Annotated in this window: 38 protein-coding genes and 1 pseudogene; 29 read left to right on the forward strand and 10 right to left on the reverse strand. The window is 35.1% G+C overall.

Translation table 11 applies throughout. The features are described from left to right. Together IJQ68_RS00500 and IJQ68_RS00505 are read left to right on the forward strand one after the other, a co-directional pair. Window positions 1–489 (forward strand): hydrogenase iron-sulfur subunit (locus IJQ68_RS00500; RefSeq protein ID WP_292795543.1); only part of this gene is annotated, 489 nt, incomplete at its 5' end. A 167-nt stretch (window positions 490–656) separates the two neighbouring features. Then, the gene (locus IJQ68_RS00505; RefSeq protein WP_292795545.1) at window positions 657–13,220 is read left to right on the forward strand and encodes an Ig-like domain repeat protein; all 12,564 of its coding nucleotides are present in this window, start codon (window positions 657–659) and stop codon (window positions 13,218–13,220) included. A 226-nt stretch (window positions 13,221–13,446) separates the two neighbouring features. Here the strand turns inward: IJQ68_RS00505 and IJQ68_RS00510 are convergent, their stop codons facing one another. The 4 genes from IJQ68_RS00510 to comD all read right to left on the reverse strand — a co-directional run bounded on the left by IJQ68_RS00510 (window position 13,447) and on the right by comD (window position 17,110). Further along, on the reverse strand, window positions 13,447–15,111 hold the full coding sequence (locus IJQ68_RS00510) for an AMP-binding protein (RefSeq protein ID WP_292795547.1): 1,665 nt from the start codon (window positions 15,109–15,111) through the stop codon (window positions 13,447–13,449). 191 nt (window positions 15,112–15,302) lie between these two features. Then, window positions 15,303–15,878 carry an XRE family transcriptional regulator gene (locus tag IJQ68_RS00515; RefSeq protein ID WP_292795550.1) on the reverse strand — a complete coding sequence of 192 codons (576 nt, stop codon included), beginning with the start codon at window positions 15,876–15,878 and terminating at the stop codon, window positions 15,303–15,305. Between the two features lie 196 nt (window positions 15,879–16,074). Beyond that, entirely contained in the window at window positions 16,075–16,614 is a 540-nt protein-coding gene (gene comE / locus IJQ68_RS00520; RefSeq protein WP_292795552.1) for a sulfopyruvate decarboxylase subunit beta, read from the reverse strand. Window positions 16,615–16,618: 4 nt separating this feature from the next. Continuing rightward, a complete protein-coding gene (comD, locus tag IJQ68_RS00525; protein ID WP_292795554.1) occupies window positions 16,619–17,110 on the reverse strand; it encodes a sulfopyruvate decarboxylase subunit alpha in 492 nt (163 codons plus the stop codon). Between the two features lie 113 nt (window positions 17,111–17,223). Here comD and cofH point away from each other — a divergent pair, with 113 nt between their 5' ends. The 4 genes from cofH to IJQ68_RS00545 all read left to right on the forward strand — a co-directional run bounded on the left by cofH (window position 17,224) and on the right by IJQ68_RS00545 (window position 20,422). Continuing rightward, window positions 17,224–18,342, forward strand: coding sequence for a 5-amino-6-(D-ribitylamino)uracil--L-tyrosine 4-hydroxyphenyl transferase CofH (gene cofH, locus IJQ68_RS00530; protein ID WP_292795556.1), 1,119 nt, complete (start codon window positions 17,224–17,226; stop codon window positions 18,340–18,342). Window positions 18,343–18,393: 51 nt separating this feature from the next. After that, window positions 18,394–18,963 carry a thymidylate kinase gene (locus tag IJQ68_RS00535; protein WP_292795558.1) on the forward strand — a complete coding sequence of 190 codons (570 nt, stop codon included), beginning with the start codon at window positions 18,394–18,396 and terminating at the stop codon, window positions 18,961–18,963. A gap of 65 nt (window positions 18,964–19,028) precedes the next feature. Next, window positions 19,029–19,880 carry a lipopolysaccharide assembly protein LapB gene (locus tag IJQ68_RS00540; protein ID WP_292795560.1) on the forward strand — a complete coding sequence of 284 codons (852 nt, stop codon included), beginning with the start codon at window positions 19,029–19,031 and terminating at the stop codon, window positions 19,878–19,880. 5 nt (window positions 19,881–19,885) lie between these two features. Then, window positions 19,886–20,422 (forward strand): hypothetical protein, encoded by a 537-nt coding sequence (locus IJQ68_RS00545; RefSeq protein WP_292795563.1) that lies wholly within the window; start codon window positions 19,886–19,888, stop codon window positions 20,420–20,422. A gap of 206 nt (window positions 20,423–20,628) precedes the next feature. Here the strand turns inward: IJQ68_RS00545 and IJQ68_RS00550 are convergent, their stop codons facing one another. Next, complete coding sequence (locus tag IJQ68_RS00550; protein ID WP_292795565.1) at window positions 20,629–20,886, reverse strand: hypothetical protein; 258 nt, start codon at window positions 20,884–20,886, stop codon at window positions 20,629–20,631. 2 nt (window positions 20,887–20,888) lie between these two features. Then, window positions 20,889–21,863: a DNA primase catalytic subunit PriS gene (priS, locus tag IJQ68_RS00555; RefSeq protein WP_292795567.1), complete on the reverse strand. Its 975-nt coding sequence runs from the start codon at window positions 21,861–21,863 to the stop codon at window positions 20,889–20,891. An 88-nt stretch (window positions 21,864–21,951) separates the two neighbouring features. Here priS and IJQ68_RS00560 point away from each other — a divergent pair, with 88 nt between their 5' ends. From IJQ68_RS00560 to IJQ68_RS00570, 3 genes are all read left to right on the forward strand, one after another. Next, window positions 21,952–22,467, forward strand: a complete 516-nt coding sequence (locus tag IJQ68_RS00560) for a hypothetical protein (protein ID WP_292795569.1) — start codon at window positions 21,952–21,954, stop codon at window positions 22,465–22,467. A gap of 137 nt (window positions 22,468–22,604) precedes the next feature. Then, window positions 22,605–23,711: an ABC transporter permease gene (locus IJQ68_RS00565; RefSeq protein WP_292795571.1), complete on the forward strand. Its 1,107-nt coding sequence runs from the start codon at window positions 22,605–22,607 to the stop codon at window positions 23,709–23,711. Window positions 23,712–23,719: 8 nt separating this feature from the next. Then, window positions 23,720–24,394 carry an ABC transporter ATP-binding protein gene (locus tag IJQ68_RS00570; protein ID WP_292795573.1) on the forward strand — a complete coding sequence of 225 codons (675 nt, stop codon included), beginning with the start codon at window positions 23,720–23,722 and terminating at the stop codon, window positions 24,392–24,394. Here the strand turns inward: IJQ68_RS00570 and priL are convergent, their stop codons facing one another. Beyond that, entirely contained in the window at window positions 24,395–25,723 is a 1,329-nt protein-coding gene (gene priL / locus IJQ68_RS00575; RefSeq protein ID WP_292795576.1) for a DNA primase large subunit PriL, read from the reverse strand. 201 nt (window positions 25,724–25,924) lie between these two features. Here priL and IJQ68_RS00580 point away from each other — a divergent pair, with 201 nt between their 5' ends. The 7 genes from IJQ68_RS00580 (at window position 25,925) to IJQ68_RS00610 (ending at window position 32,751) form a co-directional block, all read left to right on the forward strand. Continuing rightward, window positions 25,925–26,527 carry a hypothetical protein gene (locus tag IJQ68_RS00580; protein WP_292795578.1) on the forward strand — a complete coding sequence of 201 codons (603 nt, stop codon included), beginning with the start codon at window positions 25,925–25,927 and terminating at the stop codon, window positions 26,525–26,527. 44 nt (window positions 26,528–26,571) lie between these two features. Further along, window positions 26,572–26,784: a hypothetical protein gene (locus IJQ68_RS00585; RefSeq protein ID WP_292795581.1), complete on the forward strand. Its 213-nt coding sequence runs from the start codon at window positions 26,572–26,574 to the stop codon at window positions 26,782–26,784. Window positions 26,785–26,967: 183 nt separating this feature from the next. After that, window positions 26,968–28,950, forward strand: coding sequence for a methionine--tRNA ligase (gene metG, locus IJQ68_RS00590; protein WP_292795583.1), 1,983 nt, complete (start codon window positions 26,968–26,970; stop codon window positions 28,948–28,950). 12 nt (window positions 28,951–28,962) lie between these two features. After that, window positions 28,963–30,540, forward strand: coding sequence for a DUF530 domain-containing protein (locus tag IJQ68_RS00595; protein ID WP_292795586.1), 1,578 nt, complete (start codon window positions 28,963–28,965; stop codon window positions 30,538–30,540). Window positions 30,541–30,545: 5 nt separating this feature from the next. Continuing rightward, window positions 30,546–31,010, forward strand: a complete 465-nt coding sequence (locus tag IJQ68_RS00600) for a hypothetical protein (RefSeq protein ID WP_292795588.1) — start codon at window positions 30,546–30,548, stop codon at window positions 31,008–31,010. 49 nt (window positions 31,011–31,059) lie between these two features. Continuing rightward, window positions 31,060–32,073: a glycosyltransferase 4 family protein gene (locus IJQ68_RS00605; RefSeq protein ID WP_292795591.1), complete on the forward strand. Its 1,014-nt coding sequence runs from the start codon at window positions 31,060–31,062 to the stop codon at window positions 32,071–32,073. A gap of 9 nt (window positions 32,074–32,082) precedes the next feature. After that, complete coding sequence (locus IJQ68_RS00610) at window positions 32,083–32,751, forward strand: 2,5-diamino-6-(ribosylamino)-4(3H)-pyrimidinone 5'-phosphate reductase (protein WP_292795594.1); 669 nt, start codon at window positions 32,083–32,085, stop codon at window positions 32,749–32,751. Window positions 32,752–32,772: 21 nt separating this feature from the next. Here the strand turns inward: IJQ68_RS00610 and IJQ68_RS00615 are convergent, their stop codons facing one another. The 3 genes from IJQ68_RS00615 to IJQ68_RS00625 all read right to left on the reverse strand — a co-directional run bounded on the left by IJQ68_RS00615 (window position 32,773) and on the right by IJQ68_RS00625 (window position 35,415). Continuing rightward, window positions 32,773–34,197 (reverse strand): B12-binding domain-containing radical SAM protein, encoded by a 1,425-nt coding sequence (locus tag IJQ68_RS00615; protein ID WP_292795597.1) that lies wholly within the window; start codon window positions 34,195–34,197, stop codon window positions 32,773–32,775. A gap of 94 nt (window positions 34,198–34,291) precedes the next feature. After that, window positions 34,292–34,756: a DUF2115 family protein gene (locus tag IJQ68_RS00620; RefSeq protein ID WP_292795599.1), complete on the reverse strand. Its 465-nt coding sequence runs from the start codon at window positions 34,754–34,756 to the stop codon at window positions 34,292–34,294. Continuing rightward, complete coding sequence (locus IJQ68_RS00625; protein WP_292795602.1) at window positions 34,753–35,415, reverse strand: histidinol phosphate phosphatase domain-containing protein; 663 nt, start codon at window positions 35,413–35,415, stop codon at window positions 34,753–34,755. The genes IJQ68_RS00620 and IJQ68_RS00625 overlap by 4 nt, the downstream gene beginning before the upstream one ends. 63 nt (window positions 35,416–35,478) lie before the next feature. On the opposite strand from IJQ68_RS00625, the gene IJQ68_RS00630 reads away from it, so the two are divergent. The 13 genes and pseudogenes from IJQ68_RS00630 to IJQ68_RS00690 form a co-directional block, all read left to right on the forward strand. Then, entirely contained in the window at window positions 35,479–35,964 is a 486-nt protein-coding gene (locus IJQ68_RS00630) for a hypothetical protein (protein ID WP_292795604.1), read from the forward strand. 284 nt (window positions 35,965–36,248) lie between these two features. Then, the gene (locus IJQ68_RS00635) at window positions 36,249–37,472 is read left to right on the forward strand and encodes an FprA family A-type flavoprotein (RefSeq protein WP_292795606.1); all 1,224 of its coding nucleotides are present in this window, start codon (window positions 36,249–36,251) and stop codon (window positions 37,470–37,472) included. Window positions 37,473–37,575: 103 nt separating this feature from the next. Then, complete coding sequence (locus IJQ68_RS00640) at window positions 37,576–38,085, forward strand: flavodoxin (protein WP_292795609.1); 510 nt, start codon at window positions 37,576–37,578, stop codon at window positions 38,083–38,085. Further along, window positions 38,085–38,489, forward strand: coding sequence for a cupin domain-containing protein (locus tag IJQ68_RS00645; protein WP_292795612.1), 405 nt, complete (start codon window positions 38,085–38,087; stop codon window positions 38,487–38,489). Before IJQ68_RS00640 ends, IJQ68_RS00645 begins: the two co-directional genes overlap by 1 nt. A 36-nt stretch (window positions 38,490–38,525) precedes the next feature. Continuing rightward, entirely contained in the window at window positions 38,526–39,359 is an 834-nt protein-coding gene (locus tag IJQ68_RS00650; RefSeq protein ID WP_292795615.1) for a pantoate kinase, read from the forward strand. Between the two features lie 3 nt (window positions 39,360–39,362). Further along, window positions 39,363–39,878: a class I SAM-dependent methyltransferase gene (locus IJQ68_RS00655; protein WP_292795617.1), complete on the forward strand. Its 516-nt coding sequence runs from the start codon at window positions 39,363–39,365 to the stop codon at window positions 39,876–39,878. A gap of 159 nt (window positions 39,879–40,037) precedes the next feature. Then, window positions 40,038–40,829 carry a 2-amino-3,7-dideoxy-D-threo-hept-6-ulosonate synthase gene (locus IJQ68_RS00660; protein ID WP_292795619.1) on the forward strand — a complete coding sequence of 264 codons (792 nt, stop codon included), beginning with the start codon at window positions 40,038–40,040 and terminating at the stop codon, window positions 40,827–40,829. 9 nt (window positions 40,830–40,838) lie between these two features. Beyond that, complete coding sequence (locus tag IJQ68_RS00665; protein WP_292795621.1) at window positions 40,839–41,969, forward strand: 3-dehydroquinate synthase II; 1,131 nt, start codon at window positions 40,839–40,841, stop codon at window positions 41,967–41,969. Between the two features lie 9 nt (window positions 41,970–41,978). Further along, complete coding sequence (gene thpR, locus IJQ68_RS00670) at window positions 41,979–42,536, forward strand: RNA 2',3'-cyclic phosphodiesterase (RefSeq protein ID WP_292795624.1); 558 nt, start codon at window positions 41,979–41,981, stop codon at window positions 42,534–42,536. A 4-nt stretch (window positions 42,537–42,540) separates the two neighbouring features. Next, window positions 42,541–43,905, forward strand: coding sequence for a CCA tRNA nucleotidyltransferase (gene cca, locus IJQ68_RS00675; RefSeq protein WP_292795627.1), 1,365 nt, complete (start codon window positions 42,541–42,543; stop codon window positions 43,903–43,905). Between the two features lie 347 nt (window positions 43,906–44,252). After that, window positions 44,253–44,642: pseudogene (gene tnpA, locus IJQ68_RS00680) on the forward strand (IS200/IS605 family transposase). A 231-nt stretch (window positions 44,643–44,873) separates the two neighbouring features. Continuing rightward, complete coding sequence (locus tag IJQ68_RS00685; RefSeq protein ID WP_292795629.1) at window positions 44,874–46,109, forward strand: RNA-guided endonuclease TnpB family protein; 1,236 nt, start codon at window positions 44,874–44,876, stop codon at window positions 46,107–46,109. A 696-nt stretch (window positions 46,110–46,805) separates the two neighbouring features. Beyond that, window positions 46,806–46,993 (forward strand): reverse transcriptase N-terminal domain-containing protein (locus IJQ68_RS00690; protein ID WP_292795632.1); only part of this gene is annotated, 188 nt, incomplete at its 3' end.

Consider the following 46,993-nt stretch of genomic DNA (forward strand, 5'->3'; position numbering starts at 1 on the left):
GCATGTACCGGTTGCGGAAAATGTCTGGTAGGATGTCGTCAAAAGGCCATTCATGTTAACGGTAACATTGATGAAAAGATTATGGCAACCATTAAGGGAGTACTTTCCAAAAAACAGGAAGGTCAGCGTATGATTCTTGTATTCTTGGACAATATAGGCTATACTGCAGCGGACAACATCGGAGTCAACAGGCTATCCTACCCTGAATCCATTCATATTATAAAGGTCATTTCAGTCAATCGTGTAAGGCCAAACCATATCAAGTATGCTTTGGAAAATGGAGCTGATGGTGTCTTTATCGGAGAATTCCCTGGTGATTTGATGTATGATGAAGTTGAACGTAAAATTGTAAGGATAAAAGAAACTTTAGAAGAATTTAATGAAAACCCTGAAAGAATTATGTTTTCTAAAGTTTATATTCCGTATTTTACGGGTCTTGCACGCAAACTAACTGATTTTGACAAAAAAATTGAAGAATTAAATCTTTAATTTTTTTCTTATTTTTTTTTTAAAATCCTCTTTTTTTAGCCGTTTTTGGCATTTTTTAGAATACTATATATATTCTTAAAATCCATACTAAAAACATTAACTAATATAATAACAATCATTATATTGTGAAAAAACTTGGGGGTTTTTTTATTAAATACAAAACGATATTGTTTGTCTGTTTAATTGTATCTTTATTTGTAACTCTCTCTTGCGCTTCTGCAAGTGATGTTAACAATTTAGATGATAATTTAACAGCAGTAACAGATGGAAATGATATCATCTCTGTTGATGATATGCAAAATAATGAAATTATGATGATATCGGATGATGATGTTATGGAAGCATCAGATTCTGATGACTTACTAACTGGAACCTATACGGACTTAAATAGACGTATAAGTAATTCTCCGGACGGTTCCACTATTTATTTGAATGATGACTACAGCATTTATAGTGCAATCTATTTTAGTTATAGGCATGATTTGATTATAGATGGTCAGGGACATACCATTGATGCAAATGGCAATTCCAGAATATTCCATTTATATTCAACGTCATCAAATATCACATTTAAAAATATTAAATTTATAAACGGTTATGCAACTGAAGGTGGAGCAATTTATTCCACAATTCCTTTAAATGTTATTAACTGTACCTTTGAGGATAATGAAGCTACAGCATCAGGTAGGGGTGGTGGAGCGATTTATTTTGCTCAACAGGACAGTACAGTAATCAATATTACTGATTCCACTTTCAGAAGAAACACAGCTCTTCAGTATGGTGGTGCAATTGAATTCGACAATTCCAACCAGCCAGGATATATCGCTAACATTAAAAACTGTGTTTTTGAGGAAAACACTATAACAGGAATTAGTGCAATGGGTGGTGGAGCGATTTTGGTATATAGATATGTTACAGTTAACATTGATTCAACCAAATTCATAAATAACTCTGCAAAAGATTCTGAAGGTGGAGCTATAAGATATTCAGGAACAGTCACTGTCAATAATTCAGAATTTTATTCCAATAATGCTATACATGGTGGAGCGTTATGTTTCGGTCAGATTTATGCTTTAAATGTTTATAATTCCAAATTTGTTGATAATTATGCTAAATTTCAGGGTGGTGCTGTTAAAGCTCGTGATTTTGACATGAATAATGTGACTTTTATCAACAACACTGCTGATGAAGCTGGTGGAGCATTATTTTCAAGATCAGGTGTTGCTGTTTTAGCTGATTCACAATTTATTAACAACACAGCTCCAACTGGTGCAGGATTATTTATTCATGGTGATGTAAGCAGTATAAGTGTTGTAGATACCAATTTCACTCATAACATAGCTTCTGCCAATGGTGGGGGATTATATTCAAACACTCCAAACATGATAGCTATTGCAGGCGCAAATTTCATAAATAACCTCGCTAGCAATGGTGGTGGAGCATATATTGCTAAAGGAAGAACTTCCATTTCAGTTTCCAAATTTGAAGATAACACTGCTTCCGCTGAAGGTGGAGCAATATATATTGCAGCAGCCAATAATGAGGTTATCAACTCAAATTTCAAAAACAACACTGCTCAGATAGGTGGTGCTGTATATTGGAATGGGGACGCAGGTAAACTTCAAGGCTCAACATTCATTTCAAACAATGGTATAAACGGTTCTTCTGTTTACTGGAGATCCACAAACGGTAACTTAATCAATTCAAACTTTGATGACACTGATTCAACTGGAAAATCACTTCAATGGCATGGTACCAACGGTAGAATTTCCGAATCTCGATTCATCGGAAATGACACTATTTTCATTTGCCAGCATGCTTCAGTAAGTTTGGATTCAAACACACAGACCTCAACTTCCAGCGAAGGCTATTCAGTATTCAATGAGGGTATTGCAAGTTTCGCTTCAAACACATTCAACAATCTAATTTATAATAACGGAACCATTACTTCAGATACATATATAATTACATTAAATAATGACACTCTCATTTCAGATATAAATTCTGCAGTAATATATACATCAGTTGAAGACGATAACGGTAACTACATTAAACTGAACAAAGACTTGGTCAATGTTTTCGAATCTCAAAGGTTAAGCACATCTTTCAATAATACCCATTATGTTTCAACAGTTAACAATATTGCTATCGGTTATCATAATGTTTCAGCAGATGACTATGCTGGATTAGGTCTGTCCGATGTTAATGTGATGCCTGGTGGTATATTATATTTAATAATTAACCTTACTGTAAACCAGACTAATTATGGTGAGAAAGTAGTATTCACAACTACTGTAGTAAACACTACATATAACGGTACTGTTGATTTGGCAATTAATGACATTCATTATAATGTAACTCTTATAAACGGTACTGCTGTATTGACTTTGTATAATATGGCACCTAATACATATGATGTTATCGCATCATATATGGATTATAATCAGACTGTCACTGCAGAGGTGGAAATCAAGGTTGAACTTCGTAATTCCACTTTAAGCATTATTGCTAATAATGTATATTATGGCAATATCACAACTATTAATATAACTGTTACAAATGGTACTACTGGTACTGTATATGTATTCGTAAATAATAAGATGTATATCCTTACTTTAGCTAATAGTACTGCACAGCTTAATTTAACTGGTTTGTCAGGTAATAACTATACTGCTTATGCAATCTATAATGGTGATTCATACTTCTACAGCTCATACAATCAGACTAGTTTTACAGTATATAAACACACCCCACAAATAAATATTACAGTCAGTGATATCCATGTGGGTGAAATAGCTACAATTAAAGTTAACTTGCCTAGTGATATCACAGGAACAGTATTTATTGATGTAGATGATGATGAATATAGATATGTTAACAAATCATCAATTACATTATATGTTAATAACTTAACCGCAGGCAATATCAGTGTAAGAGTACATTACTTAGGTGACAATAAGTATTATGAAGCCAATAACAGCGCTTCATTCAATGTGACTAAAAAGAATATGACCATTATTGTACAAACTGCCCCTATCCCAGTTGGTGAAAATGAGACAATTTCTGTCATTTTACCTAGTGATGCAAAAGGCCTTGTACTTCTGGATGTAAATGGAACCAAGTATTATGCATATGCAAACAACACTGTAGCTAAGTTTATAATCAGCGGACTTTCCAGAGGAGTATATAATGTAACTGCAGAATATGCAGAAGGTCCAATTTACAATACAGCCACAAATACATCTTCATTCTTTGTATACTACATTTACGCATTTGACTTTAATGTGTCTGCAACAACAGACAGTGATTTGAATGTATATGTCAGCATTTCCCTTCCAAGTGATGTTGATGGGGATGTGGTCGTTGAAATCAACGGATCCAACTACACTGCCCACATAAGTAAAGGTAAGGCTACCGTAATGATTCCAAATCTTAACGGCGGTGCATATAACGGTACGGTCTATCTTGAAAACGACACTAAATACGGACCTTCCAACAGAACATTCATAGTTGATTTGGAAAGGGTTTCTCCAACAGTTAACGTTATTTATAACTCCACTATCTATGTTGATGATGATGCAATAATTAAAGTAACTGTTGACAGCGATGCAACAGGAAATATTACAATCACAATCAACAACACAGATTACACTGAAAAGATAAATAACGGTGAGGCATTATTCAATATCACCGGCCTGGTATGGCATGAATATGCATTCAATGTAACTTATACGGGCGACAGGAAATATCTGCCTGATGTAAAAGAGCATGTCCTGACTGTAAGCAGAATTCATAACTACTATTCAATGCTTGAAACCGAAAGCATTTATGTAGGTGAAAATGCAACAATTAAGGTTACATTTGAAGAGGATACAACCGGAAATGTCACACTGCTCATAAACGGATCAACTTACATAATTAATCTTAAAAATGGAACAGGTTCCATTAATATCTCAGGATTGCCTGTAGGAAAACACACTATTGACGCTACATACAGCGGAGACAGCAAATATGAACCATGTCACAGAGTATTTGAAGATTTCTATGTAAGAAAAATTGCAAATTATGATTTCACTCCTAACGGTCAGGCTAATGATACTCATGCAAATATTACAGTAGAACTGCCTGCTGATGCTGATGGTTATGTAAATATTACCATTAATGGGCAAACTTATCCTAATATTGAAGTGAAAGACTGTAAAGCTAATTTAACTGTCGGAGGATTGTCTGCAGGTGTACAATATCCTGTAAAAATCGATTACAGTGGTAATAATAATTATGAGCCTGCTTCTAAAAACATTACCTTAAGAAGTGATAAAACATTTGATTATGAATTCAATATCACTATTAATGATATACATGTTGGAGACATTGCTTATCTGGTAATTACCATACCTGAAGCAAATGACACTGATTTGGTTAGAATCACTGTCGAAAACAGAACTCCTGTAATCGCATCCATAGTAAACGGTACTATCAATCATCCAATAATCGGATTGGAAGAAGGAGATTATTCCATCATTGTCGAGTACTTAGGTAATAGCAAATTTGAAGCATCTACCAGATATGAGGATGTCCATGTATCCAAGATATCTTCCTATAAGTTTGATGTCGTTGCCAACGAACCTAAAGTAGGTGAAAACTTAACTGTAGATATACAATTGCCTACTGATTCATCAGGAAATGTAACTGTAACTGTAAGCATAAACAATACAAACTATACCGCAAATGTTACAAACGGTACGGCCCGTGTTGTCATTCCGAATCTGCCTGAAGGAATCTACAATACTACTGTATTCTTCTCAGGAGACAACAAATACCACAATGCAACCAAAGTAATTGAAGTGACTGTTGTCAAAATTGATTCTTATGCATTTGACGTAACTCCGGAAAATATCTATGTTGGAAGCGAAGAACACATTAAAATTACCTTACCTGAAGATATTACGGGAAATGTAACAATTACAATCGATAATACTGATTATATCAACAAATCTGTCACTGTAGTTAACGGTACCGGATGGTTTAATGTAACAGGTTTGGCTAAAGGACAATATGTTTTCTCAGTTGCCTTTGATAATGATTCCAAATACGAATCAGACATCAAATATGGAAACTTTGAAGTATTATCCATAAACGATTACTTATTCAATGTAACCGTCAGCGATCCGAATTACGTCAGGGACAACATTACATTTAAAGTGGAATTGCCAACCGATGCTACAGGTGAGGTTAATGTCCGTATTTTTGCGACAGACTTCAAAGGAGAAGTTAAAAACGGTGTTGCTGTTGTTAATATAACAGCTCCTTATTATGGAAGTTTCCCATATCTCGTTTCATTCGAAGAACCTGGAAAATATGTGTTAAAAACACAATCCGGAACACTTACTATTTCAAAATTGGACGTTGATGTAACTCCTGAATATAATAAAACCGTTCATGTTGGAGAAAAAGTCACATTTAAAGTGCAATTGCCTGAAGACGCTACCGGAACAATCACGATTGTCAGCCGTATTGTTTCATATACCGTACCTTTAGTAAACGGTTCTGCTAATGTTACCATTGACGGTTATCCTTTAGCACAATCATACTCACCTGCAATCTCATACAGTGGGGATGACAGATATAATCCGGCCAGCTTAACCTTAAACGTTACTGTAATTAAGGTAAGTGACTATGATTTCGACTTCAATGTATCCGATATCAATGTAGGACAGACTGAAATCGTAAATGTCACTCTTCCAAGCGATGCAACAGATGATGTTTTGATATATGGTAACTTCAGTTCAAACAGATACTCCCAAGCTATTATAAACGGAAATGTTACATTCAACATCAGGAATTTGGCCGCAGGAACATACAATATCACGGTTTTATATCAGGGATATAATAAATACGAAAGCAAAAACATAACTAAAACGTTCACTGTCAGCAAAGTCAATTCCACAATAGCTATTGACTTTATAGATAATAGTATAGTTGTTGTAAGTGTCCCTGGTGATGCTACCGGAAATGTGACCATAAGGGTAGGCAGTATCAATAGGAATGTAACTATTGCAAACGGCAAGGCCACATTGGATGTCACTGATCTTTATCCTGACACTTACACTGTTTATGCAAATTATGCCGGTGACGGAAAATACTTGGAAAACGCTACAGATAAACAGATTACCCTACCTCAAACGGGTAATTATTTGATAAATGCTACAGCTAATGATATTATTGTAGGTGAAAATGCAACAATTATTGTATATCTTCCAAGTGATGCAAAAGGATATGTGAATATTACTGTAAACAATAGTGAAATTAAAAGGGCGGAAATAACGAATGGTGTTGCAAGATTAACTGTTCCTGATTTGGCTGTCGGAAATTATAAAGTTGTAGTCAATTTCACTGATGACAAGTATCTGTTCAAAACAAATTCCACAACATTCAATGTTGCTCAAATCAGAACAGTATTATCCCCTTCAGTCATTGTTGAAAACAGAACACTCAATATAACTGTGGACATCACTGAAAATGCAACAGGAAACATTACAATTTATGTGGATAATGTTCCTTATAGTCGTGAAATCAAAGACAACAAAGCTAATTTGGTTATTGATGTAATTCCGGGTGATATTTTCGTAAGAGCATCCTATGCCGGTGATGACAATCATACAAGCGCTAACTCTAATCTGGTTCTTGTTGAAGTTGAAAAGATTGATGATTATGATATTTTAATCGATTTAAAAGATTTAATCACTGTAGTTGAAAATAACGTAATCACTTTCACATTGCCTGAAAATGTTACTTCAAATAATTTAATAGTATTTGTTGAAGATGATGATTATATTGTTGAAATCAATTCAACAACCCATAAGGCAACATTAACTCTTCCATTACTTCCTGAAGGAGATTATGACATTGTTGTTCCTTATGAGGATGACTTATACGATTACAAAGAATTCACAGCTTCTTTCATTGTGATAAAACTTAACACAACTGTTGATGTGGAAGTTAAAAACATTACTAAAGATATGTCTGAAGTCATTAACATTACATTAAATGACACTGCTTCAGGCGAAGTATTGATTGATTTGAATGGAACAGTTTACCATAAATATCTTGAAAATGGAAAAGCCAATTTAACTGTAAGTGATTTGACTGACGGAAACTACACAGTAATTGTAACCTATCTGGGTGATAATTACTTCAATGACAATTCCACAACAGTATATTTCACTGTTTCAAAATTATCAACAGATCTGATAATCAATGCTTCCGATATTATTGTAGGTCATGATTTGAAAATTGAATTCACATTATCATCAAATATCACTGATATAATAACCGTTAAAGTAGGAAATGAAAATTACACAACATTTGTATATAAAGGAAAAGGTAATCTCACTGTCCGTGATTTGCCTGTCGGTGAATATAACATCACTGCATCCTATGCCGGTGACAATAATTATTATGCAGTTACAAACACTACAAATATCACTGTAAACGGTAAAAAATCTTCCAAAATTAATGTAAGTGTTGCAGATATTACTGTTGGTGAGGATATTATGGTTTATGTGAATGCTACTGAAGGTATTTATGGTCCTGTTTATGTGACTATCGGTGGTTTGGCTTACACTCATGATCTTGTTGACGGTAAGGTTAATTTCACTGTTTCCAATTTAACTGCACGTAATTATCAAGTCTCAGCATTCTTCATGGGTAATGATGAGTTTGAATTGTGCAATACCACTTCAACCTTTGTTGTCCATAAAAAAGACACTCCAATCAGTTTAAATGTAACTAACATTAAAATCGGTGAAGATGAGATAATTAACGTAACTGTTGCCGGTGAAGCTACCGGTGATGTCTTAATTGATATTGATGACTTACATATTTATGCTGAAATTATCAATGGCAGTGCTGTTGCTGTTATCAGTGATTTTGCTGTTGGCAAATATAATGTAACTGTTAACTATCTAGGTGATGATAAGTATAATGCTAATTCAACCAGTTCATCATTCACAGTTTCTCAGCTTGAAACTACAATTTCCATTAGCGGTTCTGATATTATAGTCGGTCAGAGAGAAGTCTTTGACATTGTGATGTCTGCTAATATTACTGAGGTTGTTATTGTTGAGATTGGTGGTGTTAATTATACTACTTTTGTTGAGAAGGGTGTTGGTAAGTTCAGTATTTCTAATCTGACTGCTGATGTTTATGATGTTGTTGTTTACTTCCCTGGAAACACCAAATACGGTGCAGTAAACAACACTACTTCTATTAAAGTCAGTGATAAATTGCCTTCTGCAATCACGATTAATGTTTCAGATATATTTGTTGGTGATGAGTTAACTGTTTATGTTAATGTCACTCCTGGCGCTACTGGCCGTGTAACTGTCGTTGTTGCAGGTGACACTTTCACTAAGGAATTATCCGGTGATTCAGCTAATTTCACAATTTCCGGTTTAATTGCCCGTGATTATCATGTGACTGCATACTATCGCGGTGATGATGTCTACCTAATCAGCAATTCAACAGCTAACTTCACGGTTAACAAGAAAGATACTTTAATTAATGCGTCTGCTAAAGACATTATTGTAGGTGAGGCAACTGAAATCTCTGTAAACCTTACTGATGGTGCTACAGGCATTGTTCTTGTTGATATCAACGGAACCAAATATTATGCAAACATTACTGATTCAAAAGTCATATTGAATGTTCCTAACTTGGCTGTAGGATCTTATGATGTGGTTGTTTCATATCTTGGTGATGACCGCTTCCATTCAAATGAAACTGAGACAAGCTTCAAAGTCTCCAAAGTGACTTCTGAGATTAGCATTTCCCTGCCTGACGGAGAAATCTATGCTTACGGAGATAATGTCGTCATTCATGTAACAGGTCCGGAAGACGTAACAGGCGTTGCAACCTTAAATGTTGTAACTAAATACGGTCATGACGAATACACGGTTTATATCAATAATGGGGAAGCTAGTTTAACTATTATAAAACCTGATGTGGACGATTATAATGTTTCAGCAGTTTATCTGGAAAACTACAAATATTACTCTTCAAATTCATCCAAACTACCATTTGAAGTATATATGAACGGTTCTGAAATCAATGTAAATGGCCATGACATCAGTGTAGGCGAAACCGAAACAATCGTTGTCACTTTCCCTATAGGAGAATATTCAGGAAATGTAACTTTCTATGTCGATGAAAGAGAATTCACAAGAGAAATATCATATGACTCTGCAACAAACATCAGTACTGCTACTTTAACATTGGATGACCTTGTTTCAGGAACTTATACTGTCAGAGCAGTATTCGTAAATGTTGAAGATGGAAAAACTGTAGTTCATGAAGGAAGTGATGTATTCACAGTATCCAAAATCAAATCTGCAATTGTTATCGATTCAATTTCAGACATTAAAGTTGGTGAAAATGCTACAATCAGATTGCTCATAACTCCTTCAGATGTTACAGGAACAGTTGATGTCTATGTAAACAGCAAACATTATAGCGTAAACGTAACAAATCCTATATTAACAGTCTCAGACTTGAAAGAAGGTGAAGCTTCAGTTTATGCTGTATATCCTGGAGACAGCAAATACTTGTCATCAAATGACACAGCATCATTCAATGTTTACAAAAATGATGTGGTGCCGGAATTAAGCGTATCAGATATTGATATCAGTCAGATGATTAACATTACTGTTAAATTGCCTGGCGATGCAACCGGCTATGTATTACTTGACATTAACGGAACCCAGTTCTATGCTGATGTAGAAAACGGAACTGCAAAATATCTAATTGTTCCAGCAAATACTGGTGAATTTGTTGTAACCGCAACATATCTCGGTGACGACAAATATTATTCAAATTCAACTACATGTTCTTTTGTGTGCTCTAAAATTAAAACAGACATCATAATATCAGGTGAAAATATTGTCGTCGGCCATGATGAGGTACTGACAATTACCACCGCTAACTTTACAGAAGTAATCACTGTTGAAATTGAAGGCATCAATTACACAACATTTGTAGAAAATGGAATTGGTAATTTAACTATTTCAAACTTGCCTATCGGTAATTATAATGCTACAGTCTACTTCCCTGGAAACACTAAGTATAATGCAGTAAGCAACCGTACCTCATTTGAAGTCACTGACAAAAAATCTTCCGCACTTTCAATCGATGTCAAAGACATTATTGTCGGACAGGATGCAGTTATAACTGTTAATGTCACTGATGGGGCAACTGGTGAGGTAACAATCGTAATCAGAGGAAGAGAATACACAGAAAAATTAGAAAACGGATCCGCTACATTCACTATTTCCAACTTAACAGCTAGAGACTATGAAGTCACTGCAATCTACAGCGGCGATGAAAGTTACCTGCCAAGCAATAATACTGCAGGATTTGCTGTTGAAAAAATAGCTGTTGAAATTAAAGTGGATGCAAAAGACATACTGGTCAATGAAACAGAAACAATTGAAATCAGATTATCTGAAGATATTGACGGAATTGTTTTAGTAAATGTCAATTCAACAGGTTACTATGTAAATGTCACAGAAGGATATGGAGTATTGAAACTTGATAACTTAAAATCAGGCGATTATAATGTGACTGCAACATTCCTCGGTGATGATGTCTATAAATCAGCATCCAATGCAACTTCATTTGCAGTAAGCATCAAATCCGTTCCGGAAATAAATGTGGATGTAAATGATGATAATGTTACTGTAGTCCTGCCTGAGGATGCAACAGGCAATGTAACTGTATTGATTGATGGTAAAGAAGTTCCTGGAGAAGTTATCAACAATACTGTCGTTGTAGATACCAGTAATTTAGCTCCTGGAAACCATACTGTCGAAGTCATCTATCCTGGTGATGATAAATATGCTCCATATGACAATACAACAACCGTTGAAGTGCCTAAAGTTGATGATTACAAATTTGATGTTGATATTAAAGTTGATGGAAATGATGCAGTCGTTTCAGTTGAACTGCCTGAAGACGTTAACGGCGTAGTATTTGTTGATGTTGACGGTACCGGTTACTATGTAAACGTCACAAACGGTAAAGGATCAGCTGAACTGACCAATTTCGACATAGGCAAACACAACATTACAGTCAGATATGATGGTGATGACAAATATGGTGAAAGTGAGAAATCTTCCTCATTTGTTGTCGATGATAAGCATATCACTCCAATTGACATCATAACTCATGATATTCATGTTGGAGATAATTTAACTGTTTATGTAATAGTACCAAGTGATGCCACTGGAGAAATCACTATCCAAATTGATTCAGCAAATTACACTGCTCCAATTAACAGAGGCGTATCCAGATTCAATATTTCCGGATTGGCTGAAGGCAATTACACAGTAAATGCAATCTATAACGGCAGCGTAAAATATGACTCAAACACTACATCAGCTCCAGTAAAAGTTTCAAAAGTTGATGATTACCCAATTGACATTATTGAAAACGGTAAAAATATCACTATCAACCTTCCTAGTGATGCAACCGGTAATGTTACTGTGATTGTTGACGGAGAAAACTTTACCGGTAAGGTTGTAAACGGAACAGTTACTATTTATGACCCTAACTTGACTGCAGGCCCTCACAATATTACTGTAATCTACAGCGGTGATGATAAGTACTCACCAGAGAAGAATGATACTGAAGTTGACATTAAAAATAGGGTTTTAATCGATGCTCCTTATGTAATCAAGTATTATTCTGGTCCTGAAAGATTATATGTATATCTTGAGGATTTAAACGGAAATAAAATAGCTAACGCTTCTGTTTCAATCAAAATCAATGGTGTTACATATAATAGAACCACTGATGAGAACGGTACTGCGTCACTTGCCATTAACTTAGGCGGAGGAAACTATTCAGCAATCGTTACATTCAATGGAAATGAAGAGTTCAACAGTACTTCAATAACCTCATTCGTATCTGTTTTACCTACAATCTATGGAAACGATATTGTTAAAGTTTATAGAAACGGAACTCAATATTATGCATTATTCCTGGATAGTCAGGGTAATCCGTTAGTAAATGAAAATGTGTCCTTTAATATCAACGGCGTATTCTATACTAGAACAACTAACGAAAGCGGTTGGGCTAAATTGAATATCAACCTGCAAAAAGGCACATACATTTTAACTGCATTCAACCCTGTAACTGGCGAAAAACATTCCAATTTAATAACTGTGCTTACTCAGATTGTTGAGAATAATAACCTGATTAAGTATTATCACAATGACAGTCAGTTTGTAGCCAGAATCATTACTGAAGATGGATCTTATGCTAAAGCGGGTGAACAGGTAACATTCAACATTCATGGTATGATTTATAACCGTTATACTGACAATGATGGATATGTCAGATTAAATATTAATTTGGGTCCTGGCGATTACATCATAACCACATACTATAAAGAATGTGCCGAAGGTAATCACATCCATATCTTAGAGGATTTCATAACAAATGATTTGGTAATGAGTTATAAAGACGGTTCTCAATTCATTGCTCATGTGCTGGATGGAAAAGGTAATGCGTATGAAGGTCAGACTGTTACTTTCAATATTAATGGAATGTCTTATGATAGGACAACAGATATCAATGGTGATGCCAGACTGAATATCAATCTGCAATCAGGTCAATATCTGATTACATCAACATATCTGAACGAAGTTCATACAAACACAATTGTGATAAATTAGGAGCATATTTTTACTCCTATCTTTTTTTCTTTTTAATTAAAAATTTGATTTATAATTTAACTGTTTTTCTATAAAACTTATAATTTAATTAATCATACTTTTCAAATTATTACATCTTTCATAAAAATAGAATTATTGGATTATGCTTATCTACATTGGAAGGTTAATTTATTAAAATTTAATCAATTTTTTCAAAAATTGTAAAAATAAAAAAAGTTTGAGGAAGTTATAATTCCCCATTAGCTCTTCTTTCATCAAGAAGCTTTAATCCTAAGTCGCCTAATTTGTATTTTTGAATTTTACCACTTGTAGTTAATGGGAATTCATCAACGAAGAATACGTATTTAGGAACTTTGTATCTGGCTATGCTTCCAATACAGAAATCACGGATGTCTGCTTCAGTTACATCATCAAAGCCATTTTCCTTAATAATGAATGCTCCAACGATTTCTCCGTATTTTTCATCAGGAATACCTGCAACTTGGACGTCCTGAACGCATTCATGAGTAAAGAGATATTCTTCGATTTCCCTTGGGTAGATGTTTTCTCCTCCTCTGATAATCATATCCTTGATACGACCTACAATGGAGTAGTATCCGTCTTCATCTACAGTAGCTAAGTCTCCGGAGTGGAGCCATCCGTCAGGTTCAATGGTTTCAGCAGTCTTTTCTGGCATGTTATAGTATCCTTTCATTACATTGAAACCTCTGCACATGATTTCTCCGGTTTCGCCAGGACCTAACTCTTCGCCAGTTTCAGGATCAACGATTTTAACTTCAATGTTAGGGAATTTTCTGCCTACAGTATTGATTTTTTTCTCAAAGGAATCTGCAGCATTTGTCTGTGTAAAACCAGGAGCCGCTTCAGTTAATCCGTATACGCTTGTAATCTCTTTCATGTTCATTTTTTCAATAGCATCTTTCATGGTTTCAACAGGACAGGTTGATCCTGCCATGATACCTGTACGTAAGGAGCTCATATCGAACATGTCAAACATTGGGTGGTTCATCATACCGATGAACATGGTAGGCACCCCGTAAATGGAAGTACATTTCTCTTTCTGAATTGATGAGATTGCAAGTAACGGATCGTATTCTTCAAGCATAATCATGGTGGAACCATGGGTAATGACTGCCATAACACCTAAAACGGTTCCGAAACAGTGGAATAATGGCACTTGTAGGAGTAATCTGTCGGCAGGTGAATAGTTCATGTTTTCACCTATGTAGAATCCGTCATTAACGATGTTCCTGCTTGTAAGCATTACTCCTTTAGGGAATCCTTCCGTACCACTTGTGTATTGCATGTTGATGACGTCATTTTGGGTTACTGCATCCTTTACCTTTTGGTATTCGTCGTCATCGTAGTTCATACCGAGTAACAGCAATTCGTTAGTGTTATACATTCCGCGATGTTTTTCCTGTCCTACGTGGAAGACATATTTTAAGCATGGGAATTTTTCACTGTTGAGGCTGCCTCTGGCGCAGTTTTTTAATTCAGGAACGAGCTCATGAATAATGTCAAAATAGCTTGTGTCCCTGAAGCCGTCAGTCATAGCAATAGCTTTCATATCTGATTGCTTTAAAACATATTCCAGCTCATGTGACTGGTAAGCGGTATTGACTGTTACGATTGTTGCACCTATTTTGGCTGTTGCAAACATGTATGTTAACCATTCAGGTACATTTTTAGCCCAGATACCTACATGGTCTCCTTTTTCAATTCCTAAAGCTAATAATCCTTTTGCAAGATTATCAACACGTTCATCAAATTCTTTATATGTAAATCTTAAATTTCTATCTGGATATACGATAAATTCATGATCTGGTTGTTTTTCTACTTGTGTTTCGAAAAATTTTCCAAGAGAAAGCTCTGTAAATAATTCACTCATTTTCACACCTTTTAATTATTTTGTATTTCGTAAAAAAGTCTGGTTTCGAATTCTGCTTCTTGTTGCAATCGCAATCTTTTCAAGTCCAAGTCTGGTTTAAAACATCTAAAACTGTCATTTACTTCAAATTCTTTTTCATTATTTACTTTATTTAAGTTCATTTTAAACATTTTAACCAAAACTCCTTCAATTTAATATGGTGTGTATAGTACTGCTAATATTTTAGATTCTTTTTCACCGGTTGCATGTAAATGGTGAGGAACAACGGAATCATAAAATATGCTGTCTCCTTCGCCTATGGTGAATGTGTCTTTTCCATAGATTACTTCAATTTCTCCTTCTAATACATAAATGAATTCTTCTCCTTCGTGTGAGGATAATTCCTTTTCTCCAGGTTCATAAGCGATGTCGATTATGAACGGGTCAATATTCCTGTCGATTTTACCTGATCCTAAAGAATGGAACTCAAGGTTACTTGCGTTTGTAACATCTTCTCTTCCTGAGAAGTATAATGAGTTTGTCGGTTTTCCGGCTCTTGTGACTACAGGTCCAATCTGTGGGGTGTCATCCAGGAATGTTCCAAGTCTGACTCCTAAAGCTCTTGCCATTTTTGTTAATGGTGTTAATGACGGGATAACTTCTCCATCTTCCATAGCTTTTAGAACGTCTAATTTAACGCCACTGTTTTCGGCGAGCTCTTCTATAGTCATATTCTGTCTTTCTCTAATGCTTTTTATTTTAGAAGCAAATTCTTTATTTTTTTCCATAATATATCACTTTTTTACTTTATAACATACTAAAAATTTTAGTATAATATAATTTTGTACTTTCTATTTATATAATACTTTGTAAAATCAGTTATTTTTCAGTAGTTTTAGGGGTTTTTATAAAATTTTAATTGTACATTTATGGACATTGATTAAAAAATAATGTTTTTTGATGGTTAATGATTGGTGAAAGTTATCATCTGTCAATTACATTCATAAATCTGTCTTTTATCTCTTCCGGTGTTAAATCGATAATTGGTGCTTCAGAATTTCCAGGTTTGCAGTTAAACACTATAAAATTGCAGCTGTCATTTCTTATTTTTTTCTTTAATTCGATATCAAAGAAATTATGGCTTTTAATACCTACGCTTTTTGCAATGCTTACCAGGTCCAGACCTTTTGCATATGTTTCCTGATTTCCTGTTGAGCCGTATGCGCCGTTGTTGATTACAATCCATGTCAGATTTCTTGGACTGCATGCATTGACCGTAACGAGTGAACCCATATTCATAAGAAGTGCTCCGTCACCGTCAATTACAACAACGTCCTTTTCAGGCTGTGACAGTGCCAGACCCAGACCTATTGATGAGGCAAGTCCCATTGATCCGATCATATAGAAGTTTTCAGCCCTGTCCTGGATATCATAGAGTTCCCTTGAAGGAAATCCTATATTGCAGATTACCAGTTCGTCATCGATTGATTCCATTATTTTAAAAATAGCGTCTCTTCTCTGCATGTTATCACCAGTATTTAATTTCCAATAGTATTGATACAGGTTTTCCTTCCTGTTCGGACAGTTCCCAAGAGTTTCTTATGTCTTCATATGCCGCTTCAGGATTTCCCGGTTTGAAAAAATTAAAATTCATTGCTTCCAGTATCAAAGGCGTGGACTGTCCCATCGGGACCTGTCCGCAGATGTTTTCCCCTTCAGTTCCTCTGTGGCTCATTACCATCAGTAAAGGAAATCCGTACAGTTCAGTTAGAGATTTCAATGCATTGATTGAGTTTCCAAGCCCTGAGTTCTGCATCAGTATTGCAGTTTTCCTGCCGCCAAGATAAGCTCCGGCACATAATCCTATTCCTTCTTCCTCCCTTGTCACAGGAATATGGATTATATCTTTGTCTTCATCAATCATATTTAATAATTTAGATAAGTTGACGCATGGAACGCTTACGATAAAGTCAATTCCGGCATCTTTCAGACCATTGTAAATAGCTTCTGTACTATCCATATTATCATCTTTTTAATTTCTTTATTTTCATATTGTACAATGTTGTACACTTTATTTTATAAATTAATGTATAATAGTAACATATATATTAAATTATTTACTTATTTATATTTATGTTTGATAAACTACCAATTTCTTCTAAAACAGAAAAAATCTTAACCAAATCTCTGGATGAGGCAATTTCTGTTGAAGAAGCAAATTACTTGATGAATATTAAAGGTTCTGATTTTTATCCGTTGATTGCTACAGCGGATTATTTAAGGCATGAAATTGTTGGCGACAATGTTACATTCATTAACAACTGCAATATCAACTTCACGAATATCTGTACAGTTAAATGTGGCTTTTGCGCTTTCGGAAAGGATGAGGATGACCCTGATGCTTATATATTAAATGATGAGCAGATTCTTGCAAAGGCTGAGGGGGCTGTTGAAAGGGGTGCCCATGAATTCTGTCTGATGGGAGGAGTCCATCCTGAAGCGGACATTGAATACTATGAGCATTTGCTGCAGCTGCTTAAGGGGGAATATCCTAATGTTTTGATTCACGGTTTTTCACCTACCATGATCAGCGATGCGGCTTTAGCATCAGGAATTGATATTGCCGAAGCCTGCGAAAGACTAAAATCCGCAGGTTTGGATACTTTACCCGGAACTGCTGCTGAAATACTGACTGACCGTTCAAGGGAACTGATCTGTCCTGAAAAGGTCAGCGTTGACGAATGGATTGATATAGTGAGGACTGCACACGAAGTCGGAATTCCGGGTTCAGCCACAATCATGTACGGTCATGTCGAGACATTGGAGGAACGTGTTGAACACATTGATGTTATTCGCCGCCTGCAGGAAGAGACCCACAGTTTCACGGAATTCATTCCAATGACGTTCATGCACGAGTATTCACCTATATTTCTTGAAGGCCAGTCAAATCTCGGTGCAACGGGAACTGAAGACTTGAAGCTATATGCCGTTGCCAGACTGATGTTGAGGGATTTGATTCCAAACATTCAGGTTTCCTGGGTAAAGATGGGTTTCAGATTCGCTCAGGTTTCACTTACCGCAGGTGCTAACGATTTGGGCGGTACTTTAGGTGGAGATGAACTTTCTGAGGCTTCAGGTGCTCCAGATGGTGTTGATGCATCCATCGATACCTTGGGAAGGATTGTAAGAAATCTTGGCAGAAATCCTATCGAGAGAAATTCCAAATACACTGAATTTTATCCGATTGACTAATTGAAATAAAAGTAGTTTATCATATCTATCATTAATTAACAGTGACTTATCATGAAATTCATAGCAATTGACGGCCTTGACGGGTCTGGAAAGGATACTCAAATAAATTTACTGGCTGAAGCATATAAAAAACAGGGAAAGAACGTTGTTGTACGTTCACATCCATGCAATGATAACAAATATGGCCGTAAATCCAAGGAAGCTCTTCTAAAAACCGGTAAGATTAATCATTTGAAAGCTACAATCTATTTTGGTCTTGACGCTATCAGGTCTGTTCGAAAATACTCACATGATGACAGTATTGATGTTCTGATTTTTTCAAGATATGTTCTTGCGGTCATGTATCTTCCGGACGTGGTGAACATGATTGTCTATAAAATCGTTTGCTTTGTTCTTCCTACATCAGACTGCATGTTCTTTTTGGACGTGTCTCCTGAAGAATCATTAAGAAGAATAGGTTCAAGGGATGAGGATACTGAAATGTTTGAAAACAAGGAATCTCTTATTAAAGCACGTAACAAATCCAAAAAGTTTACTTACAATTGGAATGTTGTTGACGGGGATAAATCAGTAGAGGAAATCAGTTCACAAATTATTTCTAAATGTCTGAGTTCAGACTAGTTATTATTATTTTTTTAATACTTTATACACAACTTATAAATATCATAAAAATATAATATATACTTATGAGTGAGAAGTTACTAGACCATTATGAAGAAGAAAAAAATTATGATGCAATGATAAAACTGATAGATGAAATGATTCTTGAAAACCCACAAAAAGCATCAACACTACTTTTTAAAAAAGCCGAAGCATTAATCGAATTAGAAAAATACAAACAAGCCATAACCACACTAAAAGTATATTTAAAAGACTGTTCCGATGGTGAAATGCTTAAAGCATATGTTCTGATAGCAACGTGTTATGCATCACTTGAAGATGATGAAAAAAAAGTCGAATATCTTGAAAAAGTATTGGAATTGGACCCGGAAAACGACTTGGTTTTAAAACAGCTGTCCTACCATGCATATATCGGCCATGATTTTAAGAAATGCTGTGAATACATTAAAAAACTGATAAAGCTTGAAAAGGCAGATATTGAAGATTATACTAATCTGATTTTCTGCTGCATACAACTGGACATGATAGATGATGCACTGAAATATGCAGAAAAGGTAATATCACTAGACCCTACAAATCTCGATGTATTTGCAACACTAACGATAGTCTATGAGTCCCTGGAAGATGATGAGAAGCTAAAGGAAGTCTGTGAAAGGATAATAAATTTAAATGATGATGGAACATTACAAATCATGCTTTTAAAGGCTCAGGCGTCACTGGAATTGGGAAAAGAAAAGGAAGCTTTCGAGCTTGTTGATAAAGCAATAAAATTAAATCCGTATGACCCTTTCCCTTATCTGATGAAAGGAATACTGTTGAATAGCTTGAAAAGATTTGATGAAGCAAATGAATGCTTTGGTGAAGCATTCACATTAAATCCGGAAATATTGTTGTCAATGGAAAAGTTAAGTAATTAAATATTTTGCCAAAATGCAATGTTAATCTTAATTCTGTATTGCTCAGCGATAAGTGTTATAATGAGTTCAATATTGAGAATAATATTATTTCAAGTTATTCTGAAATTGAAACATTCACAAATCAAATTTTAAGCAGTGAATCGTTTAATGATTTAGATAAATATATTTATAAAGAGTATGCTCCTTATTCCTTCATGTATTCATTTAAATATCAAATTTTTAATACAGCCAATACTATCGGATCTTCTAATTATTTTGATGTTGATAATTATATTGATATTTTTTGTGATTGTGAAGCTCAACTTCCATGTGAAAATTATTTTAATGAATATAATGATTTATTCTCTAAATTCTCCACAAATTTGGACTTAATAAATGATGAGAATAATTTTAACAGATATTGGAATTTCCTAAGAGATCCCATCATTGAACTTTGGAAAACATTTGCAAGAGGTCTTAGAGTAAATTTTAAAAATGATTATTATGGTTATAAAGTTAATTCATGGAATAGAAAATATAAAAGTAGTATTGATGAATTTTAATAAATGAAACGGATAAATTGATAAATTTTAAGGATTCTTCAAAAGAATATTCACATTCTCAAAAAAAGTTACTAAATGCAACTATTAGTGCTTATTTGAGGGGTTAAATTGTTTGAAATTAACTGTCATTTTTTTATATATGAATATATTGATATTACCTGTGGATAACTTATATATGAAATCTGTAAAATATTTAAAGAGTAATATTATAATATTTCTTTAATCCCACTATCTGTAATAATCATCAATGAATTAAGGTTTTCCAGCATTAATGAAGCTATCGGATGTGTCTGGATATCCTTATTCATTAAAACCAATTCTTTATCGACGATATCCACCCAGTTTACATTGTAAATAACAACTCCGTTAACTATCAATCCCAAATATTCCGGAACAAACCTGTTTTCATTCATCTCTTCAAAATACTGATTTTCACGAAAAATCTCTCTTAAAACATTATCCATATTTAATCACTCCTTTCATAAACAAACTTCGGCACTGCCTCTTTAAACGGATCAAAGGTTTCTCTGTTTTTAACTTCCATACATTTCATGCTGACTTTTGAATGAAGTGATGAAGGAAGTCTTAAAATCCTTTTCAAATCAATTGATACTTTGGCATCAATGGTTGCCAGGTTGACGCGAGCCATTGCTTCAACTAGATTCTTATATCTTCTGGGGCCGATATCTCTTTTAAAGTATCCCCATTCGTCATTGTCAAGGTGATGTCTGGCTTTCAGTATATCCTTCATAAGTTTAGGATTGATTCCGTCAAGCTCTTCCTGGCCTGTCAGATGCTGAACGTTATATTTCATTTTATCCGTAAATATTTTGGAATATCCTATAGGAATTGAGAAATGCTCAAAATTGAATGCCTTGTTTGAAATGTCAGTATTTATGAACTGTGACTTTGGAACTTCGGCTCCTGCGACATATTTCAATACTTCAGAGCGCAGTTCGCTGTTTGCAAGCATCATCTCTTCATCAAGAATTCTTATGTGATATCCTCTTCCGGAATAAATGAGATGGATATTGTCCAGTCCCAAATCACCTTCCAGTGTATCAATCAATGAATTTACAATTTCTAAAGCCTCGCCCAGACATATTTCACAGACGCTGTCGCAGTTGCATGACCTTATTGGAATGTCCTTTGCATCAACATCAAAAATGTATTCTGCTTTCTGCCAGTCCTGCCTTCTTCTAGGCTCATTGTAAAAAGCTACTGAAATATATGCAGCAAAGGGCGCCTTATATCTAAGGAATTTTCTAAGTGAATCTGTTCCTCTGAAAGTTTTATACCTATCGTTAGGACCGTTTCCATTATGGTCAAAACCAAACTCACGCTTTTTAATTCCATTTTTTATGAAATCAGGAAGGTCCTTTTCACTCCATTCCTCACGATAGTATTGGCGTCTTTCTTTCATGGTGGCTTTAGAAAACATAATATGAATTATTTTTATTAAAGTATTTATTATTTAGTGAAGTGTGATTTTTTAAACTATTTATATACTATTTTTTAAAATATTAAATATGGAAGAAATATTTGAAGTAATCGGTACTGAACACTTAAAGACGATATTGTCCGGCTTATCTCCTGAAGATATTGTAAAGCCTGCATATGACAATTGGTTTCCAACCCAAAAGACAGGTCATACCATACTTGATCTGGAAACCGGTGAAGTCAGAGGACTGTCAATAGAGCATAACCAGATGCCTTTGCAGTCAATGATGTACATTGAATTGTATACCATAAAATCAAGTGATTATCCGATTGAGCCGGAAGAGCTTTTCTCAAAAACAGAGTATGAAGAGTTTTTGGAGTTTATGAAGGATGAGCCTTCAGAGTTTGCACCGGATATGGTAAGCATATTCTGTCAGGACAATGATATCGATGAGGATTCTAGAAATATCGGAATATTGGCTTACAGATTCTCCCAAAACGATCAGCTGAATTATAATATGTGGGAATCAGCTATTTTAAATAAGTATTATGACAAAACTGATGAAAACCATAATCCATTTAAGTTCAGCCAGAGCAGTTTATAATTTTACTAATGCATAAAAATGAACAATTTTAAACCATTATTTTTTTTGAAATGGGCAATATTTATATATCATTAAGATAATTAATTATTCATTGATTTTAAATAGGTTGGGATAATATTAAGTTCATTACATTAATATTGAAAAATCCGTTTAGAAACAAGACGCGCAGTGCACTATCCATTATCGGAATAGCTATTGGAATTGCTACAATTGTCGCATTAGGCCTTATCACTGCAGGTATGGAGGATTCTGTTCAGACAACATTCAATGAAGGCGGAGCAGAAATTACAGTTACCAATGCAACTAATATTGGTGGGGCTTCAGGTCTTCTCAACGCATCGTTTATTGATGAATTGAAAAATGTAACGAATGTTTCGGATGCTGTCGGCCAGCTGTCGGTCAGTGAGTCCAACCAGTCGTTCATGCAGTCAAGAAGCCCTGTTATGGGAACAACGGTATATGGAATTAATGCTTCCAAGCTGAATCTGGCAGGCATTAGCAATGTGGATGGTGATGTTTATGAGGAAGATTCCTTTGAAGTTATCATAGGTTCAAGATATGCTGATTTGAATAATTTCAGTATCGGTGACAACTTAAGCTTTTTAGGTCATGATTTTGAAGTTGTCGGAATATATGAAACAGGAAACATGATGCTTGACAATGGAGTTTACACTTCACTTTCAAAGCTTCAAAACATTTCGGATACGGACGAAGTCTCATCCATTTTGGTTAAAACGTCAGAAGGCGTCAATGACTCAATTGTCAGTCAAAATATTAAAGACAAATATGAAAACGTATCAACACTGACAAGCGAGGAAATGTCTTCGATGCTGGATGAGGTTATTGGAATATTGGATGCTGCATCTCTTGCAATTTCCGGTTTGGCAATTATTGTAGGCGCAATTGGCGTTATAAATACGATGGTCATGACGGTATATGAAAGGACAAAGGAAATCGGTGTTTTAAAATCGATTGGCTGGAAAAGCAGAAAGATTTTAACAATGATTTTAGGCGAAACGTTAGTCTTGACTACTTTATCAGGCATTATAGGTTCAGTTTTTGGAATATTGATAGCTGAAGTTGGTGTCAGACTTATCGGAACTGATGGATTTTCACTTGTCTACACTCCTAAAACATTCATATTGGCATTTGGAATTACTATTATCGTCGGTATCATAGGAGGAGTGTATCCTGCTTATAAAGCATCTAAACTCGCTCCGACAGAAGCGTTGAGGTATGAATAGGTGATAGGATGGAACTGATTATATTATACAATGTTTTAAAGCAATATGATGACGGAGCAGTAACTGCCTTAAACAACATCAGCCTGTCTATAGAAAAGGGAAGCTTCGTGTCCATTATTGGTCCGTCCGGATCCGGAAAGTCAACTTTACTGAATATGCTGGGTGCACTGGACTCTCCAGATTCAGGTCAGGTTATCATTGATGGGATTGATCTGGCAACTCAGAAAGACTTGAGTGATTTCAGACGCCATGAAATCGGTTTTGTATTTCAGCTTCACAATCTGCTTCCTAACTTGACGGTTCAGGAAAATGTTGAAATTCCTCTAATGGATGCTAACATGTCTGAAAAGGACAAACATAGAAGGGCATTGCTCTTCATTGAGGCTGTAGGTCTTTTGGATAAGAAAAAACAAAAACCAAATAAATTATCTGGTGGTGAACGTCAGAGGGTAGCTATTGCAAGAGCTCTGGTTAATTTTCCATCAATAATTTTAGCTGATGAACCTACGGGCGCTCTTGATACAAGAACCGGTGCTAAAGTCCTAGATGTTTTAAGATTTGTCCATGAATCCATTGATGCAACATTAATTATTGTAACTCACGATAGGGATGTCGCAAGATTGGCTGACAGAACCATAGAAATCAGGGACGGTCAAGTGATTAATGATTATTATAATCGGTAATTATTCTTTTGCCTGTTTGTCTAGCTGGAACTTTTTACGTCCGTAACATGATAGTGGATTGTTAATTCCTTTGCATGAACCGTCCGGCTTACACAATTGTGGCAAATGGATTTTTATTTTTTCACAGCTCATTGGAGTGTACCATGTTGTTTCACCTTCGTGGTTGATGTCAATTTCGCTGTGCATTCCGAATCCTAATTTTGATATGATATTTACCTTTTCCTGAGGCTGGTCTTCAAATAGCGGTGGCGTACAGTTGTCGGCAGCATCAAATATTAACGGTAAAATCTCATTTTGGGTAATGCTCAAATCCGGATCAACATCAGAGACTTTTATACTTTCATCTGATGCGAAAATTCTAGGATAAAGACGTGCATAGGAGGCAAATGAAGTTAAAAGAAGCACGATTGCATCATTACGCCCTCCTGAAGATACACCATTTACTGTATTTTGTATGCATGGTGGGAATGCGTCCGGGTTAAGTTTTCCTGCCTGCACGGTTCCGTAAATTCCGCCACTTCCGGCATAATATTGATTGTATTTGCTTATTTCTTCAGGAATGAATTCCTTCAGCTCTTCAGACAGTTTAATAATTTCAGGATGTATTTCTACTCTTGAAGACATTTCCTTGATTCTTGCAATATATTCTTCAGTTTTCTGCATTATCAGACGGGAAAGAATCAGTTCCTTTACGCTGTCCCCAACAAGGATATTATACATTCTGTCAGGGCTTCTGTCTGAAAACTCATCACCATAATTGTCTAAAAATTCATCCTGCTGAAGTATCAAATCTCCATTCTGCAGAAGAAGTTCGCTTAATTTTAATTTTTTGGTAGCTATTACATCTTTCAGTGAGCTCCATTTGATTGATCCGTCCACTTTAATCTCATCAAGGATTTCATCTATTATTTCCTCTCTTGATGATGGGGTGAGTTTGGCCAGTCTTTCCTGAATCAGAATGCCTTGGGATTCAACAAAAAGCCTGGTTTCCCTTGAACCTATATTGAACTGTATTGCAATGGCCTGGCAGAGAGTGTGGAATATTACAACGTCCTGTTTGAATATTGCCTCATTTGTAAGGTATTCGAATTCATTCTGGTTGAAATTTTTATTGTTTTTCTTTTCGATTGCCCATTGCATACGTTTAAATGCCAAATCCTTATATGATTTTGGGATTAATGAGTCATCTGAGATTTTCTGATTTGTGGTGTGGATTACCTCTTCAATAAGGTATTCATCTTCTTTTTCAAGCTGATTTAAATCACCATAATCTCTTATGATTTCTCTTCCTTCATTTGATAATGGGTTAATATATGAAATTTCTGCCATGTTTTTTAATTTTTGTTTCATATATTAAAAAATTAACTTATTTTTGAAAGCAATATTTCCCTGTGGAGGTAATTTTCGATTGTAATAATTGTGAAATATTGCTTTAATCATGTAAAATGTTCTCACTGATTCATTGGATAAGTATTTTTTTATTTGGAGTTATAATTAAAACTTTTACTTGATATGAAACAATTTAAATTTATGAAAATCAAAAATTTTATTTTAAATTTAATTATTTTTTTAGTTACATTTTTAGACTCAAAATCAGATGTTGATAAATACAAACAGTTTGAAATAAAAAATGTGCCTTCTATCAGAAGAAGTGATTTGCCCAATGAATTCACTGATGATTCGTTTAAAACAGTTGATGAATTTATTAGAAAAACTGCTAATTTGAATTTTGAATGTGTTATATATTTTGATTATATTACTGGTGAAGTTCTTAAATGTGCAATTGGAAAATTAGATGAAGTAATTTTAAATTTTGATATTGATGAATTTAAAGGTAAACATATTGCTTCAATACATAATCAGCCTCCGTATGTATTTTCTCCACCTTCCGCTAAAAATTTTGGCATTTTAATGAGAAATTTTGAAGATTTTGAATTAATTGCAAGTAAAAATGAATTATGGATTTTTAAATCTAAATGTGTTGATGAAAAATTAATGTTAGAACTTAATATTGCTTCAATAGAATTATTCAATTCAGCTTGGGAACAAGCTAATACATTAGATTTAAATGAAAATTTGACAGATGATTATTGTGATTTTTTATATGGGATGTTCATATCAATATATAAATGATAAAAACATAAATGATATACAATTAACTAAAAAGGAGTATTACCATGACCATTAATTCAGATATGTATTTTTCAGAATTTAAAACATTCAAAAAAATTACTGATTCTAAAGAACGCGAAAGAGTTAAAAAAGAAATTAATAATCCATATATATTGACTGGTATGGATAGATTACGTGCATTCTATAGTATGATGGATTTGGAGTTTGATGATGAATTCTTCAATAATATTTTGGATGAATTTCCAATCTCCGAATAATATATTTTTTTCTTTTTTTTATTATCAAAGTTTTTTAAAAAATATTGCAATTAATGCCTTTTTGTTCATTAATCAATTCTTCTTTTCTATTTTTTTGATTTGACTAAATTCCTAAAAAAATATTACTTTATAAAGTATGAATAACATATATATTTATGCTTAAAAAATTTAGGAGAACAATAGATGACTAAGATATTTATTTCATGTGCACTTCCTTATGCGAACGGTCCGTGTCATTTGGGTCATATACGTTCCACTTATTTGCCTGCAGACATTTTTGCTAGGTATAACCGTATGATTGGCAATGACGTGTTGATGGTTTGTGCTACTGATGAACATGGAACTCCAATCGCAGTTAAGGCAGATAAAGAGAATAAAAAACCGATTGAGATTTCTAAACGTTATCATGACATGATTGTTGCTGATGTCGAATCAATGAACATCTCTTTGGATAACTTTACAAGAACCACTGATGAAATCCATTATGAGATTGCTCAGAATTTCTTTAAGGACCTTTACGATAAGGGTTTGATTTACAGGCTTGACATTCAGCAGCTGTATTGTGAAAACTGTAAGAAGTTCCTGCCTGACCGTTATGTTGAAGGTCTGTGTCCTGCATGCGGCAGCGAGGCTCGTGGAGATCACTGTGAAAAATGCGGAAGAGCGCTTGAGCCAACTGAATTAGATGAACCAAGATGTTTGACCTGTGGAAATACACCAGTAATCAAGGATACCTATCAGTATGCCTTTAAACTGTCTGAATTTGAAAAAGAGTTAACTGATTACATTAACGGCAATGATAATCTTCCTGCAAATGTTAAAAACTACGCATCAAACTGGCTTAAGGAAGGTTTGAACGACTGGGTTTTAACAAGAGATATGGATTGGGGAATTCCTGTTCCTTTGGATGAGGCTAAAGGTAAGGTTTTATATGTCTGGATTGAGGCATTTTTAGGCTATATTTCCTCAGCAGCCCAATGGTCAAGAAGTACCGGTATCAAATGGGAGGACTACTGGAATGATTATGTAGTCCATTTCATCGGAAAGGACATCATTTACCACCATTCAATTTTCTGGCCGGGTCTTTTGACTGCATACGGATGCAAAAAGCCCGACATGATTTATGCAGGCGAATTTCTGTCCCTTGAAGGGGAGAAAATGTCAACCAGTAAAAATTGGGTTATCTGGATATCTGATTTTGTAAAAGACTTCGAACCTGATTTGCTCAGATACTATCTCACAATCAACGCTCCTTTAAACAAGGATTCAGACTTCTCATGGGATGATTTCCAAAGAAGAAACAATGATGAGCTTGCAGACGTAATCGGAAACCTGCTTCACAGAACATTCACATTCACACACAAGTTCTTTGACGGCAAAGTTCCGCAATATAAGGATGCATCAGATGGAGACTTGGCATTTGAAGCTGAAATTAAGAAGTTGCCTGACACAGTCAGTGAATTAATAGCCAATTATGATTTCAGAGAAGCTCTGCTTGAAATATTTAAGGTAGCTAAAATCGGAAATAAGTATTTCAACGATCAGGAACCTTGGAAAGCTGTTAAGGAAAACCCTCAAAAGGCAGCCAATACATTATACTTATCAAATCAATTGGCAAAATGCCTGGCATATGTACTGAAACCTTTCCTGCCTACAAAAGCTGACGAGATAGCTAAAATATTGAATTTGGCTGATGTAAGCAAATGGGAAGACGCTAAAGTACACCTTGAAGAAGGCTATGAAATTGAAAAGGCTAAGCCATTATTCAAAAAAATCGAAGATGATGTAATAAACGATCAAAAAGAAAAATTACAGGAAAACTTAAAAGAAAAAGAGGAAGATACTATGAGTGATATTATTGATATTGATTACTTTGACAAAGTAGACATTAGAATCGGCCAAATCAAAGAGGCTGAAAAAATTGAAAAATCCGATAAACTATTGAAATTGCAGGTGGATATCGGTGATGAAACCAGACAAATTGTCGCAGGACTTGCCAAATTCTATGCTCCTGAAGAGTTAATCGACAGAAAAGTTGCAGTATTGGTTAACTTAAAACCTGCAAAACTCTTTGGAACATTATCTGAAGGTATGCTTTTAGCAACCGGTGAAAGCGGCGCATTACTTTCACCTGACGATTGTGAAATCGGTGAGCAAATTCAATAAAATCTGATTAACATGGAAGAATCTGTCTTAGTAATTAAAGCTGAGGAATATTTAAAAGAAATCGCTTCTGATAATATTAGTTTGGATAATATTGAAGAGTTTGATAATTTTAAAAACCTCTACTTTAAGCTGGATGACAGATTGGAAACATTAAAGCAACTTAGAAAAGATATGGAAGTGCAGGGATACGGCACTCCATTCGCTTCCCTGAATAAATATGGGAACAAATCTGTAGGCGAAGTTTCCCTGGATGAAGTAAGTGAAAATAGCCGCCACAACCAGATGTTTAGAAACAAGGCAAATGCCAAAAAAAATATTCTGGACAGGGTAAAATCAGCTATTGACTCACATCAAATAGCAATTGGTCATCTTGAGCAATTCGGATATCTTAAGTGCAATTCATGCTATAAAAAATATTCAATTTCCGAATATAAACAGCTCAATGGCAAATGCAGCTGTAAAGCAGAATCATTTTCATTTAAAATAAGCAAACAGAATGTTTACAGAATTGAAATTATCCCATATTTGCCGTTGTCCGGTAACTATCGTGTATTGATGGCAGAATTATCAAAATCTGGCAGAAATTCATTTAAGAAAGTTATCAATGCACTTAAACAGGAACGTACCGGACATGTAAAAACCATCGCACCGTTATTTAGATATAAGGATAAGAATAATCGCTGGTTAAGAAAAAGAGTTACTTTTGATTCGGAATTCGTAGACAATTATGAAGAGGAACTTAGAAAAACCTATGGGAAATATGTAAGGATTGAGAAACTGGAGTTCCACAGGACAAAACCTGCAATTATTGATGATAAGCATGCAAGAACAGCTGTGGCTCTAGGTTATGTACGCTATGCTGAAGATATCATCAGCTCAATTCGTGACGATATCCTAAAAAGACAGCTGACTGACTTTAAAAGAATCAACAAGTATGATGAAATCGTTCATAAGTATAGCAATTATACTCCAAACTTCATAGATTCATTTGACATTGCAGAAATCGAAAACTGGAGAGAAAACAAAATTAATGAAAGTTTTAAAAGTCTTCGTTACCTTGACCGTCATGGTGAACTTAACCGTTCACTTAAAAGGGATCTGAAAACTCGTGAAACGATTGAAAGAACTATTTTTGAAGATATTGCTCCTGCACTTATCAGCTGGGATATTTTCAGATATTATCTAACCACATCCGTTTCAAACCGTAAGCTTACAACCGGACCGTTCCCTTATATACGTGTCGAGCTTGACCGTCAGCAAAGAAAAGTTTTCCAAAAAAGATATCCTCGCGTAATAGACACTCTAAATCAGTTCAGCGATATTAGAATTCTGGATGTGGACCAGAAGGACCTGATTTTATATGAGAAATTCAAATTTGAGAAACTGATGAAAAATTCAAACATTAAGGTTAACCATCCTGCTTTAGGAGCGGCACACCTTCATCTGAACAGTGACATTGACATTGAAGCTATAAGCAATTCATTCAATGTAAATGAATCCAAAATCAAAAAGGAAATCAAGCATATAGAAAACATTAAAAATCCTAAATCCGACAAGTCTAAAAAATTCCTGGATTTAATTAAGAGGTAATGCCTATGGATGAGGATGTAACATCAATTCATATTACCGGAGCATTATCTTCATTTATGATTATGAATCTCCTGGAGGATTATCCCAATCTTGAAAAGATTACATGTTCTCCAAGCGTTTATAACAGAACTTCCAATGATTATATTCAGGCTTTAAACCAGCTTGACATTGAAGTTGCCAAGGAATATCACTGGGGTGCTTCAAAGCAGGACTGTGATTATGAGCAGGAACTGTTGGATTTGGCCAGCGAAGGCTATAAGGCTCGTGAAATTGCGGAAATTTTAAACATCACTGTAAATAGGGTTTACTATTTGCTTAGACGAAACAAGACCAAACTGAATACCAACACCAAAAAATATGATTATGATGAGGTCAAATCTCTAAAGGAGTCCGGCCTTAAACCTAAGGAAATATCTGAAAAATTAAATATTCCAGTTAGGACAGTCTATTATATTTTGAATAAAAAATAATCGCAAATTATTTTTTTAACTATTAATAAATATATTATAAGTGATTGTTATGATGATATTGCCTCAACTGCCGTTATATGTTATAGCTATAATCTGTGGCCTGTTTTCTTTTTTAGTCACCAGATTATCAATGCCCAGGATTATTAAGAAGTTAAAAGATGCTGATATTGTAGGAATGGACTTGCATAAGTCCTGGCATCCTGTTGTTGCTGAAATGGGAGGATTCGGAATCCTTTTCGGTTTTACCATAGGAATGTTTTCAGGAATTTATATGCACGACATTCTTGCATTTCCATTGTGTATTGTTCTGATTGTAATTTTACTTGTAGGAATTATTGGAATTGCTGATGATTTGCTAGTATTATCATCTAAAGAAAAATTGTTCCTCCTGTTTTTAGCAGGTCTTCCTTTGATTTGGGCTGCTCCGGCAAATGTCGGTATTTTATACCTGATTTCCATTCCGATTGCACTTTCAATCGGATCCAACCTGACTAACATGCTTGCAGGTCTTAACGGTATTGAATCAGGTTTAGGTATAATCTCTCTAACATCCCTTACAATTGCTTGTATTATTTTAGGAAAATATGATGTAACCATTGTCAGCATGAGTATGCTTGGAGCATTGATTGCATTTCTGTACTATAACAAGTATCCGGCAAAGATTTTCCCCGGTGACACTGGTACACTCATTATCGGTGCTGCAATCGTATCAATAGCATTTATCGGTCGTGTAAAGCTGATTGCACTTATTGTTCTTATGCCGAATATTATTGATGCAGCTATGAAATTCTACAGTGCAGGTGTAATGGAGCGCCAGCAGTTCAAACCGACACAGGTAAGTGACGACGGTAAACTGATAAGGCCTGAAACAGGTTTCAAGTCATTAATCAGGTTTGTAATCAGAAAACCTATTACTGAAAAACAGGCCGTTCGCATAATCTGGGGAATCGGTTTGATTTTTGGTATTTTAGGTATATTTGTTGCACTTACAATGCCTGGTGTAATAGGCAATCAGACATTAGCAAACTTCCTTCAAATTAAAGAGATGTTCTATCACATATGAGATGATTTGATGAAACCTTACGTTATTTTAAATGCAGCTATGACACTAGACGGAAAAATAGTAACTGCAAACAACAGTTCAAACATATCTGGAGAAGAGGACTTAAAAAGGGTACATGAACTCAGAAAAGAAGTGGATGCAATTATGGTGGGAATAGGAACAGTCCTTGCAGATGATCCAAGGCTCACTGTTCATAAAGTTGATGCAAATCCGGAAGACAATCCTGTTCGCGTAGTTGTAGACAGCAGATGCAGAACCCCGATAGCTGCTCGCATTACAAATAAGGATGCAAAAACTATAATTGCCGCAGCCAATGAATTCAAATATGATTTTATGGTAAGCGACAGATATAACGTTTTCAAACAGAGAGGTGTTGAATTCTTCTTCAGTGGTGATAAAAAAGTGGATCTGACTGCACTGATGGATTACCTGGCAGGTCATGGAATAAAAAAACTGATGCTTGAAGGAGGAGCAACCCTGAACTTTGCAATGATAAAAGAAGGTCTGATTGATGAGATAAGAATTTGTGTGGCACCAAAAGTGGTCGGCGGTGTTAATGCTAAAACACTCTTTGACGGTGAAGGCTTTGCTACAATGGATGAGGGAGTCAATCTGGAGTTAACAGACTCATTCACCTTAGGAAAAGATTTAATTTTAACATATAAAGTTTTAAAATAAGATGGATATTATTAATATCCATTATTTATTCACATTTGTTTTATTGTAATCAGTATTTCCGTTTGTCTGACGGGATATGAGTTGTTTTGCAATCCCAAATATTGTTTTTAAAAGTATCATTCCATCCTGAGAAGCCTGTTTTATAAGATAACCTGGTCTTAAATAAAATTTGAGAAATGCCTTTTTCTGTATGCTTCTAAGTTCATTACTGGAGCAGTCAATTGTCTCTAAAACCGGGTCGATTAAAGTGAATTTTGACCAGTCTTTGATTTGAATCAGATTTTTCTTAAATGTTTCATTATAAAAGCGAGTTCCCGGATATGGGGTAGCTAGACTGTATAATGCATAATTTGGATTCAGTTCCTTTACAAAATCAATTGTCTTTTGAATTGATTTTTTGGTATCCTCAGGCATTCCGATTACGCATGAAGCTATTGTTCTGATTCCAACCTTACGGGCTAACTTGAATGCTTTTTTAGTTTTTGATATTGTGATGTTTTTGTTCATTTTTTCAAGCATTTGCTGGTCAGCGCTTTCAACACCGATAAATATGGTTATGCAGCCGGAATCTTTCATTAACTGCAGAATCTCTTCGTCCAAAGTGTCGACTCTTGAAGTGCAGCCCCACCAGAATTTAAGATTTCTTCTTTTTATTTCATTGCAGAAATCCCTGACGAATTTCTTGTTTAATGTGAAAGTATCATCCATAAATGCGATGGTATCGATATTTTCCTCTTTAAGTCTCATTTCTATTTCATCACAGACATTAGTGTATGACCTTCTTCTCAGATGATTTCCGTGCAATGCCGCTGATGAACAGAATGAGCACTGCATAGGACAGCCTCTGGTTGTAATGATGGTTGCGACATTTGTTGTGATATTTAAAATCCTGTATTTCTCCATTGGAAAGAGATGAAACGCCGGAAACGGCAATTCGTCCAAATCCTTAATTATTGGCCTGTCCGGTGTAACGATTAATGAATCATCACTTTCATCCAGAAATGCCAGACCCTGAACATTAACCAAATCTCTGCCGTTTTCTATGGACTGGACAAGTTCAAGCATTGTATATTCTCCTTCGCCACGAACAACAATGTCTACACTAGGCTCTTCCAGCACGCTTTTATATTCAAATGTCGGGTGATATCCTCCCAGAACAACGACTGTGTCTGGCTTAACATTCTTGATTTTATCGGCTGAATCAAGCGCCACACCTATTGTTGGAGTAAGGGCACTTATTGAAACTATATCCGGGTTTCTTTTTAAAATCTCCTCACCTATTTCATCATAACTCAACTCTAAAGCCGATGCATCCAATACATCAACATCATAACCGTTTTTTTCCAGTACTGCAGCCATATAGCCTATGCCTAATGAGGGAGCTACAACACCTAAAAATTTGTATTTTGAGTTAGTCTGTGGGGGATTCAAAAAAGTAATCTTCATATAATCACCATCATATAGTATTAAAGAAAAACACTTTATTAAGTTTTTCTATAATTTAATATCTGATTTATGGTTATTAATCAATTAAAAAATATTAAAACATTCCAAAATAGCTTTCGTTTTGGCAAACACAGTATCTGCAGAGAGATTGCTTTTCACGAATGGTTTTGATTCTTTGTTTGCAGTAATACTTTTCATCTAAAATATAGACCTGATCTTTTTTGTTATCAGTGAATGGATGTAATGGCTTTTTAGCTATCAATGCAAGATATAATGAGAGATATTTGGTGAATTCCCTTGTTTCAATATCTCCTCCCGCATATGTGTCAAAATAATAGTCAATATCGTTTTTAAGGTTTTCTATGACTCCGTCTTTAATGTCGAAGTCATCAGTGATTTTAAGTGAATAGATTTCATCATAGCTTTTGGAATTGTATTCAGCCAGTTTTTTAACCAAAGGATCCTTATATCTGTCATCGGTTGCCTTGTTTCTTAAATATTCGATAGGATAATCTTTCAGCCCCTCTTTAATTGTTTCAAGTAGCTGGGATGCTTTCATAATATTCCTCTGCTTTTCAACAGTTCACGGGGATTGTCTACAATAGCTTTCATGGCTTCCTCATCGCTTAAACCGGCACCTCTAGCTATTTCATATGATTTTTCAAATGTTATCAAATCATCAGGTGAGTGAGTGTCTGTATCGACGATAAGCTTATTTCCAACTTCACGTGCAATGCTTGCAACATGTCCGTTTCCCAAACAGTGTCCTTTACGTGCACTGATTTCCAGATAAATGTCATTTTCAAGTGCAAGTTCAGCTTCTTCTTTTGTAATAAGTCCAGGGTGGCCTAAAATGTCCACATATTTGGACTGTACGGCAGCAAGGTTAGTTCCCGGAGTCACGGGTTCGTTCAATGTTTCACCGTGCACCACTACGATTTTAGCTCCAAGCTCTTTTGCCCTTTTTGCTATTCCGTCAATTGATTCTACCGGAGCATGGGTTACTTCAGCGCCTAAAACGACGGTAATGTCCCATTTTGAGTTTATATCATCAATTGCAGCTTGAATTTTTGGAATTTCATCAACATTATAATAATCAACATGGTCGGTAATTGCTATTACTTCATGATTCAGCTTCAAAGCTCTTCTGGCTAGTTCTGAAGGCAATAATTCACCGTCACTAAATAAACTGTGCATATGTAAATCTATTCTTTTCATTTTTTAAACCTCAAAGTTATATATTGTGTGTCATATCATATAATTATTATAGGAGGGGAAAAAATGAAAAACAAAACTATTCTTTCTTTGATGGCAATTTTTTTAGTATTGGGCAGTGCCGCCTTTGCATATGCTCAGGAAGTTAATTATGATGGATTTGATCTGCAGTTTGCAGATGATGACTTCAAGGTCAATCAGACCAACAATACCAGTGTGGTTTTACGCAATGGTGGGGAGCAGATTATCATAACCAGTGAAATCACAGGCAATGATTCTGTAAATTCATTTTTAAGTGCTCAGGGCTTTAATTTCACCCAATCAACTCATGTCGAAACAAAAGTTTCAAGCACTCAGTCAGGAAGTTTCGAGTATGAATTGAATGAATATGCCAAAGATAAGGGTGCCGCTTCAGCGTTTTTCTTAAACAAGAATGATAAGAATTATACGGTTATTGTAATGGATAATGATGTTGATGCCGATGATGATTTTGACACGTCTGATGCGATGGATGTGGCAAAAGATATCGTAAAATCAATAATGTTGGCTTAGACATTATTTTTTCTTTCTTTTTTTTGATTGGACTATAAATGCCTTTTTATATTTGAATTTAAAATTAATAAATAACATCTTTTGATGTTTGGTTGCATGTTGCAAACCAATAGTTATATTGAATAGGGTTGTGCCAAAATTTGTTAATACAAATTTATCCTTATTTATTTAAAATACTATTTTTTTCTGTATACGTTTATATGCTAAAATAAACTTTCAACTACTTTTATATATTACCAGAAATATAATTTTTAATAACTGAAATTTTTATAGGAGATTTTATTATGATAGCTAAAGCGGCAAAAATCGCAGAAGGTGTTTACTGGGTTGGTGCTCTCCACTGGAACAGCAGAACTTTCCACGGATATGGAATTCCAGGAACCACCTACAATGCATACTTGGTATTTGGTGAAGAAAAAACTGTATTAATCGATAATGTCTATGGTGGATTGGATAATCAGTTATACGGAAGAATTGAAGATGCTTTTGCTCAGGAAGGAAAAGATATCCAAATTGACGTATTTGTGCAAAACCACTCTGAAATGGATCATTCCACTCATTTGAGAGAAACTATCGAAAAATATAATCCTGAAGCTGAAATTTATGCTTCCCCTAATTGTGCTAAGTTTTTGGAACAGCAATACCACAATTTTGGAGACTTGGAAATCAACACTGTTAAAACAGGTGATGAACTCGACATTGGAGGAAGAACTTTAGCGTTCGTATCCGCTCCTATGTTGCACTGGCCTGACAGCATGTTCACTTTCCTGGTTGAAGAAGGCATATTATTCTCAAACGATGCATTCGGTCAGCACGTATGTCATTCCAAAAGGTTTGATGAGGATTATTCTTTAGATATTTTGGAAAAAGAAGCACAAAAATATTATGCTAATCTTGTAACCTTGGGTTCTCCAATGCTCAGGATGAAATTGCAGGAGCTAACTGATAACGGTATTGTGGACCAGATTAAGATGATTGCTCCATGTCACGGTCAAATCTGGAAAAACCCTGGATTTATTGTTGATTTGTATGCTAAATGGGGCTCAGGTGTCTGCAAAGATAAGATTACTGTTATTTATGATACTATGCACCATTCAACTGAGAAATTGGCTTACCAGATTGCTGAAGGTATTGCAAGCGAAGGTGTTGAGGTTGCAATGTACTTTATGCAGCTTGACGGACCGGATGATGTCATTACTGATATATTGGATTCTAAAGCTATCGCTTTAGGTGCTCCTACAATGATGAACAAGCCTTTCCCTCGTATTGGTAATATGATGTATTGGTTGGACTGCGTTAACTTCAAAGGAACCACCAGTGAGAAAAATGCTTTGATATTCTCATCCAAAGGATGGGGTGGAGGAGCTGTCAAAAAACTCCAGACTGACTTGGAAGCTGCAGGATTTACTGTAACTGATACTTTGGATGTCACTTTTGTTCCTGATGAGGATGCTCTTGAAGAGGCATTCAACAAAGGTGCAGAACTCGCCAGATCAATCAAGGAATAATTTCATTTATTCCATTATTTTTTTTCATCATTTAATTGTTGTGTTTCGCAACATTTATATATTAATTAATTCAAATATACTTATAACAAAGAAGGTGTATATCATGGCAAACAGTTTAGTAATTTATTTTTCCCGCTCAGGTGAAAACTACTTTGGCGGAGAACTTAAAAACATAGAAAAAGGAAATACTGAAGTTATAGCTGAATATATCAAAGAAGAAACCGGTGCAGACTTATTCAAAGTCGAACCTGCAAATGAATACCCTGCAGACTACATGAAATGTATTGACGTTGCCAAAAAGGAACAGCAGGATGGTGCAAGACCGGAAATCAAAGAAACATTATCTGACATATCTGAATATGACACAATTTATGTAGGTTTTCCAAACTGGTGGGGAACCCTTCCTATGCCAATGTGGACACAACTCGAACAGCTGGACTTTACAGGAAAAGTCGTAAAGCCATTCGTCACACATGAAGGATCAGGATTCGGCTCATCAGAAAGGGACTTGAAAAAACTCTGTGAAGGAGCAGATATCAAAAAAGGCTTATCAATTCCTGGCGGAAACGTCTATAATGCACAGGACAGCGTAAACCACTGGGTGAGCGAATAATGCCTGAAGAAATCCTTTTCGGAAAAGGGGAGGAAAATCCCTTCGGGGAATTTTTCACAGGAAAAAGCTACCTCAACATTCTCACACAAATGGGTGAGGTAATGGTGGCCAATGTCACTTTCGAGCCTGGATGCAGAAACAACTGGCACATTCATCATGCTGATGAAAACGGCGGTCAGATACTGCTTGTAACCAAAGGCGAAGGCTGGTATCAGGAAGAAGGCAAATCCGCTCAAAAATTAAAGCCTGGCGATGTAGTATCCATTCCGCCAAACGTTAAACACTGGCATGGAGCATCAAAGGATAGTGAATTCACCCACATAGCTATTGAGGTTCCGGGAATAAATCCTGAAAATGAATGGTGTGAGAAAGTCACAGATGAAGAGTATGATGCTTTAGAATAATTAGATTTATTAAAAACCATTACCATATTATTTTTTATGAGCGTTTCAGTTTTCACACCTGCACATATAACCGGTTTTTTCAGCATAGAAAACAGTTCGGATCCCTTAAAAAACGGATCTTGTGGTGCAGGATTTCTTCTTGACAGGGGAGTTAAAACTACACTTAAAGACTCTGATGAATTTAAAGTTAACATTAATCAAGGTTCTGAAATAGTAATTAATGAGGTTTTAAAGTATTTTGAAACTGAATCTCCATTTGAGATTGTCCAGGACATTCAGCTTCCGATAGGTGCCGGATTTGGAACTTCAGCGGCATCCGCATTAAGCCTGTCTTTGGCATTAAACGAATTTTTTGATTACGGCTATTCATCTGTGGAATGCGGACAGATTGCCCATAAAGTTGAAGTTTCACTTGGAGGCGGACTGGGTGATGTTATTGCACAAACTGGCTCAGGCATTGTTTTAAGGACTTCTCCCGGCGCTCCGGGCATAGGTGAAATACAGTCTTTTGATGAAAATCTATTTGTTGCAAGCAAGTCTTTCGGAGGGATTGACACAGCATCCGTTATAAGTAATCCCGAACATAAAAGGATAATTTCTGAAAATGGACGCCAGTGTTTTGATGAGTTTAAAAATAATGTGTCTGTAAACAGATTTTTGGACCTTTCGTTGAGATTTTCTGAAAATACAAAACTGATGACAGACGAAGTCAAATCTCTAGTTGATTATTTTAATTTGTCGGATGATATTTTAGGTAGTTCAATGGCTATGTTGGGAAATACTGTATTCGCCTTTGCAGATAATGAAAGCACTTTCAAAAACTCAGGTATTGAAAACTTGAATATAGATAAACTCTACTCAAAGAGGTAATTTATGATAAAATTAAGTTATGATGTTTCAGACTACAGAAGACAAATCCGGGAGGCAGTAAATGACGGAGACTGTGTAATCGAGCTTGGATGCCACACCGGAAACACCTCAAAAGTCATTCTTGAAAAGGATGTTAATCTCATAGCTCTTGACAACTCACCTGAAGCTTTAGAGGAAATCTCCAAACTTGATTTGACCTTCATCAATGCCGATGTGCGCCTTCATGACACATTATCTGAAGTATTTAAATTAACTCAAAGATGTGATATCTTAGCTATTGATTTGGGTGGGGGATATCATCCCGACACAGTTTTCAAGGTATTCTACATCTGGTCATCAACATTCAAGCCAAAACATACCTTCATCAGAAACAGAGGTCTGGTTGAGTTTTACAATTCAGTAACTGAGGCTGCCGGAGACTACAAATCCTATGACGGATTTCTTGATTCATATAAGGACAGCGGCATTCCGCCTCAAATAAAGGAATTTGATTTATGGACACCAATGCCTAAAAAATAAGATAACCGATATGGGCTTTTATTAAACATCATTTAATTTTTTAATAAGGATTTTGGAAACAATTAAAATGTTAATATCCTAAAAGTACATTATTGTACAATTAAACTATATATAACATCACAAATATATTATATAATGTTATTTAATGAGGTAATATAAATGATTGGTAAAAAAATTCGTTTAGAAAGAATTTTCAATAGGAATACTGGAAGAACAGTAATTGCTCCAATGGATCATGGTGTTTCCAGCGGACCTATTAAAGGAATCGTAAATATAGATGATACAGTAGAAGAAATCTCCCAAGGAGGAGCAGATGCAATATTAATGCATAAAGGAATCGTAAAAAGAGGTCACAGAGGATACGGTAAAGACATAGGTCTTATTGTACACTTATCCGCAAGTACTTCCCTTGCACCTGACCCAAACGACAAAGTAACAGTAACCTCTGTTGAAAAGGCAATACAGTTAGGTGCAGATGCAGTTTCCGTTCATGTAAACCTAGGAAGCGCAACTGAAAGCAACATGCTGCAGGAATTAGGTGAAATCGCTGAAACCTGTGATTACTGGGGAATTCCACTTCTTGCAATGATGTACCCTCGCGGTGAAAAAGTTGAAAATGAAATGGATGTTGAATTTGTAAAACACGCTGCCCGTGTAGGTTCAGAATTAGGTGTCGACATTGTAAAAACCAACTATACCGGAGATCCTGACTCATTTAAGGAAGTAGTGGAAGGAGCTCTTGTGCCTGTAGTTATCGCAGGAGGACCAAAAGTGGACACCGATGAGGAACTATTGACTATGGTGAAAGATTCATTAAGCGTTGGCGGAGCAGGTGTAGCATTCGGACGTAATCTTTTCCAAGCTAAAAATCCTGGAAAAATTACAAGAGCAATTTCAGAAGTTGTACATAATGATTTAGAAGTTGAAGAAGCTTTAAAATTCTTAGATTAAGGTGATTTAATGCAAAATAAATTCGCTTGGATAATGACTCCAGACCTCCCATGGGACGACAGAAAGGAAATGATAACAACCGCTTTAGAATCAGGCATCAGCTATGTGCTTGATTTGGAGTATAGCGAAAAGATTCGCAAATTGGGTAATGTCAATATCGTTTCAAACGAAGAGGATGCAGACATCTATCTTGTGGGAATCGATGGTGAAGGCGACGGGTCAATTGATTTGAGTGAAAATTTATCAGACTCTACCGATTTGGCCAATGCAAAAAAGGCCAAAAGTGAAGGTAAAACAGTTTGTGCATACATTAAAATCACTGATAAGTTACATGAACAGCTTGCAGTAAAACTAGGACCAATCGTTGATTATATTATTCTTATAGGAACCGACTGGACTGTAATTCCACTTGAAAACATTATAGCAGACCTTCAGAAAGTTGATGTTGAAATCATCGCTGCCGTAAATGATGCAGAAGGCGCAAAACTTGCTTTGGAAACCTTGGAGCATGGAACTGACGGTGTGATATTTGAAGCAAATGACTTTGCCCAAATCAAGGATATCGCATCAGAAGCCGACAATGCATCCAAAGTCAAATATGATTTGAAAATTGCAACCATAACCAATGTAAAACCTTTAGGCTCAGGTGACAGGGTATGCGTCGATACAACAGACATGATGCAGCCTGGAGAAGGAATGCTTATAGGTTCATATTCAAAATCATTATTCCTGGTTCACTCAGAATCATTGGAAAGTGAATATGTGGCTTCAAGACCATTCAGGGTAAATGCAGGTCCGGTTCAGGCATATGTCATGGTTCCGGGAAACAAAACCAGATATTTGGCTGAGCTTGTAGCCGGAGATGAAGTGCTTATTGTCAACACCAAAGGTGAAACCAGAACAGCTTATGTCGGAAGAAGCAAAATCGAAAGAAGACCATTGATTTTAATCGAAGCCGAATATGAAGGAAAAACAATAAGAACATTACTACAAAATGCGGAAACAATAAGAATTGTTGATGCTGACGACAACCCATTATCTGTAGCTGATGTAAAAGCTGGAGATAAGGTAAAAGTCTATATTGAAAAAAGCGCAAGACATTTCGGTATAGCTATTGACGAAACAATAATTGAACAATGAGGAATTTTAATGTCACAAATCAGAGTGTTTTTAGCAATTGACCTTGACGATGATTTAAAACCAAAAATCCACAAAATTATTAAGAAATTCAAAGGAATCGATGCAAACATCAAATATGTAGACCTGCAGAACTTACATTTCACTTTAAAATTCTTTGGAGACATCGACACTGACGGAATAGATTTGATATCTTCAAAAATAGAAAATGTCATCAAAGATTTCGATTCTTTCAATATCAAAATAAAAGGCTGTGGAGCATTCCCGAATAAAAACCGCATAAAGGTTATCTGGGTAGGTCTTGACGAGGATGAAATCCTGAAAGACTTGCATGATAAGCTTGACAATGAGTTCAGTTCAATAGGCTTTGATTTAGACAAAAAATTCTCTTCACACTTAACCATTGGCCGTATGAGGTCTGCAAAAGGCAAAGACAAAGTTAAAAGTACTATAGAAGCATACGAGGATGTTGAAATAGGATCAATGGAAGTCAACAGCATCGTATTAAAGAAAAGTACTTTAACTCCTTCCGGACCAATCTATGAAGACTTAATCGAATATAGGTTATGATTTAATGGATTATGAACTTATTTTGGATGAAATAAAACCTACCGAAGAGGAAAAAAATAAAGTTAAGGAAGTATCCGAAAAGCTTCTTGAATTTTTAAATGACAAAATCCATATTTCAGGCATTGATGCTGAAGCCGTTCTGGTGGGATCAGTTGCCAAAAGAACATATCTGAGAGGAAAATCAGACATTGATATTTTTATTTCATTTCCATTGTCAACAGATAAGAAAGATTTAAAACAAATCGGGCTTGATTTGGCTCATGAGTGCTGTGATTCATTCAACGCCGAGCCTCATCACCAGTTTGCATCACACCCCTATGTAACAACAGAAATCGACGGCTTTAAGATAGATTTTGTTCCATGTTACAGTATTGAAGACGGAAGCCAGCTTAAATCTGCAGTTGACAGAACCATTCTCCACACTAAATATGTCCAGGCAAACCTTAAGGAAGGTCAAAACGATGAAGTACTGCTTTTGAAAAGATTCATGGACATGACAGGAACCTACGGCTCCGAATTCAAGGTGGGCGGATTTGCAGGATATCTGTGTGAATTGCTGATAATAAAATATGGGAGCTTTGAAAACACATTAATGGAAGCTTCTAATTGGCAATTTGGCCATGTCATTGATTTGATGGATTATGGAACCGCTTCTAATTTCAAAGATCCTCTTATTTGTATTGACCCGACAGATAAGAATAGAAATGTCGGTGCGGCATTAAGACTGGATAAATATTCTCAGTTCATACAATCTGCCAGAAACTATTTAAGTTCAGATAAAAAAACTGATTATTTCTATCCTTTAGATAAGGATTTGAATAAGGATGCTATTCTGGATGAATTCAAATCACGCAAAAGCAATCTGATAGCTATTAAATTTGATATTCCACAGATTCCTTTAGATACCTTACATCCTCAGCTTAAAAAAACTGCTGATTCACTGGAAAGGATTCTAAATTCAAATGATTTTCTCGTTTTCCAGTCAGGCTACTGGACAGATGAGAAAAATTTCGCCATCATTCTTCTTGAATTGGCTGTATTTAAATTAAATGATATTAAAATACATAAAGGACCTAAAGTATTCATCAAACAGGCATGTGACAATTTCATTGAAAAATTCGGACTCGAAAACTGTTACGTTTTGGATGACTATATGGTTTCAAATGTTAAAAGGGAATTTATTACACCACAGGATTACATTAATCATTTGCTGAGTGAGGAGTATATTTCACTTATCAAGGTAGGCAAGAACCTGATAAAGCCTATATTGGAAAGTTATGAAATCTTGAATATTGAAGATTTAACCGGCAATGAATTACTGGCATTTTTGGATGATTTCCTATATCCAAATCAGCATATTAAACGTTAACCGATAATTTTATCCTAAAAATTATTTTTTTCATTACTATTTTTTCATGTTAATTTATATTCAGATATTTTTGATTTGTAACCATTGTTTTTAAGAATTCATTTATAAATCAATAAAAAAATAATGCAATATATTTATCTTAAATGTGCAAGAATACCTCGCCTTCTTAAGGTGAGGATGAATTGCACAAAATAGGGGTCTTTGATTTTTTTTGTGTAATTAATATTATTATTTTTAGTGTTTACTTTTTTTTTTTACAAGTGCAGGTCAATATTGGTATACTTTTATAATAAATAGATTTAAATATCTTTTTTGGGATATGTTTCTTATTATGGAGAGTGATTTGAATAGAAAATCAACATTCAGTATACAAATTAACATATCATTTGGTGTTAGTTATTAAATATCGTAGAAAAGTGATTAATCAGGATATTTTTGATTTTTTAATGGATATTTTCTCAGATATTGGTGATAAATATGATGTGGAGATTGTTGAGTCAAATTGGGATGTGGATCATATTCATGTGCTTTTTGATGCTGCTCCGGGTACGAATCTTGTTAAATTCATTAATGCCTATAAAAGCGCAAGCAGTAGAAGTATTAAAAGAGATTATCCATAAATTAAAAGATTTCTATGGAAAAGTGCTTTTTGGAAAACAGGTTATTTCATAACTACTTCCGGTGGAGCAAATTTAGAAACAATAAAAAGATATATCGAACGCCAAAGAGAAAAATAAAAATATTCATACCTAAATATGGGAGTTTTAACAAAATAATAAATATTTTCCTATTTTATATTTTTTGTAAGAGAGGTATGAATCGGTATTATATTCTCTTTTTTTTATGCAAAGGTGTTGAATACTGTTCATTTGCTCTCTTGGATTTTATTTAAATATGATTTGTAGAATATCATAATAATATACTATCAATAAAAAAAATAATTAACATTTTTTTTTGTAAGGGGAAAAATGAAAGTTGTTAATAAAAATTTTGTGGTTAGGATTTATCCGTCTAAGGCGGATAAGAATGATAAAGGCGAAAAGATTGTCAGTATAGACAAAATCGAGTCTCATATAGGTGGTTATAGGTTCATATTCAATAAAGAATTAGAATACATAAATGAATTTAGAAGGTTACTAATTCAAAATGGATATGATGATAAGATTATTGTTAATGATAGTTCCTGTAATATGCTTTTGAAGATGTTGCGACAGGATAATCTATTTTTGGAAAAAATAGAATCTAGCAGTCGCCAACAATCACAAAGAAACCTCATACAAGCCTTTAAAAATTTTCACAATCCTAACTTAAAATCTAAATATCCTCAATTTAAAAGCAAAAAAAATTCAAAGGATACTTTCAGGATAATCAACAACAATAATAATGTACGAATTCAAAAAGATAAGTATGGATTCGATAAAATCAAACTGGCTAATCAAGGTTTAGTTAAATTCAAAACCAGCAAAGAATATCCCAATATATTGCGCCAAACTAGCAATCCAGATGATCCCGCTGCAAAAATAAAGCATGTTACTATCAAAAAAGAAAACGGTGCATATTATGCTGTTTTCAATATTGAATGTGTTCATGTTCCCAAAAGGATTATTGGTCCGCTCCAACAAATCGGAATAGATATTGGCTGTGGCAAACTTGCTGTTCTTTCGAATACGCAAGAGATATCCAATCTTGTGTTAACAGAGGAAACAGACAAAATAATCCAATATCAAAAAGAAATGAGCCACCATACACCAGGTTCCATAAGATACAACGAAGCACAAAGATTAGTTAATGTATGGTTCACCAAACTAGTAAACAAAAGAAACGATTACTACAACAAGCAGGCAGATTATATTGTTAAAAACTGTTGTTTTGTGGCTGTTCAAAATGAAAATATTATCGCCTGGAAACACAATAAGTATTTAAGCCGAAGCATACAATTAAATGCACCTCGTATCTTCATGAACCAATTAGATTATAAATGTGACTGGAATGAAGTAGAATTCATAAAAATTCCTAAAAGTTTCCCATCCACTCAAATCTGTAGCAATTGCAAAGAAAAAAATGAAAATCTACGTGGATGGAAAAACATAGGAATACGTGAATGGGATTGTCCTTATTGTGGTGAACATCATGATAGGGATGTTAATGCCAGTATTAATATCCTCAATAGAGGTCTAGAACTCGTAGGGGCTACGGGGCAGTAAAATTTCCAAAATAATATACAATATATTTTTTGGTTTGCGAATCCCCGCCCTCTACAGGGCGGTGCGACGAGCAATTGCCTTTTAATTTGTTATATAATCTTTGATTATATGTTAGTGCAGTCACTGGACTGATAATCCTGTTATGCGGGTTATTCTCACTTGAAACTGCATTATTGGTGACGATAATGTGGGTTGCATGATTGTTTAAAACCTAATCGATAGTCATACTCCGGACTGTTGGGGGTGAGAGAAAGATTAGTATTGGTTAACGTTATGTGAACTTTCGTTTAAAGTCTCGTGAAGGGGAACGATGTTTTACAAAAAGGAGTTTAAATGATTCCATCGTGTCAACAAGCCAAATTATAAGTCATACGTTATTCGCCCGGAACGTATATAGGTCATAACCTTTTAGAGCTTGTTCGGGATACAGAAAGAACCTAACCTAATCGTATCTAACAAAAGGTAAACTCGGTAAGTCTGATAAAGTCTAGAATAAATTCTAGTAGGGTGACCGTGAGGAAACTTGAATTCTTTATGAGATAAAGGATGTTAAGGAAGCAAAAGCCATTAATAGTCGAAAGACAGCAGGAAACTGACAAATTTTAATAACTGTGAATGGATAGGCTGACTTTAACAGGTGAACAACATGTATATAAAACGAATTTTTTTGGTTTTATCCAAAGATTGGAGGTATAAATGATGAGTAATACACAAAATAATACGTTTGTGTCCACTACTTCAAACATTACTAACTGGTCTTCCATTGATTGGAAGAAAGCAGAAAAGTATGTAGATAAAATTCAAAAGCGGATATTTCGTGCTGAAAGTGAAGGTGATTATCGAAAAGTAAGAGATTTACAACGTTTATTAGGACGTAGTGCCTA

Origin of the sequence: Methanobrevibacter sp. (assembly GCF_017447225.1) — an archaeon.
Classification (GTDB): domain Archaea; phylum Methanobacteriota; class Methanobacteria; order Methanobacteriales; family Methanobacteriaceae; genus Methanocatella.

Excerpts from the sequence above, each read along its gene's own strand:
- IJQ68_RS00510 (WP_292795547.1), bottom strand. The coding sequence starts at position 15,111 with ATGAGTGAATTATTTACAGAGCTTTCTCTTGGAAAATTTTTCGAAACA.
- IJQ68_RS00515 (WP_292795550.1), bottom strand. The coding sequence starts at position 15,878 with ATGGAAAAAAATAAAGAATTTGCTTCTAAAATAAAAAGCATTAGAGAA.
- comE (WP_292795552.1), bottom strand. The coding sequence starts at position 16,614 with ATGCAGAGAAGAGACGCTATTTTTAAAATAATGGAATCAATCGATGAC.
- comD (WP_292795554.1), bottom strand. The coding sequence starts at position 17,110 with ATGGATAGTACAGAAGCTATTTACAATGGTCTGAAAGATGCCGGAATT.
- cofH (WP_292795556.1), top strand. The coding sequence starts at position 17,224 with ATGTTTGATAAACTACCAATTTCTTCTAAAACAGAAAAAATCTTAACC.
- IJQ68_RS00535 (WP_292795558.1), top strand. The coding sequence starts at position 18,394 with ATGAAATTCATAGCAATTGACGGCCTTGACGGGTCTGGAAAGGATACT.
- IJQ68_RS00540 (WP_292795560.1), top strand. The coding sequence starts at position 19,029 with ATGAGTGAGAAGTTACTAGACCATTATGAAGAAGAAAAAAATTATGAT.
- IJQ68_RS00550 (WP_292795565.1), bottom strand. The coding sequence starts at position 20,886 with ATGGATAATGTTTTAAGAGAGATTTTTCGTGAAAATCAGTATTTTGAA.
- priS (WP_292795567.1), bottom strand. The coding sequence starts at position 21,863 with ATGTTTTCTAAAGCCACCATGAAAGAAAGACGCCAATACTATCGTGAG.
- IJQ68_RS00560 (WP_292795569.1), top strand. The coding sequence starts at position 21,952 with ATGGAAGAAATATTTGAAGTAATCGGTACTGAACACTTAAAGACGATA.
- IJQ68_RS00570 (WP_292795573.1), top strand. The coding sequence starts at position 23,720 with ATGGAACTGATTATATTATACAATGTTTTAAAGCAATATGATGACGGA.
- priL (WP_292795576.1), bottom strand. The coding sequence starts at position 25,723 with ATGGCAGAAATTTCATATATTAACCCATTATCAAATGAAGGAAGAGAA.
- IJQ68_RS00580 (WP_292795578.1), top strand. The coding sequence starts at position 25,925 with ATGAAAATCAAAAATTTTATTTTAAATTTAATTATTTTTTTAGTTACA.
- IJQ68_RS00585 (WP_292795581.1), top strand. The coding sequence starts at position 26,572 with ATGACCATTAATTCAGATATGTATTTTTCAGAATTTAAAACATTCAAA.
- metG (WP_292795583.1), top strand. The coding sequence starts at position 26,968 with ATGACTAAGATATTTATTTCATGTGCACTTCCTTATGCGAACGGTCCG.
- IJQ68_RS00595 (WP_292795586.1), top strand. The coding sequence starts at position 28,963 with ATGGAAGAATCTGTCTTAGTAATTAAAGCTGAGGAATATTTAAAAGAA.
- IJQ68_RS00600 (WP_292795588.1), top strand. The coding sequence starts at position 30,546 with ATGGATGAGGATGTAACATCAATTCATATTACCGGAGCATTATCTTCA.
- IJQ68_RS00605 (WP_292795591.1), top strand. The coding sequence starts at position 31,060 with ATGATGATATTGCCTCAACTGCCGTTATATGTTATAGCTATAATCTGT.
- IJQ68_RS00610 (WP_292795594.1), top strand. The coding sequence starts at position 32,083 with ATGAAACCTTACGTTATTTTAAATGCAGCTATGACACTAGACGGAAAA.
- IJQ68_RS00615 (WP_292795597.1), bottom strand. The coding sequence starts at position 34,197 with ATGAAGATTACTTTTTTGAATCCCCCACAGACTAACTCAAAATACAAA.
- IJQ68_RS00620 (WP_292795599.1), bottom strand. The coding sequence starts at position 34,756 with ATGAAAGCATCCCAGCTACTTGAAACAATTAAAGAGGGGCTGAAAGAT.
- IJQ68_RS00625 (WP_292795602.1), bottom strand. The coding sequence starts at position 35,415 with ATGAAAAGAATAGATTTACATATGCACAGTTTATTTAGTGACGGTGAA.
- IJQ68_RS00630 (WP_292795604.1), top strand. The coding sequence starts at position 35,479 with ATGAAAAACAAAACTATTCTTTCTTTGATGGCAATTTTTTTAGTATTG.
- IJQ68_RS00635 (WP_292795606.1), top strand. The coding sequence starts at position 36,249 with ATGATAGCTAAAGCGGCAAAAATCGCAGAAGGTGTTTACTGGGTTGGT.
- IJQ68_RS00640 (WP_292795609.1), top strand. The coding sequence starts at position 37,576 with ATGGCAAACAGTTTAGTAATTTATTTTTCCCGCTCAGGTGAAAACTAC.
- IJQ68_RS00645 (WP_292795612.1), top strand. The coding sequence starts at position 38,085 with ATGCCTGAAGAAATCCTTTTCGGAAAAGGGGAGGAAAATCCCTTCGGG.
- IJQ68_RS00650 (WP_292795615.1), top strand. The coding sequence starts at position 38,526 with ATGAGCGTTTCAGTTTTCACACCTGCACATATAACCGGTTTTTTCAGC.
- IJQ68_RS00655 (WP_292795617.1), top strand. The coding sequence starts at position 39,363 with ATGATAAAATTAAGTTATGATGTTTCAGACTACAGAAGACAAATCCGG.
- IJQ68_RS00660 (WP_292795619.1), top strand. The coding sequence starts at position 40,038 with ATGATTGGTAAAAAAATTCGTTTAGAAAGAATTTTCAATAGGAATACT.
- IJQ68_RS00665 (WP_292795621.1), top strand. The coding sequence starts at position 40,839 with ATGCAAAATAAATTCGCTTGGATAATGACTCCAGACCTCCCATGGGAC.
- thpR (WP_292795624.1), top strand. The coding sequence starts at position 41,979 with ATGTCACAAATCAGAGTGTTTTTAGCAATTGACCTTGACGATGATTTA.
- cca (WP_292795627.1), top strand. The coding sequence starts at position 42,541 with ATGGATTATGAACTTATTTTGGATGAAATAAAACCTACCGAAGAGGAA.
- IJQ68_RS00685 (WP_292795629.1), top strand. The coding sequence starts at position 44,874 with ATGAAAGTTGTTAATAAAAATTTTGTGGTTAGGATTTATCCGTCTAAG.